Origin of the sequence: Ancylobacter sp., from assembly GCF_965229075.1 — a bacterium.
Lineage (GTDB): Bacteria > Pseudomonadota > Alphaproteobacteria > Rhizobiales > Xanthobacteraceae > Ancylobacter.
Map to the genome: position 1 here is coordinate 1,595,758 of NZ_CBDDIO010000002.1, position 55,383 is coordinate 1,651,140.

At 68.1% G+C, this 55,383-nt stretch carries 54 protein-coding genes, 1 tRNA gene, 1 pseudogene and 1 riboswitch (2 of these 57 cut by a window edge); of the genes and pseudogenes, 35 read left to right on the forward strand and 21 right to left on the reverse strand.

Annotated elements, in window-relative coordinates:
* The 3 genes from ACO07Z_RS13455 to ACO07Z_RS13465 all read right to left on the reverse strand — a co-directional run.
* Positions 1-367 carry the start of a membrane-bound PQQ-dependent dehydrogenase, glucose/quinate/shikimate family gene (locus ACO07Z_RS13455; RefSeq protein WP_421699171.1) on the reverse strand. 1,979 nt of this gene lie to the left of the window's left edge, so 367 of the gene's 2,346 nt are visible here — the first part of the coding sequence; it begins with the start codon at positions 365-367; the stop codon falls past the left edge of the window.
* Positions 368-547: 180 nt separating this feature from the next.
* Complete coding sequence (locus ACO07Z_RS13460; RefSeq protein WP_421699172.1) at positions 548-703, reverse strand: hypothetical protein; 156 nt, start codon at positions 701-703, stop codon at positions 548-550.
* Between the two features lie 105 nt (positions 704-808).
* Positions 809-1,306: a ferritin-like domain-containing protein gene (locus tag ACO07Z_RS13465; RefSeq protein ID WP_244450126.1), complete on the reverse strand. Its 498-nt coding sequence runs from the start codon at positions 1,304-1,306 to the stop codon at positions 809-811.
* 168 nt (positions 1,307-1,474) lie between these two features.
* On the opposite strand from ACO07Z_RS13465, the gene ACO07Z_RS13470 reads away from it, so the two are divergent.
* Positions 1,475-1,876: a DUF2177 family protein gene (locus tag ACO07Z_RS13470; protein ID WP_421699173.1), complete on the forward strand. Its 402-nt coding sequence runs from the start codon at positions 1,475-1,477 to the stop codon at positions 1,874-1,876.
* On the opposite strand, the gene ACO07Z_RS13475 is transcribed toward ACO07Z_RS13470, so the two are convergent.
* The 4 genes from ACO07Z_RS13475 to ACO07Z_RS13490 are packed head-to-tail and all read right to left on the reverse strand — an operon-like array spanning position 1,873 to position 4,794.
* A complete protein-coding gene (locus ACO07Z_RS13475) occupies positions 1,873-2,667 on the reverse strand; it encodes a DUF1295 domain-containing protein (RefSeq protein ID WP_421699174.1) in 795 nt (264 codons plus the stop codon). The two genes, ACO07Z_RS13470 and ACO07Z_RS13475, sit on opposite strands and share 4 nt — an antisense overlap.
* On the reverse strand, positions 2,664-3,545 hold the full coding sequence (locus tag ACO07Z_RS13480) for an alpha/beta hydrolase (protein ID WP_421699175.1): 882 nt from the start codon (positions 3,543-3,545) through the stop codon (positions 2,664-2,666). The genes ACO07Z_RS13475 and ACO07Z_RS13480 overlap by 4 nt, the downstream gene beginning before the upstream one ends.
* Positions 3,546-3,547: 2 nt before the next feature.
* The gene (locus ACO07Z_RS13485) at positions 3,548-4,234 is read right to left on the reverse strand and encodes a ChrR family anti-sigma-E factor (protein WP_421699176.1); all 687 of its coding nucleotides are present in this window, start codon (positions 4,232-4,234) and stop codon (positions 3,548-3,550) included.
* Positions 4,231-4,794 carry a sigma-70 family RNA polymerase sigma factor gene (locus tag ACO07Z_RS13490; protein ID WP_421700815.1) on the reverse strand — a complete coding sequence of 188 codons (564 nt, stop codon included), beginning with the start codon at positions 4,792-4,794 and terminating at the stop codon, positions 4,231-4,233. Before ACO07Z_RS13490 ends, ACO07Z_RS13485 begins: the two co-directional genes overlap by 4 nt.
* Positions 4,795-5,000: 206 nt before the next feature.
* Here ACO07Z_RS13490 and ACO07Z_RS13495 point away from each other — a divergent pair, with 206 nt between their 5' ends.
* The 3 genes from ACO07Z_RS13495 to ACO07Z_RS13505 are packed head-to-tail and all read left to right on the forward strand — an operon-like array spanning position 5,001 to position 8,394.
* Positions 5,001-6,347, forward strand: coding sequence for an NAD(P)/FAD-dependent oxidoreductase (locus tag ACO07Z_RS13495; RefSeq protein ID WP_421699177.1), 1,347 nt, complete (start codon positions 5,001-5,003; stop codon positions 6,345-6,347).
* Complete coding sequence (locus ACO07Z_RS13500; RefSeq protein ID WP_421699178.1) at positions 6,347-7,129, forward strand: DUF1365 domain-containing protein; 783 nt, start codon at positions 6,347-6,349, stop codon at positions 7,127-7,129. The genes ACO07Z_RS13495 and ACO07Z_RS13500 overlap by 1 nt, the downstream gene beginning before the upstream one ends.
* 11 nt (positions 7,130-7,140) lie before the next feature.
* A complete protein-coding gene (locus tag ACO07Z_RS13505) occupies positions 7,141-8,394 on the forward strand; it encodes a class I SAM-dependent methyltransferase (protein WP_421699179.1) in 1,254 nt (417 codons plus the stop codon).
* Positions 8,395-8,413: 19 nt separating this feature from the next.
* On the opposite strand, the gene ACO07Z_RS13510 is transcribed toward ACO07Z_RS13505, so the two are convergent.
* The 4 genes from ACO07Z_RS13510 to ACO07Z_RS13525 all read right to left on the reverse strand — a co-directional run bounded on the left by ACO07Z_RS13510 (position 8,414) and on the right by ACO07Z_RS13525 (position 11,166).
* Complete coding sequence (locus ACO07Z_RS13510; protein WP_421699180.1) at positions 8,414-8,956, reverse strand: response regulator transcription factor; 543 nt, start codon at positions 8,954-8,956, stop codon at positions 8,414-8,416.
* The gene (locus ACO07Z_RS13515; protein ID WP_421699181.1) at positions 8,953-10,233 is read right to left on the reverse strand and encodes an ATP-binding protein; all 1,281 of its coding nucleotides are present in this window, start codon (positions 10,231-10,233) and stop codon (positions 8,953-8,955) included. The genes ACO07Z_RS13510 and ACO07Z_RS13515 overlap by 4 nt, the downstream gene beginning before the upstream one ends.
* A gap of 315 nt (positions 10,234-10,548) precedes the next feature.
* Positions 10,549-10,896, reverse strand: a complete 348-nt coding sequence (locus ACO07Z_RS13520; protein ID WP_421699182.1) for a hypothetical protein — start codon at positions 10,894-10,896, stop codon at positions 10,549-10,551.
* 15 nt (positions 10,897-10,911) lie between these two features.
* Positions 10,912-11,166, reverse strand: coding sequence for a hypothetical protein (locus tag ACO07Z_RS13525; RefSeq protein WP_421699183.1), 255 nt, complete (start codon positions 11,164-11,166; stop codon positions 10,912-10,914).
* A gap of 136 nt (positions 11,167-11,302) precedes the next feature.
* On the opposite strand from ACO07Z_RS13525, the gene ccoN reads away from it, so the two are divergent.
* The 15 genes from ccoN (at position 11,303) to ACO07Z_RS13600 (ending at position 25,249) form a co-directional block, all read left to right on the forward strand.
* Positions 11,303-12,778 carry a cytochrome-c oxidase, cbb3-type subunit I gene (gene ccoN, locus ACO07Z_RS13530; RefSeq protein ID WP_421699184.1) on the forward strand — a complete coding sequence of 492 codons (1,476 nt, stop codon included), beginning with the start codon at positions 11,303-11,305 and terminating at the stop codon, positions 12,776-12,778.
* An 11-nt stretch (positions 12,779-12,789) separates the two neighbouring features.
* Positions 12,790-13,533, forward strand: coding sequence for a cytochrome-c oxidase, cbb3-type subunit II (gene ccoO, locus ACO07Z_RS13535; protein ID WP_421699185.1), 744 nt, complete (start codon positions 12,790-12,792; stop codon positions 13,531-13,533).
* A complete protein-coding gene (locus ACO07Z_RS13540) occupies positions 13,530-13,697 on the forward strand; it encodes a CcoQ/FixQ family Cbb3-type cytochrome c oxidase assembly chaperone (RefSeq protein WP_421699186.1) in 168 nt (55 codons plus the stop codon). The genes ccoO and ACO07Z_RS13540 overlap by 4 nt, the downstream gene beginning before the upstream one ends.
* A complete protein-coding gene (gene ccoP, locus ACO07Z_RS13545) occupies positions 13,684-14,553 on the forward strand; it encodes a cytochrome-c oxidase, cbb3-type subunit III (RefSeq protein WP_421699187.1) in 870 nt (289 codons plus the stop codon). Before ACO07Z_RS13540 ends, ccoP begins: the two co-directional genes overlap by 14 nt.
* The gene (locus tag ACO07Z_RS13550; RefSeq protein WP_421699188.1) at positions 14,553-16,064 is read left to right on the forward strand and encodes a 4Fe-4S dicluster domain-containing protein; all 1,512 of its coding nucleotides are present in this window, start codon (positions 14,553-14,555) and stop codon (positions 16,062-16,064) included. Before ccoP ends, ACO07Z_RS13550 begins: the two co-directional genes overlap by 1 nt.
* Complete coding sequence (locus tag ACO07Z_RS13555; protein WP_421699189.1) at positions 16,061-16,537, forward strand: FixH family protein; 477 nt, start codon at positions 16,061-16,063, stop codon at positions 16,535-16,537. The genes ACO07Z_RS13550 and ACO07Z_RS13555 overlap by 4 nt, the downstream gene beginning before the upstream one ends.
* The gene (locus tag ACO07Z_RS13560; protein ID WP_421699190.1) at positions 16,534-18,744 is read left to right on the forward strand and encodes a heavy metal translocating P-type ATPase; all 2,211 of its coding nucleotides are present in this window, start codon (positions 16,534-16,536) and stop codon (positions 18,742-18,744) included. Before ACO07Z_RS13555 ends, ACO07Z_RS13560 begins: the two co-directional genes overlap by 4 nt.
* The gene (gene ccoS, locus ACO07Z_RS13565) at positions 18,744-18,902 is read left to right on the forward strand and encodes a cbb3-type cytochrome oxidase assembly protein CcoS (protein WP_421699191.1); all 159 of its coding nucleotides are present in this window, start codon (positions 18,744-18,746) and stop codon (positions 18,900-18,902) included. Before ACO07Z_RS13560 ends, ccoS begins: the two co-directional genes overlap by 1 nt.
* A complete protein-coding gene (locus tag ACO07Z_RS13570) occupies positions 18,899-19,666 on the forward strand; it encodes a hypothetical protein (RefSeq protein ID WP_421699192.1) in 768 nt (255 codons plus the stop codon). The genes ccoS and ACO07Z_RS13570 overlap by 4 nt, the downstream gene beginning before the upstream one ends.
* A gap of 7 nt (positions 19,667-19,673) precedes the next feature.
* Positions 19,674-20,366: a sulfite exporter TauE/SafE family protein gene (locus ACO07Z_RS13575; protein WP_421699193.1), complete on the forward strand. Its 693-nt coding sequence runs from the start codon at positions 19,674-19,676 to the stop codon at positions 20,364-20,366.
* A gap of 225 nt (positions 20,367-20,591) precedes the next feature.
* Positions 20,592-21,074 carry a hypothetical protein gene (locus ACO07Z_RS13580; RefSeq protein ID WP_421699194.1) on the forward strand — a complete coding sequence of 161 codons (483 nt, stop codon included), beginning with the start codon at positions 20,592-20,594 and terminating at the stop codon, positions 21,072-21,074.
* A gap of 177 nt (positions 21,075-21,251) precedes the next feature.
* The gene (locus ACO07Z_RS13585) at positions 21,252-21,995 is read left to right on the forward strand and encodes a Crp/Fnr family transcriptional regulator (protein WP_421699195.1); all 744 of its coding nucleotides are present in this window, start codon (positions 21,252-21,254) and stop codon (positions 21,993-21,995) included.
* Positions 21,996-22,024: 29 nt separating this feature from the next.
* Positions 22,025-22,257, forward strand: a riboswitch (cobalamin riboswitch).
* A 35-nt stretch (positions 22,258-22,292) separates the two neighbouring features.
* Positions 22,293-22,970 carry an energy-coupling factor ABC transporter permease gene (locus ACO07Z_RS13590; RefSeq protein WP_421699196.1) on the forward strand — a complete coding sequence of 226 codons (678 nt, stop codon included), beginning with the start codon at positions 22,293-22,295 and terminating at the stop codon, positions 22,968-22,970.
* Between the two features lie 87 nt (positions 22,971-23,057).
* Positions 23,058-24,305, forward strand: a complete 1,248-nt coding sequence (locus tag ACO07Z_RS13595; RefSeq protein ID WP_421699197.1) for a CaiB/BaiF CoA transferase family protein — start codon at positions 23,058-23,060, stop codon at positions 24,303-24,305.
* Positions 24,302-25,249 carry a hydroxymethylglutaryl-CoA lyase gene (locus ACO07Z_RS13600; protein ID WP_421699198.1) on the forward strand — a complete coding sequence of 316 codons (948 nt, stop codon included), beginning with the start codon at positions 24,302-24,304 and terminating at the stop codon, positions 25,247-25,249. Before ACO07Z_RS13595 ends, ACO07Z_RS13600 begins: the two co-directional genes overlap by 4 nt.
* A gap of 63 nt (positions 25,250-25,312) precedes the next feature.
* Here the strand turns inward: ACO07Z_RS13600 and ACO07Z_RS13605 are convergent, their stop codons facing one another.
* Entirely contained in the window at positions 25,313-26,551 is a 1,239-nt protein-coding gene (locus ACO07Z_RS13605) for a CaiB/BaiF CoA transferase family protein (protein WP_421699199.1), read from the reverse strand.
* A 275-nt stretch (positions 26,552-26,826) separates the two neighbouring features.
* Here ACO07Z_RS13605 and rplU point away from each other — a divergent pair, with 275 nt between their 5' ends.
* The 5 genes from rplU (at position 26,827) to proB (ending at position 30,763) form a co-directional block, all read left to right on the forward strand.
* Positions 26,827-27,135 (forward strand): 50S ribosomal protein L21, encoded by a 309-nt coding sequence (rplU, locus tag ACO07Z_RS13610; RefSeq protein ID WP_307022695.1) that lies wholly within the window; start codon positions 26,827-26,829, stop codon positions 27,133-27,135.
* A gap of 29 nt (positions 27,136-27,164) precedes the next feature.
* The gene (gene rpmA / locus ACO07Z_RS13615) at positions 27,165-27,434 is read left to right on the forward strand and encodes a 50S ribosomal protein L27 (protein ID WP_244450154.1); all 270 of its coding nucleotides are present in this window, start codon (positions 27,165-27,167) and stop codon (positions 27,432-27,434) included.
* A 144-nt stretch (positions 27,435-27,578) separates the two neighbouring features.
* Entirely contained in the window at positions 27,579-28,250 is a 672-nt protein-coding gene (locus tag ACO07Z_RS13620) for a GNAT family N-acetyltransferase (protein ID WP_421699200.1), read from the forward strand.
* 65 nt (positions 28,251-28,315) lie between these two features.
* Positions 28,316-29,350, forward strand: a complete 1,035-nt coding sequence (gene obgE / locus ACO07Z_RS13625) for a GTPase ObgE (RefSeq protein ID WP_421699201.1) — start codon at positions 28,316-28,318, stop codon at positions 29,348-29,350.
* A 210-nt stretch (positions 29,351-29,560) separates the two neighbouring features.
* Entirely contained in the window at positions 29,561-30,763 is a 1,203-nt protein-coding gene (gene proB / locus ACO07Z_RS13630) for a glutamate 5-kinase (RefSeq protein ID WP_421699202.1), read from the forward strand.
* Here the strand turns inward: proB and ACO07Z_RS13635 are convergent.
* Entirely contained in the window at positions 30,674-32,704 is a 2,031-nt protein-coding gene (locus tag ACO07Z_RS13635) for an ATP-dependent nuclease (protein WP_421700816.1), read from the reverse strand. The genes proB and ACO07Z_RS13635 overlap by 90 nt on opposite strands.
* 41 nt (positions 32,705-32,745) lie before the next feature.
* On the opposite strand from ACO07Z_RS13635, the gene ACO07Z_RS13640 reads away from it, so the two are divergent.
* The 5 genes from ACO07Z_RS13640 (at position 32,746) to ACO07Z_RS13660 (ending at position 38,213) form a co-directional block, all read left to right on the forward strand.
* Complete coding sequence (locus ACO07Z_RS13640) at positions 32,746-33,762, forward strand: serine hydrolase domain-containing protein (RefSeq protein ID WP_421699203.1); 1,017 nt, start codon at positions 32,746-32,748, stop codon at positions 33,760-33,762.
* Positions 33,763-33,951: 189 nt separating this feature from the next.
* Positions 33,952-35,124: an extracellular solute-binding protein gene (locus ACO07Z_RS13645; protein WP_421699204.1), complete on the forward strand. Its 1,173-nt coding sequence runs from the start codon at positions 33,952-33,954 to the stop codon at positions 35,122-35,124.
* A 101-nt stretch (positions 35,125-35,225) separates the two neighbouring features.
* A complete protein-coding gene (locus tag ACO07Z_RS13650; protein WP_421699205.1) occupies positions 35,226-36,299 on the forward strand; it encodes an ABC transporter ATP-binding protein in 1,074 nt (357 codons plus the stop codon).
* Positions 36,300-36,301: 2 nt separating this feature from the next.
* Complete coding sequence (locus ACO07Z_RS13655; protein WP_421699206.1) at positions 36,302-37,312, forward strand: ABC transporter permease; 1,011 nt, start codon at positions 36,302-36,304, stop codon at positions 37,310-37,312.
* A gap of 13 nt (positions 37,313-37,325) precedes the next feature.
* Positions 37,326-38,213: an ABC transporter permease gene (locus tag ACO07Z_RS13660; RefSeq protein ID WP_421699207.1), complete on the forward strand. Its 888-nt coding sequence runs from the start codon at positions 37,326-37,328 to the stop codon at positions 38,211-38,213.
* Between the two features lie 61 nt (positions 38,214-38,274).
* On the opposite strand, the gene ACO07Z_RS13665 is transcribed toward ACO07Z_RS13660, so the two are convergent.
* The 8 genes and pseudogenes from ACO07Z_RS13665 to fdnG form a co-directional block, all read right to left on the reverse strand.
* Positions 38,275-39,522 carry a cupin domain-containing protein gene (locus ACO07Z_RS13665; protein WP_421699208.1) on the reverse strand — a complete coding sequence of 416 codons (1,248 nt, stop codon included), beginning with the start codon at positions 39,520-39,522 and terminating at the stop codon, positions 38,275-38,277.
* Positions 39,523-39,702: 180 nt separating this feature from the next.
* Positions 39,703-39,798 (reverse strand) — tRNA-Sec (locus ACO07Z_RS13670).
* Between the two features lie 141 nt (positions 39,799-39,939).
* A pseudogene (gene selB, locus ACO07Z_RS13675) lies at positions 39,940-41,784 on the reverse strand (selenocysteine-specific translation elongation factor); the annotation flags it as partial.
* Positions 41,781-43,202: an L-seryl-tRNA(Sec) selenium transferase gene (gene selA, locus ACO07Z_RS13680; RefSeq protein WP_421699209.1), complete on the reverse strand. Its 1,422-nt coding sequence runs from the start codon at positions 43,200-43,202 to the stop codon at positions 41,781-41,783. The pseudogene selB and the gene selA, both read right to left, overlap by 4 nt.
* A gap of 10 nt (positions 43,203-43,212) precedes the next feature.
* Positions 43,213-44,124, reverse strand: a complete 912-nt coding sequence (gene fdhE / locus ACO07Z_RS13685) for a formate dehydrogenase accessory protein FdhE (RefSeq protein ID WP_421699210.1) — start codon at positions 44,122-44,124, stop codon at positions 43,213-43,215.
* A 92-nt stretch (positions 44,125-44,216) separates the two neighbouring features.
* Entirely contained in the window at positions 44,217-44,936 is a 720-nt protein-coding gene (locus tag ACO07Z_RS13690) for a formate dehydrogenase subunit gamma (RefSeq protein ID WP_421699211.1), read from the reverse strand.
* Positions 44,933-45,919: a formate dehydrogenase subunit beta gene (gene fdxH, locus ACO07Z_RS13695; RefSeq protein ID WP_421699212.1), complete on the reverse strand. Its 987-nt coding sequence runs from the start codon at positions 45,917-45,919 to the stop codon at positions 44,933-44,935. The genes ACO07Z_RS13690 and fdxH overlap by 4 nt, the downstream gene beginning before the upstream one ends.
* A 12-nt stretch (positions 45,920-45,931) precedes the next feature.
* Positions 45,932-49,021 (reverse strand): formate dehydrogenase-N subunit alpha, encoded by a 3,090-nt coding sequence (gene fdnG, locus ACO07Z_RS13700; protein ID WP_421699213.1) that lies wholly within the window; start codon positions 49,019-49,021, stop codon positions 45,932-45,934.
* A gap of 240 nt (positions 49,022-49,261) precedes the next feature.
* On the opposite strand from fdnG, the gene ACO07Z_RS13705 reads away from it, so the two are divergent.
* From ACO07Z_RS13705 to ACO07Z_RS13730, 6 genes are all read left to right on the forward strand, one after another.
* A complete protein-coding gene (locus tag ACO07Z_RS13705; protein WP_421699214.1) occupies positions 49,262-49,876 on the forward strand; it encodes a TlpA disulfide reductase family protein in 615 nt (204 codons plus the stop codon).
* Positions 49,873-51,003: a transglutaminase-like domain-containing protein gene (locus ACO07Z_RS13710; RefSeq protein WP_421699215.1), complete on the forward strand. Its 1,131-nt coding sequence runs from the start codon at positions 49,873-49,875 to the stop codon at positions 51,001-51,003. Before ACO07Z_RS13705 ends, ACO07Z_RS13710 begins: the two co-directional genes overlap by 4 nt.
* Before the next feature lie 150 nt (positions 51,004-51,153).
* Positions 51,154-52,215, forward strand: coding sequence for a selenide, water dikinase SelD (gene selD / locus ACO07Z_RS13715; RefSeq protein WP_421699216.1), 1,062 nt, complete (start codon positions 51,154-51,156; stop codon positions 52,213-52,215).
* A gap of 121 nt (positions 52,216-52,336) precedes the next feature.
* The gene (gene larA / locus ACO07Z_RS13720) at positions 52,337-53,644 is read left to right on the forward strand and encodes a nickel-dependent lactate racemase (RefSeq protein WP_421699217.1); all 1,308 of its coding nucleotides are present in this window, start codon (positions 52,337-52,339) and stop codon (positions 53,642-53,644) included.
* Positions 53,641-54,999 carry a LarC family nickel insertion protein gene (locus ACO07Z_RS13725; RefSeq protein WP_421699218.1) on the forward strand — a complete coding sequence of 453 codons (1,359 nt, stop codon included), beginning with the start codon at positions 53,641-53,643 and terminating at the stop codon, positions 54,997-54,999. The genes larA and ACO07Z_RS13725 overlap by 4 nt, the downstream gene beginning before the upstream one ends.
* Positions 54,992-55,383, forward strand: partial view of an adenine nucleotide alpha hydrolase gene (locus tag ACO07Z_RS13730; protein ID WP_421699219.1) — the 5' end (the start) only. It continues 415 nt past the right edge of the window; the window shows 392 of its 807 coding nt (coding positions 1-392); it begins with the start codon at positions 54,992-54,994; the stop codon falls past the right edge of the window. Before ACO07Z_RS13725 ends, ACO07Z_RS13730 begins: the two co-directional genes overlap by 8 nt.

A 55,383-nucleotide genomic window follows, 5' to 3' on the forward strand; every position in this document is an offset into this window, starting at 1 on the left:
AGCCGACCACGACCAGCGCCAGCACGGTGCGGCCCATGTTCCAGCCGTGCCGGCCTACGGCCCAAGGTGTGAGCAACCAAAGGCCGAGCAGGACGAGCAGCCCGCCGCGCGTGGCGAGCGGCCACCAGTCGAGCCCCACCTCCCAAAAGGCCCAGCCCAGCGTGACAGCCAGCAGAAGCGCGTAGATGAGCCGCGCGCTTGTCCGCTGCCGCCAGACCAGCACGGCGCAGAGGATCAGCCCGACCCCGAGTGCCGCGTAGAACGGGCTGCCGCCGAGGGTCACGAGCCAGCCTCCGCCCCCGGCCAGAAACAGGCCGATCAGCCCCAGCAGGAGGGCGGTGACGAGGGAGGAGGGGGAAACGCGCATCGGCCAGCCTTCCGGAGTCCGGGAGAGGGTGCGAGGCGCCCGACCCAGGACGGCGAGACCGACCGGAGCCGTCGCTCATCGCGACGGTGCCGCGCCGCCGGAGCGGCGGGGGCGTCGGGCTAACGGGCGAGCGGGCGATGCGTTCCCGCCTGGGCTAAGCCCTCTGCCGCCTCTCGCCGGCTAAAGCGCGGCGATGCGGGTGAGGGCAGGCTGCGGCAGGTTCAGGCTGCTGCGCGGATTCTGGTCTTCCAGCACGAAGAAGGAGCTGATGAACCAGATCGCGGCGAGGACTGCGATCAGGCCGAGCGCGAGGCGCAAAGCGGTGCGCTGGGGCATGGTTTCCCCTCTTGGACAGCTAGATTAATTTGCCGGCAATTGAAACCCTTGCCGGCCGGAGGTCACGAGGCGCCGGGCGAGCCGGCGCCTCCTGCCCGCGTCGCGTCAGGCGGCCTTGAGGGCCTTCTGGTTGGCCACCTTGTCGGCCAGCGCGGTGAGGGCGTCGTCGGTCATCGACTCTTCCTTCAGCGTGGCGTCCAGCAGCGTCACCGCGTCCTTCATGCCGAGCACCTGCGCCCAGCGCTTCAGCGTGCCGTAACGCGAGATTTCGTAATGCTCCACCGCCTGCGCGGCGGCGGCGAGGCCGGCGTCGAGCGCGGGCTGGCCCTTGAACTCGTCGAGGATCTCCTCGCCTTCCTCAAGAATGCCCTCGATGGCGGCGCAGGTCTTGCCCTGCGGACGCTTGCCGATCAGCTCGAACACCTGCTGTAGGCGCTCGATCTGGCCTTCGGTCTCGTCGCGGTGCTTTTCGAACGCCGCCTTCAGCTCCGGCGACTGCGCGCCGCGCGCCATTTTCGGCAGCGCCTTCAGAATCTTGCGCTCGGCGTAGTAGATGTCCTTCAGGGTCTCGTGAAACAGGGTTTCGAGGTTCTTCTCGGCCATGTCGGTCTCCGTCGCGTGATGTCCCCAAGCCTCGCGCCGACAACTTTGGCTGGCGTGCTTCGTTCCCACAGCGCGGGCGGGCTTTTCGCGCGGCGGGTGAGGAATGATCCGCGCGGCGCGGCCCGCCGTACCCGCTGGCACATCCGTCATCGCTCCAGAGGCGCGCTCATGCCGTTCATCGTCGCTTATCTCTCGACAGGGCTGGTCTTCCTCGCCCTTGACGCGCTGTGGCTCGGCTTCATGGCGAGCCGCGTCTACCGGCCGCTGATCGGCGACCTGATGGCCGACCAGCCGAACTGGCCGCCGGCGGTGCTGTTCTATCTGCTCTACATTGCCGGCGTGGTGTTCTTCGCGGTGCAGCCGGCCCTGGCCTCCGGCCGCTGGACCACGGCGCTGATGCTCGGCGCCTTTCTCGGCCTGCTCGCCTACGGCACCTACGACCTCACCAACCACGCCACGCTGCGCAACTGGCCGGCGGCGATGACGGCGATCGATCTCGCCTGGGGCACCTTCGCCACTGCCGTGGCCGCCACCGCCGGCCTGCTGATCACCCGCGCCTTCACGTCCTAGGGCCGCGCCGGGCCGGGCCAGAAGGCGTTGACCCGGCGCTGATAGGCGCGGAACGCGTCGCCGCGCGAGCGCAGCATATGCGCCTCGTTCGGCGGGATACCGGAAGCGTAGACCAGCAGCACATACATCAGGGCGGGCGCGAGCAGCGCGGCGGCGCCCGGCAGATAGGCCAGCGAGAGGGCGATGGCGGGATAGGCGGTCCAGCCCAGCCATTCGAAGAAATAGTTCGGGTGGCGCGTCACCCCCCACAGCCCGGCATCGCACACCCGCCCGCGATTGGTGGGGTTGGCGCGAAAGCGCGCCAGCTGGCGATCAGCGATCCCGGCGCCGAGAAGGGCGGCGAGAAACAGCGCGACGCCGAGCCCGTCGCCCAGCCGCCAGAAGGGCGCCGGATTGTGCGCCGCCGCCCCAACCGCCACCGCGAGCACCAGCCCGGCCAGTGCCTGCACCTGCAGGAACTGGAACAGTCGCCGCGAGGCCGCCGCGCCCCATTGCCGGCGCAGGTCGGCATAGCGCGGGTCGTCATGGCCGCGCAGGGTTCGCTGCAGGATATGCGTGCCGAGCCGGGCCGACCACAGCCCCACCATCCCCGCGACGAGCAGCTGGCGCGGCAGCCAGGGTTCGCCGCCGAGCGGCAGCAGCGCGGCGGCGACGCCGGCGACGCCCGACGCATAGGACCAGATCGTGTCCACCCAGCCATGATTGCCGCTGCGCTCGGCCGCCCACCAGGCCCCCGCCATGGCGAGGCTGAGGAACAGGGCGACGTCGGCGAGGGAGAGGATCAGGGTCACCGTGTCGCTCCTCGTGCTGGCAGGCGCGCGATAAAGCCGCTGACATCGCCGAGCACCGGGGCAATGAGGCGCAGCGGCGGCGCGAACGCCCCGACGATCAGCCGGTGATCGAGAGTCTTGTAGCTTTTCAGCTCCACCGTGCCGCCGGCGGCGCGCAGGCGTTCGGCCAGCCGCGTGCTGTTGCCGGGATCGACCGTGGTGTCGCGGGCCCCGGTGGCGAGAAAGGCGGGCGGCGCCGCGCCGGTGACGAAGTTGATCGGCTGGCTGCGCCAGCGCTCCGGCTTCGGGCCGAAGATCGCCTTCAGCCTTTCGCTGCGCAGGGGCAGGAAATCATAGGGGCCGGCGAGGCCGACCAGCCCGGCCACGTCGCGCGCCGGGTCGAGCCCGACCGCCTGCAGCCATTGCGGATCGAAGGCCAGCAGCGCCGCGATCTGCGCGCCGGCGGAATGGCCCATCAGAATGAGGCGCCCCGGATCGCCGCCATATTCGGCCGCATGGGCGCGGGCCCAGCCCACGGCGCGCGCGCCGTCCTCGACAAAGGCGGGGAAGCGCACCTGCGGATAGACCCGGTAGTCGGGAATGACGACGACCATGCCTCGGCTCGCCAGCGCGGCGCCGACAAAGCGGTACATGGCGCGTTCGCCCGAATCCCAGCTGCCGCCATAGAAGAACACCACCACTGGCAGGCCCTGCCGCTTCCCGGCGGTGGGCGTGTAGACATCGAGCCCATGGCGGGGGCCGGCGGCATAGGCGATGTCCGTGCTCACCCGCGCCGCATCCAGCCGCGACAGCGCATTGAGCAGGGCGATGGGGCTTTCGGCGGCGCGGGCAGGGGCCATCATCAGCAAGGCGAGGGCGAGCAGAAGCGCCGCGCGCATGCCTAGATCCGGACGAAAGGCTGCATCAGCCGGCCGAAAAAGCCGTTCAGCCGCATGCTGCCTTCCAGTGCCGCCAGGCAATAGCACTCGCCGTCGCGGTCGACGATCGGCTGGTGCTCGATCTCCTGGTCCATCTCACTGAGATCGCCCGGTCCATAGCGGCCGAAGCCATCGGAGAAGGAGCCGGAAATCACCTGGGTGAACTCGGTGCCGACATGGCCGTGCTCCGGCAGCTTGCGCCCCGGCCCGACGCGCAGCAGCGTCAGCCGCGCCTGCGGGTCTTCCGGCAGCCGCACCGTGCTGGCGCGCACGCCAAGGCCGATCCAGCGCCAGGGGCCGATCTCGCAGTCCTGCAGCGGCGCCGGCAGGGGAATGCCGCCCGGCAGCGTCGCCGGGGTGCGGGGCTTGGCGCGCGCTTCCAGATGCGTCGGCGCAGGGGCCGCCGGGGCGCGGGTGGCCTCCTCGCGGTCGATGGCGCGCAGGGCGGCGGCGAAGGCATCGGGCGCCATGGGCACGGGCGCGGTCGCTTCCAGCAACGCGCCGCCCACCGCCTCGAGGGCGGCGAGGCGTTCCCGGCAGCACGCGCAGGTCGCGAGATGGACCGCGAGCACCCGCGCCGGCCCCGCCGGCAGCTGGCCGGCGGCGTAGCGCAGCAGCGATTCGTCGCTCGCGTGGTGGCGGATCGTCATGAGTGGCCTTCCAGAAGAACGCGCAGCCGCCCCAGAGCGAGGCGCACGCGGGATTTGACGGTGCCGAGCGGCAGCCCCAGTTCGCGGGCGATTTCCGAATGCGCCTTCTCGCTGAAGAAGGAGAGGCGCAGCACGGTCGCCTGCTCGTCGGAAAGTGTCTTCAGCGCCTCGCGCACCCGCGCCTCACGCTCCGCCGTCAGCAGCAATGTTTCGCCCGAGGGCGCGGTTTCAACCTCAACCGGTTCCTCTTCGCCCGCCGAGGCGGTGCGCAGCCGGCGCAAATGGTCGATCCGCAAATTGCGGGCGATGGTGAAGATCCAGGTCGCCGCCCCCGCGCGGGTGGGGTCGAAATAGGACGCCTTGCGCCAGACCGAGAGCATCACCTCCTGCGCGATCTCCTCCGCCGTGTTGGGCGGCAGGCCGGAGCGGCGCAGAAAGGCGTTCAGCCGCGGCGCGAAATAGCTGTAGAGGCGCGCATAGGCCTGCCGGTCGCGCTCGGTGGCGACCTGGCTGATCAGCCGCGCCAGCTCGTCGCCATCCGGCACGCCGTCATCCTTCATCAGCCGAGTCACCGCCGACCTCCGCCGAGGGGGGGAGGCTGCGCCGGGCTCCGTGGAGCGAAAATGGTCGAGCGAGGCATTCATGAACCCTTCTACGTGCCGGCGTGGCGGCTGGATCATTCCGCCCGCGAGTGATCCACCGCCGAACCGCCCCCGTACACTAGACAACCTTCGTACGCCGCTCCACAGCCTCAGGTTTTCGCGCCATGAACATTCGTCAGGACTTCGCGCCCGGCTCGGCGCTGTCCATCGCCGTCATCGGCGCCGGCATCTCCGGCCTGTCGGCGGCGTGGCTGCTGGGCAAGCGGCACGATGTCACCCTGTTCGAGGCCGAGGCCCGGCTCGGCGGCCATTCCAACACGGTGGAGGCGGCGGGCCTGGCGGTAGATACCGGCTTCATCGTCTATAACGAGCGGACCTATCCCAATCTCACCGCGCTGTTCGCCCATCTCGGCGTGATCACGCAGGCGACGGACATGTCCTTCGCCGTGTCGCTGGACGGCGGGCGGCTGGAATATTCCGGCGCCAATCTGCGCGGCCTGTTCGCCCAGCCGCGCAATCTCGCCTCGCCCCGCTTCGCCTCCATGCTCGCCGACCTGCTGCGCTTCTACCGCAACGCGCCGCGCGATCTCGCCACCATGGGCGAGGAGAGCCTCGACGCCTATCTCGACGCCAACCGCTATGGCGCAGCGTTCCGCGACGATCATCTCTACCCGATGGCGGCGGCGATCTGGTCGACCCCGGCGGCGGAGGTCGGGCGCTATCCCGTCGCGGCCTTTGTCCGCTTCTGCGCCAATCACGGCCTGCTCCAGCTGGCCGACCGGCCGATCTGGCGTACCGTCGCCGGCGGCAGCCGGCGCTATGTCGCCCGCCTGCGCGCGGATTTCGGCGGCGCGGTGGTGACGGGCGGCCCGGTGCGGGCGGTGACGCGCGGCGCCAACGGGGTGAGCGTCACCGACGCCTCCGGCCAGGTGCGGCGCTTCGACCATGTCGTCATCGCCACCCATGCCGACCAGGCGCTGGCGCTGCTCGACGGGCCGACGCTGCGCGAGCGCGATCTGCTCGGCGCCTTCCGCTACAGCCGCAACGAAGCCATCCTGCACGCCGATGCCAGGCTGATGCCGCGGCGCAAAGCGGCATGGGCGGCGTGGAACTACCTCGCCGACCGGCGCGCCGACCCCAAGCTCTGCGTCACCTACTGGATGAACTGCCTGCAGAACCTGCCCGCCGACCGTCCGCTCTTCGTCACGCTCAACCCGGTCGAGCCCCCGGCCGAAGCCTCTGTGCATTACCGCGCTTCCTATGAGCACCCGCTGTTCGACACCGCGGCCATGGCGGCGCAGAAGCGCCTGTGGTCGCTGCAGGGCGAAGGCGGTGTATGGTATTGTGGGGCTTATTTCGGCGCGGGATTTCACGAGGACGGGTTGCAGGCGGGGCTGGCGGTGGCGGAAGCGCTGGGCGGGATACGCCGCCCCTGGACGGTGGCGGACGAATCCGGCCGCATCACTCTTCCGACGGGCTACGCGCCGCCCACCCTGGCGGAGCTGGTGTGATGAGTGGGGCCTCGGCGCTCTATGCCGGCGAGGTGATGCATGTGCGGCTGAAGCCGCGCCGGCACCGGCTGGCCTATCGCCTGTTCTCGCTGCTGCTCGACCTCGACGAGATCGACGGGCTCGACCGCCGGCTGCGGCTGTTCTCGCGCGGGCGGTTCAACCTGTTCAGCTTCCACGACCGCGACTATGCCGACCCCGCCGCCGGCCCGCTGAAGGCGCAGGTGGAGCGCCTGCTTATCGCGGCCGGGCTGGAGCCGGATGGCGGGCCGATCCGCCTGCTCACCTTGCCGCGCCTTCTCGGCTACGCGTTCAACCCGCTCAGCGTGTATTTCTGCCACCGCCGCGACGGTTCGCTGCTGGCGCTGCTCTATGAGGTGAACAATACCTTCGGCCAGCGTCATTCCTATCTCATCCCGGTCGCTCCGGGGAAGGGGACGCCGCTGCGGCAGAAGGCGGAAAAGCGCTTCTATGTCTCGCCCTTCATGGATATGGGCCTGACCTATGCCTTCCGCGTCCATCCGCCGGGCGAGGATCTGCGCATCGCCATTCTCGCCAGCGACACGGAGGGGCCGGTGCTGAGCGCGGTGCACAGCGCCACCCGCCGCCCGCTGAACGATGGCGAGCTGCTGCGCACGGCGCTGAGCTATCCGCTGCTGACGCTGAAGGTGATCGCCGGAATCCATTGGGAAGCGCTGTTCATCTGGGCCAAGGGAATCGGCCTGCGCCCGCGCCCCAAGGCGCCCGACGCGCCGGTCACCGTTTCGCCCGCGCACCGACACTGAGGAAGAGCCGCATGCCGCGTGACGCCGACATCTTCGCCGATCCGTCCACCGAACTCTCCCACGCCGCCGAGGCGCCGGCCGCACGGGCCGGCCGCACCGGCTGGCGCGAGGCGGCGCTGGCGCGTCTTATCGGCGAGCTTGCCATCGGCACGCTGACCGTGGTGACGCCGGAAGGGCGCCGACTGGTGGGGCGTGGCGCCCGTCCGGGTCCGGAGGCGACGCTGGTGCTGCACCGCTGGCGGGCGGTGCGCCGGCTGGTGACGGGGGGCGACATCGCCTTTTCCGACGCATTCATCGCCGGCGACTGGTCGAGCCCGGACCTGCCGGCGCTGATCGAACTCGCCGCCCATAATCTCCCCGTTCTTGCCGGGCGCCTCGACGCGCTCGCCCCGGTCCGGCTGTGGAACCGGCTGCGCCATGGGCTGCGCCGCAATTCCCGCACCGGCAGCCGCCGCAACATCTCGTTCCATTACGATCTCGGCAATGAATTCTACCGGGAATGGCTCGATGCCGGCATGAGCTACTCCTCCGCTCTTCGCGTCGCCCCCGACCAGACGCTGGAGGAGGCGCAGCAGCAACGCCTCGCCCGCATCGTCGATATGCTGGAGGTGCAGCCCGGCCAGAGCGTGCTGGAAATCGGCTGCGGCTGGGGCGCGCTGGCTGCGGCTCTGGCGCGCGCGGGCGCGCGCGTCACCGGCATCACCCTGTCGCGCGAACAGCTCGCCTATGCGCAGGCGACGATTGCCGCCGACCCGGCACTCGACGGGCGCACCGATCTCAGGCTGCAGGACTACCGCGATGTGAGCGCGCGCTATGACCGCATCGTCTCCATCGAAATGCTGGAGGCGGTGGGCGAGGCCTATTGGCCGACCTATTTCGCCAAGCTGCGTGCCTGCCTCAATGAGGGCGGCACGGCGGTGCTGCAGGTCATCACCATCGCCGAGGACCGTTTCGAATCCTATCGCCGCAACACCGATTTCATCCAGCGCCACATCTTCCCCGGCGGCATGCTGCCGACCAAGGCGCATATCGCTGAGCACGCCGCGCGCGCCGGGCTCGAACTGGTGGAAACCCAGTGTTTCGGCCTCGGCTATGCGCAGACGCTGGCCGAATGGCGCTCCCGCTTCCTCGACGCCTGGCCGCGCATCGAGCCGCTCGGCTTCGACGAGGCCTTCCGGCGCCTGTGGGACTATTACCTCGCCTATTGCGAAGGCGGCTTCCGCGCCGGCGCCATCGATGTAGGCCTGTACCGACTGAAGGGCTGAGCGGCCCAGCCCAGCGGCCTCACCGCACCGGCCGCTTTTCCAGCTTGCGCGCCAACGTGCGCCGGTGCATGCCGAGCCGGCGCGCGGTCTCGGAAATGTTGAAATCCGTCTCCACCAGCGTCTCGTGGATGCGTTCCCATTCGAGACTTTTCAGCGAGGTCGGGCGCCCGTCCAGCGGCACCGACACATCGCCCTCGGTGCGCTCGAATGCCTTCTCGATGTCGTCGGCATTGGCTGGCTTGGGCAGATAGTGGCAGGCGCCGAGCTTGATCGCCTCCACCGCCGTGGCGATGCTGGCGAAGCCGGTGAGCACGACGATCCGCATGCCGGGGTCGTGCGCGTGCAGCGCCTTCACGCAGTCCAGCCCGGATTCGCCGGCGAGCTTGAGATCGACCACGGCAAAGGCCGGCCGGGCGGCGATCAGCAGCGGCGCCATCTCGTCCAGCCCGGCGCAGCTCGCCACCTCATAGCCGCGCCGCTCGAAGGAGCGCTTGAGCGTGCGGGCGAAGGTGGCGTCATCCTCCACGATCAGCAGCGGCCGGTTGGGCCGCGCCGCGCTCATGGCCGGCCTCCCGAAAGCCCGGCCAGCGGCAGTGTCAGCCGCACCTGCGCGCCGCCGCCGCTGGGCGCGGCGATGTCCAGCGCGCCGCCCAGCCGTCGCAGCACATTGACGACGAGGAACAGGCCGAGCCCGGCGCCGGCCCGCCCCTTGGTCGAGCGGTAGGGCTTGCCGGGCGCCGCCGCGATGTCGGCGGGAAAGCCGGGGCCGCGATCGGTCACTTCCAGGCACAGCGTCTCGCCCTGCCGGCGCGCCACCACGCCGACCCAGCCGGGCGAGGCTTCCAGCGCATTGTCCAGCACATTGACGATCACCTGCTTCAGCGCGAGATCGGAAATGACAGGCTCGTCCGGGGCAAAGCCATTGTCATAGGCAAAGGCGGCCGGCGCGCGCAGCGCCTGCCAGTCCGCCACCGTCTCGTCGAGAAAGGCCCGCACGCCGGTGCGGATCGTGCCTTCGCCGCGCGCCTCGCCGGAGGAGAGCAGGATGCCGGTGACGATCGCCTTGCAGCGGGCGAGCTGCGCCTGCATGTCCGCGAGATCCTGCGCCAGCTCGCGGTCGCGGGTGAGCGCCGGCATCTTCTCCCAGTCATTGAGAATGACCGAAAGCGTCGAGAGCGGCGTGCCGAGCTCATGCGCCGCGCCGGAGGCCAGCAGCCCCATGCGCACCACATGCTCTTCCTCCGCCGATTGCTGCCGCAGCTCGGCCAGCCTCGCATCGCGGCGGCGCAGATTGGCGGTGATGCGGGTGATGAACGCCACCAGCAGGCAGGCGGAGAGCAGGAAGCAGATGAACATGCCCTGTATGTGCAGGTTCCAGAACCCGCCCAAATGGCTGTGCGGCATGTTGATGTCGCGGTGGAAGACGGTGAGGCCGACGAAACAGGCGCTGGTGATCGCCACCAGCGTCCACACCGACCACGCCTCCAGCAGGATGGCACCGAGAATGACCTGCAGCAGGAACAGCGAGATGAACGGGTTCAGCGCCCCGCCGCTGAGAGAGAGCTGCACGGTGAGCGCGCCGACATCCAGCAGCAATTCGAGGAACAGCTCGGTATTGGTCACCCGGTCGCGGTGGCGGTAGCGCAGCAGGCTGACGAGATTGAGCCCGACGAGAAAGGCGACCACGGCGAGCATCTCCGCCAGCGGCAGGGCAATGGCGAGTTCGGCATGAACGAACCAGATGGTGGCAAGCTGCCCGATGGCCGCGATCCAGCGCAGCTGGATCAGCAGCAGCAGGTTTTTCCTGTCGCTGGCATCGCCGCTCGTGTCGGAAACCAATCCTCACGCCTCCTGCCGCGCCTCCGCAGCGCCGTCCGCGGCATTGCCCGGCCGCCGGCGCGCGACGCGGGCACAGAATTACCCTTCTGCGGCTTCTAGAGCGAGTGCGCCTTGAGGCCGATTGGGCATTCTGTCCAAGGGCGCAGGCGGCGGGTCACTGTTAAGTAGTTCTACGAAACCCATGGACGCGCCGGTCTCGATGGCGGCGCGGCAAAGACCTCGTGCGCTCAACCGGCGCAAGTCTGAGGAATGCCGATGTATTGCCTGTTCTCGGCGGACGCGGAAAACCTTCGCGGCACGCAAAACACACACGCGTCAGGCGACCGGGAAACGGATCGACCTGTGCGTGTCAGTGCCGTTGCGGGCGGCAATGCGCACCCGTGCCAGCTTCATCAGCCGGCTTCCGGCGCGCGCCGGGCGGCCCTTGCGCGGCGTGCCCTCATCCTCGCTCATCAGCATGATGGCAAATCCCATCTGCACGCTGCCGAAGGTGATGCCGACGGCGCAGGTGAGCACGGTCAGCGCGATGAGGCCGGAGGCGGACTGGCCGGCCAGCGTGCCGAGCCGGCCGATATCGAGCAGCACCAGCGCGCCGACGAACAGCGCGCCGAGGCCGACGCCGATCAGCGCGTGACGGAGCAGGAAGCGCACGAGCAGGGGCATGGGGTTCTTCCCCGTTCAGGAACGCGCCGGCCGGCGCATCAGCCCGATGGCCTCGGCCGCGCACATGCCGCCAGCATAGACCGCGAGCAGCGCGGTGAAAACCGCGAAGCCACGGTCTGCCGCCACCGCGAATCCCGCCAGCGCGAGCAGGGCGAGCGCGCCATGGCCGAGGCCGATCGCCCAGCCGACCTTCTCCCCACGCGGGCCCAGCGCTGCATAGGCGCCGGCGATGAGGGCGCCAGCCAGCAGGATGAAATGGGCATTCGTCATATCGGCTCTCCCGGAATACGTAGAAATCACGATATGATTTTCAAATATATCTCATCACGTCAATATTCATCCGCAAGAATATCGGATATTTACTTCAGTAAATCAAATAATACGGGCTGTGAGGCGTGTATCTGACATGGATACGGCTCTCACCTCTTGGCCGGCGGCCCGATCGCACGCGATTCCCGGTTACAACGACGCCATCATCCGCCGCTTCACCGTGGCGACGGTGCTATGGGCGCTGTTCGGCTTTTCCGCCGGGGTGATCGTGGCGGCGCAGCTCGCCTATCCCCAGCTCAATCTCGGCGAATACTTCACCTTCGGTCGGCTGCGGCCGGTGCATACGTCGGGCGTGGTCTTTGCCTTCGGCGGCAATGCGCTGATCGCCACCTCGCTCTATGTGGTGCAGCGCACCTGCCAGGTGGGGCTGTGGGGCGGGCCGCGCCTCGCCGATTTCCTGTTCTGGGGCTACCAGACGTTCCTGGTCATCGCGCTGTCCGGCTATGTCATGGGCATCACCCAGAGCCGCGAATATGCCGAGCCGGAATGGTATGCCGACCTGTGGCTGACGGTGGTGTGGGTCGCCTATCTCGCCATCTTCGTCGGCACGCTGATGCGCCGGCGCGAGCCGCACATCTATGTCGCCAACTGGTTCTTCCTCGCCTTTATCATCACGGTGGCGGTGCTGCACCTCGTCAACAATCTGGCGATGCCGGTGTCCTTCGTCGGCACCAAGAGCTATTCCGCCTTTTCAGGCGTGCAGGACGCGATGGTGCAGTGGTGGTACGGCCACAACATTGTCGGCTTCTTCCTCACCGCCGGCTTCATCGGCATCATGTATTACTTCGTGCCCAAGCAGGCGGAGCGGCCGATTTATTCCTACCGCCTGTCCATCGTGCATTTCTGGGCGCTGATCTTCCTCTATATCTGGGCCGGCCCGCATCACCTGCACTACACCTCGCTGCCGGACTGGACGCAGACGCTCGGCATGGCGTTCTCGATCATGCTGTGGATGCCGTCCTGGGGCGGCATGATCAACGGCATCATGACGCTCTCCGGCGCGTGGGGGAAACTGCGCACCGATCCGATCCTGCGCTTCCTCGTCGTCGCCGTCGCCTTCTACGGCATGGCGACCTTCGAGGGGCCGCTGATGGCGCTGAAATCGGTCAACTCGCTCAGCCACTACACCGACTGGACGGTCGGCCATGTCCATTCCGGCGCGCTGGGCTGGGTCGCCTTCATCTGCTTCGGCGCGCTGTACTACATGGTGCCGCGGCTGTGGCGGCGGCCGCTCTGGTCGCACCGGCTGGTGGAATGGCACTTCTGGATCGCCTCCATCGCCATCGTTCTCTACATCACCGCCATGTGGGTCGCCGGCATCGCCCAGGGGCTGATGTGGCGCGCCTATGACGCCTTCGGCTTCCTGCAATATTCCTTCGCCGACAGCGTCGCCATGCTGCACCCCTATTATGTGATCCGCCTCATCGGCGGCGTGCTCTACCTCGCCGGCGGCGTGATGATGGCGGTCAATTTCGCCATGACACTGCGCCAGCCGCTGCGCCAGCCCGATCCCGCCCGCGCGCCGCAGGCCGCGCCGGCATCGGCGTCGTGAGGGAGGCGGACATGGCCATGAACGCCGAGAACCCCACCGGCCACGCCATCATCGAGCGCTCCACCACGCTGCTCTTCGTGCTGACCCTGCTCGTCGTGCTGATCGGCGGGCTGGTGGAGATCGTGCCGCTGTTCAAGCTGGAGACGACCGTGCAGCCCGTCCCCGGCATGCGGCCCTATTCGCCGCTCGAACAGATCGGCCGCAATGTCTACACCCGCGAGGGCTGCTACACCTGCCACAGCCAGCAGATCCGCCCGTTCCGCGACGAGGTGGAGCGCTACGGCCATTACTCGGTCGCGGCCGAGAGCATGTACGATCACCCCTTCCTCTGGGGTTCCAAGCGCACCGGGCCGGACCTCGCGCGCGTCGGCTCGAAATATTCCAACGCCTGGCATCTCGCCCATATGGAGGACCCGCGCAGCGTGGTGCCGGTGTCGATCATGCCGGCTTATGGCTTCCTGAAAGACCGCGACATCGATGTGGAGGGCTTCGGCGCGCATATGCGGGCGTTGCGCGCGGTCGGCGTGCCCTACACGCCGGAGATGATCGCCAGCGCCGCCGCCGATATCCGCGCCCAGGCGAGCGGGGAGGAGACGGAAGGCCTGCTCGCCCGCTACCCCAAGGCCCGGCTCGGCGATTTCGACGGCCAGCCCGGCCGCATCACCGAGATGGACGCGCTGATCGCCTATCTGCAGGTGCTCGGCACGCTGGCGGAATTCCCCGCCGGCAGCGCGGCGGGGAGCGGCCAGCCATGAGCGAGGCCCTCATCGTCTTCGCGCTGAAATACTGGCTGGTCGCCGCCTTCGCGCTGTTCCTCGCTTTGCTCTGGCAGGTGTTCCGCCCCGGCGCCCGCGCCGCGATGGACCGCCACGCCCGCATTCCCTTCGCCGGCGGGGAGGACACAGATGGCCACGCCTGAACGCGATTCCCTCACCGGCTACCACACCACCGGCCATGAGTGGGACGGGATCAAGGAACTCAACACCCCCATTCCCACGTGGTGGGTGACGGTGTTCCTCGGCTCCTGCCTCGTCGCGCTGCTCTATATGTGGCTGTACCCCTCCTTCGCCACCACGACCGGCATCTTCAAGGGCCGGCTGGGCTGGACCAGCCACGGCCAGCTGGCGGAAGAAATGGCGGCGGGCCGCGCGGCGCAGGCGGAATGGCGGCGCCTGCTCACCGACACGCCGCTGGAACAGGTGGAGGCGAACGCCGATCTGCGCCGCTTCGCCATTGCCGGCGGGCGCGCCGCCTTCAACGAGAACTGCGCCCCCTGCCATGGCGTCGGTGCCGGCGGGCAGATCGGCCAGTTTCCGGCGCTGGTGGACGATGACTGGCTGTGGGGCGGCACGCTGCCCGACATTCACCAGACCGTGCGCTACGGCATCCGCTCCGGCCATGAGGAAACGCGCGACAGTATGATGCCGGCCTTTGGCGAGATGCTCACGCCGGCCGAGATCGACGCCATCGCTGACTACGTGCTAGCGCTAAGCGACTCCGGTGCCGAGGCGCGTCGCGCCGCGCTGCCAGGCGCCACCCTGTTCCAGCAGAACTGCGCCGCCTGCCATGGGCTCAAGGGCGAGGGCAATCGCGAGATGGGCGCCCCCCGGCTCAACGACGCGATCTGGCTCTATGGCGGCACCAAGGAGGCGATCCGCCACCAGATCGCCAATCCACGCATGGGCGTGATGCCGGCCTTTGCCGGCAAGCTGGACGCGGAAACGCTGCGCATGCTGGCGCTCTATGTCCATTCGCTGGGGGGAGGGGAACGCTGATGCCGGCCACCGCTCTACAGGGGCTCGCCCCCGCACGCGCCATTGTCCGCCCGGACATTCCCCACGCCGTGCACGGCCGCTTCCGCCGCATCAAGACCGCGCTCACCGTGGCGATGCTCGGCTTCTTCTTCCTCACGCCCTGGCTGCGCTGGGAGCGTGGCGAAGGCCTGCCGGGGCAGGCGGTGCTGTTCGATCTGCCGGGGCGGCGGCTTTTAGTGTTCGGCCTGGAGTTCTGGCCGCAGGACCTGCCGATCGCGGTGGGGATGATGGTGTTCGGCGCCATGGCGCTGTTCTTCGCCACCACCCTCGCCGGGCGGGTCTGGTGCGGCTTCGCCTGCCCGCAGACCGTGTGGTCGGACCTGTTCTTCGCCGTCGACCGGCTGATCGTCCGCCTCGTCGGCAAGGGGGCGGCGGAGCGGCGGCTGCGCACGATGGCGTGGATTCTGATCGCGCTTGCGACCGGCATCGGCTTCACCGCCTATTTCATCGACGCGCCCAGCTTGCCGGGACTGCTGCTGGCCGGGCAGGCGCCGGCCATCGCCTATGCTACGGTGCTGGTGCTCACCGGCACCACCTGGCTGCTCGCCGCCTATGCGCGCGAACGCGTGTGCCTGCACATGTGCCCCTGGCCGCGCTTCCAGGCGGCGCTGCTCGACCGGCAGAGCCTCGTCGTCACCTATCAGCACGGGCGAGGCGAGCCGCGCGGGCGCCGGCGCACGCCGCTGCGCCCCGATCTCGCCGGGCCGGCACAAGCGACGCCCGGCCTGATGGCGCTGGTGCGGGAGGCGACCGCTTTTTCGGCACCCGCCCTTTCCGCTTCCGCTGCCGTTTCCGCGCCCGTCGCCGGGCTGCGCGGCGACTGCATCGACTGCACGCGCTGCGTCACCGTCTGCCCCACCGGGGTCGACATCAGGCGCGGCCTGCAAATGGGCTGCATCGGCTGCGGGCTGTGCATCGACGCCTGCAACGAGGTGATGGCGAAGCTCGACCGGCCGGAAGGGCTGATCCGCTTCGATGGCGAGGCGGCCCCGGGGCTAGCCGCCCGCGCGGCCCTGCGCGTGGACTGGCTGCGGCCAAAGGCGCTGGCCTTCGGGCTCGCCGCGCTGCTGGCGCTCGGCTTTTCCGGCTATGGCATGGCGACGCTGCCGCCGGTGAGCGCCCATGCCGAGCCGCAGCGCAACCCGCCCTTCGTCCAGCTCTCGGATGGCAGCGTGCGCAATGATTACGCGCTGCGCCTCGTCCATCGCCGCGCCGGGCTGGCGGAAGTGACGCTGCGGGTCGAAGGGCTGGAGGGCGCGCAGCTGCGGCTCGGCACGCAGGACGGCGCCCCCGCGCCCTTGTTGCATATCGCCATCGGCCCCGACCGCAGCCTCGACGAGCGCCTGCTGGTGCAACTGCCGCGCGCCGCCGTGCCCTCCGGGCGCCACGCCATCGCAATCGTGCTGAGCGATGCCGATAGCGGCGCCGAACTCGCCCGGCTGCCGAGCTATTTCTGGGGGCCGGAGCGGTGAGCCGCCCCGACACCTCACCGAGCCCGCGGCGGGATCTGTGGATTCCGGCCGGCTTCGTGCTGTTCTTCATCGCGCTGGCGGGGCTGCAGCTCTGGTTCGTGCTGCTGGCCAATCGAAGCTTTTCCGGTCTCGTCACCGATCCGAAACCGGCCTCAGGCGTGCACGCGCCAGCGCATGCGCCGGACTGGACGGCGCGGCTCGCCTTCGTGCCGAACGAAGCCCTCGCCGGCACCCTCGCCGTGGAGATCGCCGCGGCGAATGGCGCGCCGCTGACGCCGGAGCGGCTGGTCGCCACCGCCGAACGTGCCACGCGCTTTCCCCAGCTCCTGCCCATCGCCTTGCACAAGGTCGCGCCCGGCCGCTTTGAGGCGCCGCTGCGCCTGCCGCTGGCCGGCGACTGGGCGATCCGCCTCACCCTGACGCAGGCCGGCGCGACCTCCGAGCGCATCGAGACGCTGGAGGTGGCGCCGTGAGCCTCGCCTATGCAGCCGGTGCCGCGCTTGAGGAGGCGTCCGGCCCCCGCTCCGTCCATGGCTTCGTCGAGAGCGAAGGCGAGCGCCGGCGGCTGCATTTGCTGGTCGACGGCGCCCATTGCGCCGCCTGTATCGGCACGATCGAGAGCCGGCTAAGGGCGGACCCCTATGTGACCGGCGCGCGGCTCAACCTCGCCTTGCGACGGCTCAGCGTCGAATGGCAGGGCGAGGCGCGGCATGCGGATGTTCTGGCGGGGGCGGTAGAGGCGCTGGGGTACAAGGTGGCGCCGTTCGATCCCACCCATCTCGCCCGGCTCGACGCCGATACGGGGCGCGAATGGCTGCGCGCTCTCGCCATCGCCGCCTTCGCCTCGTCGAATGTGATGATGCTCTCGCTCGCCGTCTGGGCCGGGCAGGTGCAGGACATGGCGCCGGGCACGCAGGCGCTGTTCCAGTGGCTCGCCGCCCTCGTCACCGTGCCGGCCGTGGCGGTCGCCGGGCGCCCGTTCTTCCGCTCGGCGCTGCGGGCGCTGCGGGCGGGGCACGGCAATATCGATGTTCCCATCGCGCTGAGCCTCCTACTCACCGTCCTCATCAGCCTCATCGAGCTCGCCCGCCAGGGCCGCGATGTCTATTTCGACAGCGCCACCGCGCTGCTCTTCGTGTTGCTCCTCGGCCGCACCCTTGATTTCCACGTCCGCGCCCGTTCCCGTGGCGCGGTGGAGCGGCTGCTGATGCTGAAAGCCGAGGGCGCTGCGGTGTGCGCGGACGACGGCACGGTCGAGGTGCTGCCGGCCTCCGCGATCCGGCCCGGCATGGTGGTGCTGGTGCGGCCCGGCGAGCGGCTGCCGGTGGACGGCATTGTGCTGGACGGGGCGACCGAACTCGATGTCGGCATCGTCACCGGCGAGAGCCAGCCGCAGCCGGTGGCGCCGGGCGCGCTGGTGCTCGCCGGCAGCGTCGCCCTCACCGCGCCGCTGCGCATCCGCGCCAGCGCCGCTGTCGCGGACAGCCATCTCGCCGATATCGTCCGGCTGGTCGAGCGGGCGGAGCGCACGCGCGGCCTGGCCGTGGCGCTGGCCGACCGCGTGGCGCGCATCTGGACGCCGGTGATCCATGGCGTCGCGCTGGCGACGCTTGCCGGCTGGTGGCTGTTCACCGATGCCGGCGTCGCCACCGCGCTGCTGCACGCGGTCAGCGTGCTCATCATCGCCTGCCCCTGCGCCATCGGCCTTGCCGTGCCGGCGGTGCAGGTGGTGGCGACCGGGGCCCTGCTGAAGCGCGGCATCCTGCTGCGCGCGGGGGATGCGCTGGAGCGGCTCGCCCGCATCGACCATGTCGTCTTCGACAAGACCGGCACGCTGACATCAGGCGCGCCCACCGTCACAAGCTGGCCGGACGACGCGGAGGCGATCCGCCTCGCCGCCGGGCTGGCGGCGGCAAGCCGGCATCCCCTGGCGCGGGCGCTGCACGCGTGCCATCCGCAGGCAATTCCGCTCGCCGGCGTGGAGGAGATTGCCGGCGAGGGGCTGCGGGCGCCGTTTGACGGTGGCGAGATTCGTCTCGGCCGTGCCGCCTTTTGCGACCTCGCCCCTTCGGACGCGGTGACGAGCGAGGTCTGGCTTTACCGCCCCTTCCATCCACCGGCGCGCTTCCTCGTCGAGGATGCCCCCCGCCCGCAGGCGGCGCGGGTGGTGGCGGCCTTCGCCGCCGCCGGCATGCCGACCACCCTGCTCTCCGGCGACCGCCCCGGCCCGGTCGCCCGCCTCGCCGAGGCGGTCGGCATCGGCGACTGGCAGGCCGATCTGCGCCCCGGCGACAAGCTGGCGCGGCTGGAGGCGTTGCGGGCACAGGGACGCCGCGTGCTGATGGCCGGCGACGGGCTGAACGACGCCCCGGCGCTGGCCGGCGCCTTCGTCTCCGCCAGCTTCGCCCATGGCGCCCCCGCCAGCCAGAGCGCCGCCGATCTGGTGCTGCCCGCGGGCGATCTCGCGGCGCTGCCGGTGGCCTGGCGGGCGGCGCGACGGGCCCGGCGCCTCATCGTTCAGAACCTGGTCCTCGCCGCGCTCTACAACATGGCGCTGATCCCCGTCGCGGTGCTCGGGCTGGTGACGCCGCTTGGTGCCGCCATCGCCATGGCGGCGTCCTCCCTCACCGTCACGCTCAACGCGCTGCGGGCCGGCGCGCCCGCCGGGGAGGGTGGCTGATGGACGTGCTGCTGTTTCTCGTCCCCATCGCCCTCGCGCTCGGCACGCTGGGCCTTGCCGCGTTCTTCTGGACGCTGCGCGCCGGCCAGTATGACGATCTCGACGGCGCCGCCGCCCGTGTCCTGCTCGACGATGATCCCCCGGAGGCCGCTCCATGACCCGTCCCGTTCCGCCTGCGTCTTTGCGTGACGCCGCCCCGCTCCGTCCGGCGCCGATGCCGCGTGCCGTGCCGTTTCTGCTCAACATGGCGCTCGCCGCCGCGCTGGGTGGATTCCTCGCTGGCGCGGTCGGGGCACTGGCCGGGGCGGGGGTGCTGCTGGCGCTGCTGGCGGCCTTCGCGCTGGGGCCGACGCTGGCGCGGCATGTGGTGCCGCTCTCGGCACGGCTCGCCCGCGCCGCCGCGCCTCTGGGGGCGGTGCTGCGTCCGCTGCTCGGCCTCGCGCTGCTGCCGCCCGCCGCGCTGGTGACGATCGGCGCCAGCCTGCTGCTGCTGGCGTGGCAGCGCACGCTGGGCCGGCTCGATCTGCCGGAACTATCGGTCGTCGCGGCGCTGCAGCGGCGTGTCGGCGCCTTTCTGGACCTGCTGGGCGGGCTGCTGGCGGCGGACAATCTGCCGATGACGGCCGTCAATGCCCTGCTGCTTCTCGTGCTCGGCTGCGTCCTCGGCGGCATTCAGGTGGCGTTCTATGTCGCGCTCGCCGCCGTGCCGGTGCTGATCTGCGCGCTGATGATGCTGGCGGTGGAATCGAGCCGCGAACCGGAGGACGGGCCCGCCGCAGTGCCGGTGCCCGTTTCCATCCCATCCGTTGCCGCCCCTGTCCTCGCGGCGGTTTCTCCCAAAAGGGAAGCCATCGGCGCGGAAACCCGGCCGGCCGGCGCACTCGCCACGGAACCCGTCACGGCGGGGGCGGCAGCGCACTGAGGCGGCGATGGTCGATCTCAGCTTTCTCGGCGGCCTGCTGCTGGGCTTCGCTTCCAGCCTGCACTGTGCCGGCATGTGCGGGGGCATCGCCTCCGGCCTGCTGCTCGCCTTCGAGCCGGCGCGCGGTGCGGGTGCCCGCGCCCGCGTGCTGCTGGTCGCGCAGGCCGGCCGCATCGCCGCCTATGTCGCGGCCGGCGGGTTTCTCGGCGTGGTCGGCTCGGCCTTCTACGGTGCCTTCGACCACGGCGCCGCCCATCTCGTGTTGCGCTGGGCGGCATCGGTGGCGCTGGGCTGGATCGGCCTGTCGCTGCTCGGCCTCGCCCCGCCGCTGACGGTGGTGGACAGGCTCGCCGGCCCGCTCGCCCGGTGGCTCCGGGGAGCGCCGGGGGCTGGCGCGGTTGGCGCGGCGCGTCCCTTCCTCTCCGGGCTCGCCTGGGGGCTGCTGCCCTGCGGCATGGTCTATGGCGCGCTGTTCTATGCCATGCTCGCCGGCAGCGGCGGGGGCGGGGCGCTGGTCATGGCCGGCTTCGGGCTGGGCACGCTGCCAGCCGTCACCGCCACCGCCTTCGGTGTCGCCAGCCTGCGCCAGGGCGCGCGGGCGCCGCGCCTGCGGGCGCTGGCCGGCACCGGCCTTCTCATCCTCGCCACAGTCAGCGCGCTGCTGCCGGAGGCGGCGTGGCAGGCGCTGTGCCTGAGCTGACCGCCGGCCATAGGACGTCTTGTCCACTGTCGGCGCCATCGCCGGGTGCTAGAGTGCGATCCGATCAGATTGAACCAATCTGATCGGTAAAGCGCCCTCTAACTCTAAGATAGAGGATGCGTTGTCCGATCAGCTTGCGATGCAAGCTGATCGGCGCGTGCTCTAGACTTCGCTCCGCGCGCCGGGCCTGTGCCGTCGCGCCTTCCTGCTCTCGCATGGGCCGCCATGGCACAGCCGACCTTCCGCCTTGACCGCCTGATCGCCGGCCTGCCCGCGCGGTCCTCGGTCACGCGCGGCGGCGGCATCGCGCTGCGGCTGCTGTGCGCGCTGGCGCTGATGCTGGCGCTCGCCCTGCACCGCCCGCCGGTGGCGAGCCCTTCCGGGCCGGGGATCGACCTCGCCCAGTACACGCTGCCCGATGGCACGGTGCCCGATCTCTGCCTCACCGGGACGGGCGAGGACGGCACGCCGCTCACCGCCCTGCACCGCCCCAGCTGCGAGGCCTGCCGCCTCCACGCCATCGCCGCCCTGCCGGGGCCGGCGGAGGATCGGTTCGTCCGCGCTTTCTACCGGCGGCTGGTGCAGGCGATCGTGCCGGATGCCCGCCGCGTGACGCCGGCGCCGCTCTATCGCCTCTCCTCGCGCGGGCCGCCGGCGCCCGGCCATGCCGCCCTGTTCGCGGCAGGCGGGCGCCTGCCAGTGCTGTAACGCTGCCGGAACGGCCCGCCTGACGGGCTTCCGGCGCCTTGCCGGATTGCCTCCATGTATATGAGCCCCCTTCCCGCCGAGTCCCGGCCTCTCGGCCCATTGCCGATCGATGCGTCGCCCCTCAGCCCCCTTCCCGCGGCAGAGTCAGCGTCTTTCGGCTTCGAGGCGCGTCGGCCATTGCCTGCCGGCCTTTTTGACCGCAGCCCCGCGCTTACCCCCAGCCCCGTGCTTTGCTGGGCGACGGGTCTCACCGTCCGCCTTCCGGCCCCGGCGGCGGAGGCGGCCCCGCTCTACCGGGTCGGCAAGGGCTGCCTGGCGCTGATGCGCCGGCTCGATGCCGAGCGGCGGCAGATTCTCGACATTCTCGGTCCCGGCCGTCTCCTCGATGCGGCGGTGCTCGCCCGGCTGGAGGGGACGGCGGTGACGCTGGCGCCGACGGAACTGGAGCCGGTGGACGTGCCGCCCGAGTTCTGCCGCCGCCTGCGGGCGGAAAACCAGGAACTGCTGCCGGTGCGGGCGCTGGGCCATGTCACGCGGCTCGGCCGGCAGAGCGCCGGCGAGCGCGTGGCGGCGGCGCTGCTGGACCTTTCATCGCAGTTCGCGCAAGCCGGCGTGGTGTGCGGGCCGGGAGTCGGCTTTCCCCTGCATCTCGGACGGGGCGACCTTGCCGACTGGCTCGGCCTGACGCTGGAGACGGTGAGCCGCTGCATGAGCCGCCTGCGCGAAGAGGGGCTGATCAGCTTCGGCCGGGAAGGGGGGCTGGTGCTGGAAGACCCCGCCGCGCTCGCCCGCGTCGCGGTCGGCACGCGCAAGGTGGAAGCGCTCTATGCCACCAAGGGGCGCTTGGCGGACGCCCGCCGGCCAGGCCGACGGGCCGCGCGGCCGGAAGCTTCCGCCAATGTCGCGGCTTGCGCACCCTGAGCGCGCGCTGTTCTATGCGCGGGTCGATGCACCCATCGATTCCTCATGGTGTCCGCGAGGCGAACCCTCGCGGATGAAACGGGAACGGGGAAGGGCGTTGCGCCGCAAGGTGCCGCGCCCGAAGCCCCGACCGCCCCCGCGACTGTGAGCGGCGAGCGGCCTTCCATCGAGCCACTGGAACGCGCCTTCGGGCGTGTCCGGGAAGGCGGAAGGCATGCCGTGACCCGCGAGTCAGGAGACCGGCCAGGAGGAGGAACCCCATGCGCGCCGTCGGGTGAGACGGCACAGGAGAACATCATGCATATCGAACCCGGCCTCGTGGCCGAAGGAAAGATCTGGCTCAGCTATGTAACGGCGGCCGGCGCGGGCGCCTATACGCTGAAGCTCGCCGCCGAGGCGGTGGCCGAGCGCGGCCTCGTCTCGCTCGCCATCCGCAGCCTCGCCACCACGGCGCTCGTCTTCTGCTTCTTCGAAGTGCTGCCGCACCATCCGGTGGGCGTTTCCGAGGTGCATCTCATCCTCGGCTCGACGCTGTTCCTCATCTTCGGCGTGGCGCCCGCGGCGATCGGGCTGGCGGCGGGGCTGGCCATACAGGGCATCTTCTTCGCGCCGTTCGACCTGCCGCAATACGGCATGAACGTCACCACGCTGCTGGTCCCACTGTTCGCGCTGGCCTCACTGTCCACCCGACTGGTCGCCCCGAACACGCCCTATGTGGAGCTTAAGTACCGGCAGGCGCTGGCGCTTTCCACCACCTACCAGGCCGGAATCGTGGTCTGGGTGGCGTTCTGGGCCTTCCACGGCCACGGTTTCACGGTGGAAAACGCGTCGTCGATCGTGTCCTTCGGCGCGGCCTATATGCTTGTTATCATTGTGGAACCTCTGGTCGATCTGGCCGTTCTCGCCGCCGCCAAGGCGCTCAGAGGCCTGCGCGGCACCCCGCTTTTCGAGCGCCGGCTCTACGACGCGGCGTAGCGCTCCGTGCCGGGCGGCAACGCGCCGCCCGGCATCGGTCCTTTCGGTCGTTAGATCGAAAAAACGGTGTGTGAGGAAGCACTTACCATGGAAGCGTCGCAACCCGGTTCCACCGAAGGCCCGCTCAGCGGCATACGTGTGATCGAGCTCGGCAATCTGATCGCCGCGCCCTTCGCCGCCCGGCTGATGGCCGAGTTCGGCGCCGAGGTGATCAAGGTCGAGGCGCCGGGCGAGGGCGATCCCTTGCGCAAGTGGCGCAAGCTGCATGAGGGCACCTCGCTGTGGTGGTACCTGCAGTCGCGCAACAAGAAATCCGTCGCCATCAATATGCGCCTGCCGGAGGGGCAGGAGGTGGTGCGCCGCCTCGTGCGCGAGGGGGATGTGCTGATCGAGAATTTCCGCCCGGGCACACTGGAGCGCTGGGGGCTCGGCTGGGACGCGCTGAAAACGATCAACCCGAACCTCGTCATGGTGCGCATCTCCGGCTTCGGCCAAGATGGTCCCTATCGCGAGCGGCCCGGTTTCGGCGCGGTGGGCGAGGCGATGGGCGGCATGCGCTTCACGACCGGTGAGCCCGACCGCCCGCCGGCCCGCACCGGCATCAGCATCGGCGACTCGCTCGCCGCGCTGCACGCGGTGATGGGGGCGCTGATGGCACTGCTCCACATCAGGTCGGGGCGCGGCACGGGGCAGGTCGTGGACGTGTCTCTGTTCGAGAGTGTCTTCAACATGATGGAGAGCCTGGTCCCGGAATTCGACGCGTTCGATTTCGTGCGCACCCGCTCGGGCGGCGCGCTGCCGGGCATCGCCCCCTCGAACTCCTATCCCACCGCCGAGGGCACCTATGTCATCGTCGCCGGTAATGGCGATGGCATCTTCCGCCGGCTGATGGGCGCGATCGGCCGCGACGATCTCGCCATCGACCCGCGCCTCGCCTCCAATGACGGGCGCGTGCGCCATGTCGAGGAGATCGACGGCGCGATCGCTTCCTGGACCAGCCGGCACTCGCTCGACGAGGTGACCGCCGCGCTGGACCGCGCCGAAGTGCCGAACGGGCGCATCTATTCGGTCGCCGAGATTGTGAGCGACCCGCAATATCTCGCCCGCGACATGATCCTGCCTTCCACCTTGCCGGACGGGCTGAAGGTGAAGATGCCCGGCATCGTGCCGAAGCTCTCGGCCACGCCGGGGGCAGTGAACTGGCTCGGGCCGCAACTCGGCGAGCACACCGTGCCGGTGCTGGCGGCGCTGGGTTATGGCGAGGCGGAGATCGAGGCGCTGGTCGCGAGCGGGGCCGTGGCGGCGGCGGAGCTTGCTGGGGGAGAGCCGGCATGACCGGCTCGAGCTTTCCGCCGCGCGTCCACATTCAGGAAGTGGTGACTCGCGACGGGTTGCAGATCGAACCGCGCTTCCTGCCCACCGAGGATAAGGTGGCTCTGATCGACGCGCTGTCCCAGACCGGCGTCGCCAAGATCGAGGTGACATCCTTCGTCTCGCCCAAGGCCGTGCCGAACCTTGCCGATGCGGCCGAGGTCGCGCGCGCCATCACCCGCAGGCCCGATGTGACCTATGTCGCGCTGGTGCCCAATCTGCGTGGTGCGGCGGCGGCGCTGGAGGCGGGGATGGACGAACTGAACCTCGTGCTTTCGGTGAGCGAAACGCACAACCTCGCCAATATGCGCATGACGCCGGCGCAGTCGCTGGAAGGCTTCCACGCCATCGTCGCGGCGGCGGCCGGCACCAAGGCGACGCTCAACGGCTCCATCGCCACCGCCTTCGGCTGCCCGTTCGAGGGCCGGCAGTCCGCTGAGAAGGTGCTCGATCTCTCGGAAGCGCTGCTCGCGGCGGGCCTGCATTCGGTGACGCTGGCCGACACCACGGGCATGGCAAATCCCCGCCAAGTCGGCGCGCTGGTCTCCGCCTTCCGCGCGCGCTTCCCCGGTGTGCCGCTGACGCTGCATTTCCACAACACCCGCGGCATGGGCCTCGCCAATGTGCTCGCCGCGCTGGAGGCGGGCGCGGACCGTTTCGATGCCTCGCTTGGCGGCATCGGCGGCTGTCCCTTCGCCCCTGGCGCGACGGGCAATATCTCGACCGAAGACCTCGCCCATATGCTGGGCGAGATGGGCGTGGCAACGGAAGTCGACCTCGCCGGCCTGCTGGCGCTGGCGCGAAGCCTGCCGGCGCTGCTGGGCCACGACATTCCCGGCCAGGTCGCCAAGGCGGGCCGCAGTAGTGACCTTCATCCCGTGCCGGCGCATCTTGGCGCGGCGCAGTAGGAGAGCCCGCCATGATAGGCACGACCCCCATTGATGGCCCACGCGGAAGAGCCGCGCCCGGTTTCAGATGATTCCGGCGGCGCGCAGCGCCTGCCGCTCGGCCGCCGACAGTCCGAGCCGTGTTTCCAACACCTCGTCGGTGTGTTGGCCGAGCAAGGGCGGGGCGGTGGCGCTGTCCATCGGCGAGTCCGCCAGCCGCAGCGGGCTGCGCACCCCTGATGCGGTGCCCCCGAGCGGATGGGGCAGGTTCATCGCGAACCCCCGCGCCAGCGCCTGCGGTTCGGCGAAGGCCTGAGCGATGGTGTTGATCGGTCCGGCGGGAATGCCGGCGGTGTCCAGCATGGCGAGCCATTCGGCCGTGGTCTGCCGCTTCAGCGCCGCCGCGATTAGCGGCACGAGCGTCTCGCGATGCGCCACACGCTCGCGATTGGTGGCATAGCGTGCATCTTCCGCCAATGAAGCGAGGTCGGCGAGGCGGCAGAAGCGGGCGAACTGTGCGTCGTTGCCGACGGCGAGGATGAGGTGGCCATCGGCCGTCTCGAACGCCTGATAGGGCACGATGTTCGGGTGGGCATTGCCCAGCCGGCGCGGCGCGCTGCCGCCGACAAGGAAGTTCAGCGCCTGGTTGGCGAGGCTCGCCACCGCGACATCGAACAACGCGATGTCAATCCTCTGCCCGCGCCCGGTGCGATGGCGCTGCTCCAGCGCGGCGAGGATGGCGATGGTTGCGTTCAGGCCGGTGAGGATGTCGACCAGGGCGACGCCGACCTTTTGCGGCTCGGTTTCCGGGCTGCCGGTCACCGACATGAGGCCGGACATGCCCTGGATCATGAAGTCGTAGCCGGCCCGTCCCGCCTCCGGCCCGTCCTGCCCGAAACCGGTGATGGAGCAGTAGATGAGGCGCGGGTTCAGCGCGGCGAGGCTGTCATAGTCGAGCCCGTAGCGCTTCAGGCCGCCGACCTTGAAGTTCTCGACCACCACGTCGCTCTCGCGTGTCAGAGCGTGGATCAGCGCCTGACCTTCGGGCCGCGCCATGTCGATGGTCACCGAGCGCTTGCTGCGGTTGGCGGCGAGAAAATAGGCGCTTTCCCGTGTCGGGTTGCCTTCGCCGTCCGACAGCCAGGGCGGCCCCCAGCCGCGGGTGTCGTCGCCCTCGCCCGGCTTTTCGATCTTGATCACCTCGGCGCCGAGGTCACCCAGGGCTTGCGTGGCCCATGGGCCGGCGAGGACGCGGGACAGATCGAGCACGCGGATGCCGGAGAGGGCCTGAGCGGGTGGCGAAGGGGCGGCGGCATCGGTCATGCGAGCATCCTCGGGCTAGGCGCGGGGCGCGCACGATAGCCGCGCCGCCTTTGTTGCGCCATTGGCCTGCGGGTTCCCGGACATTGTGGCGGCAGGGCTACGCAGGCTCTATCGCCACCCGGCGGGCGGCGCTTTTCCTTGACAGCAGAGGGCTCGCTTTGTAAGGAGCCGGCCTGCGTGGTGGGATGCTGTGTCCCCTGCGTTTCTTCAACCGACCGAAAGAAGCCGGTCCAGGCGGTAACGCCGGAGGCCGGCATCGAACGAAAGGACAAAACATGTTCGCGGTCATCAAGACGGGTGGCAAGCAGTATCGCGTCGCCCCCGATGCCCTCGTCACCGTCGGCAAGATCGAAGCCGAGGCTGGCGCCTCCGTGACCCTGCCGGTGCTCATGCTCGGCGGCGACAGCCCGAAGGTCGGCGCTCCCCTCGTGGACGGCGCTTCCGTGACCCTTGAGGTTGTCAAGCACACTCGCGGCGCGAAGGTCATTGCCTTCAAGAAGCGTCGCCGTCAGAATTCGCGTCGCAAGATCGGCCACCGGCAGGACTTCACCGTCGTCCGCGTGACCTCGATTACCGGCGCCTGAGACCGCCAGCTAGGAAATAGGAGAGCAACATGGCTCATAAGAAGGCAGGCGGTTCCTCCCGCAACGGTCGCGACTCGGCCGGTCGCCGTCTTGGCGTGAAGAAGTTCGGCAGCGAGAAGGTCGTGGCCGGCAACATCATCGTGCGTCAGCGCGGCACCACCTGGCATCCCGGCACCAATGTCGGCATGGGCAAAGACCATACCCTCTTTGCGCTGATTGATGGCCGAGTCGAGTTCCGAGCCAAAGCTAATTCCCGCACTTACGTATCCGTCATTCCGGCCGCCGAGGCCGCCGAATAAAGCCGGTGAGGGTTCTTGGAAATCCCGCCGGTCTCGCCCGACCGGAAGGATTTCCCGAACGTCCGTGACGGACACCCGGGGTACCCGACAGGGGAGGCGAGGAAACCGCCTCCCCTTCGTCGTTCCGGTCCCAGGAGCCCTCAGATGACCATTGTCGAAGCGACCCTCGGGTCACCCCTCGTCGAGAGCAGTACCGCCGTCCTCGAAACCGGCCGCCTCCTGCTGCGCGTGCCCCGGATCGAGGACATGACGTGGATTGCCGAGCTCGCCGACAACCGAAAGGTGGCGGAGATGACGGCGAATATCCCCCATCCCTATGGCATGGCGGACGCGGCCTCCTTCGTCGCCAATCTGCCGGGTGGGCCGGAAGCGGCGACCTTCGCCATCTTCCTGAAGAACGAAGCGGCGCTGCGCCTTCCGGGGCAGCCGGCCTTCGGGCCGGCCATTCCGGTCGGCATGTGTGGCTTCAACCGCCGCGACGAGGACGTGCCGGAAATCGGCTACTGGCTCGGCGAACCCTATTGGGACCACGGGATCGCCACCGAGGCCGTGCGGGCGCTGATCGACCATGCCTTCGGCGACCGCCGGCTGACCGCGCTCACCGCCTCCGCCCGGGTCGTCAATCCGGCCTCGCGCGGCGTGCTGGAGAAGTGCGGCTTTCAGTGGACCGGCGTCGGCCTCGCGCGGGTGCGGGCGATCGGCGCCTCGGTGCCGGTCGATCGCTTCCGGCTGGAGCGGCGGCTGTGGACCTCGCTGCGCGCCTGGGGCGCCACCCAGCCGGCGCGGCTGCACGAGCTCGATGCCGTTCGGCATTGAGCCGGCCTTTTGTTAGTCTTGGAGGACTCCCGCCCCGTGGGCGTCCGCAACGTTGAGCCGTACCGATGAAGTTTCTTGACCAGGCCAAGATCTATGTCCGCGCCGGCGATGGTGGCGCGGGCTGCCTCTCGTTCCGGCGCGAGAAGTTCATCGAGTTCGGCGGCCCCGACGGCGGCGATGGGGGGAGGGGGGGGGATGTTTGGATCGAGTGTGTCGATGGGCTCAACACGCTCATCGACTATCGCTACCAACAGCACTTTAAAGCCAAAAAAGGCGGCTACGGCATGGGAAAGAACCGCGCCGGGGCCAAAGGCGACGATGTTGTGCTAAAAGTGCCGGCGGGCACCGAGGTTCTTGAGGAGGACGGTGAGACCGTTCTGGCCGATCTGACCGAGGTCGGCCAGCGCATTCGCTTCCTGAAAGGCGGCAATGGCGGCTTCGGCAACGCGCATTTCCAGACCTCGACCAACCAGGCCCCGCGCCGCGCCAATCCCGGCCAGGAGGGCGAGGAGCGCTGGATCATCCTGCGCCTCAAGCTGATCGCCGATGCCGGCCTCGTCGGCCTGCCCAATGCCGGCAAGTCCACTTTCCTCGCCGCCACCACCGCCGCCAAGCCCAAGGTGGCGGACTATCCCTTCACCACGCTCCACCCCGGCCTTGGTGTCGTGAAGGTGGACGGGCGCGAATTCGTCCTCGCCGACATTCCCGGCCTGATCGAGGGCGCGCATGAGGGCGTCGGCCTCGGCGACCGCTTTCTCGCCCATATCGAGCGCTGCCGCGTGCTGCTGCACCTCGTCGACGGCACCAGCGAGCATGCCGGCAAGGCCTACAAGACCGTGCGCGCCGAGCTCGACGCCTATGGCGCCGGCCTGGAGGACAAGCCGGAGATCGTCGCCCTCACCAAGATCGATTCGCTCGACGCCGAGACGCTGAAGGCGCAGATGGAGCGGCTGAAGCGCGCGGCGAAGAAGAAGCCGCTCGCGCTGTCCGCCGCCACCGGCGAGGGCGTGCGCGAGGCGCTGCGCGCGCTGCTCGGCATCATCGACGAGGGCCGCGCGGAAGAGGCCGACAAGGTGGTGCCGGAGCCCTGGCGGCCGTGACGCCACTCCCTCTCGCCTCGGGGAGAGAGTTGCGGTGAGGGGGCCGCGCGCCGGCCTTAGGCGCGCCGGTCCTGTGCGGCCTTCCCCTCACCCGCCGCTGCACGGCGACCTCTCCCCCCACGGGGAGAGGTGAAGCCACAATTCCCGCGCGCCGGCGGCGGAAACGGCGTATGTAGCGCGCCGATCCCTGTTCCAGCCGAAGCCCGTCCCATGAACCAGCCGACCGACGCCGACACCGCCGCCGACCTCGCCGCCGACACCGCCGTCTCGCTGCCGGAGGCCGCCCCGGCGGTGCCGCAGCTTTCCGCCTTCCGCCGCATCGTGGTGAAGGTCGGTTCGGCGCTGCTGGTCGATCAGGCGCGCGGCGCCTTGCGCCATGCCTGGCTGGCGGCGCTGGCGGAAGATGTGGCGCAACTGCACCGCGAGGGGCGGGAGGTGCTGGTGGTCTCGTCCGGCGCCATCGCGCTGGGGCGCAATGTGCTGGGCCTGCCGCGCCGGGCGCTGAAGCTGGAGGAAAGCCAGGCCGCCGCCGCCGTGGGGCAGATCGCGCTGGCGCGCGCCTGGTCGGAAGCCCTCGCGCATGAGGGCGTCGCCGCCGGGCAGATCCTCATCACGCTCGGCGACACGGAAGAGCGCCGGCGCTATCTCAACGCCCGCTCGACCATAGCCAAGCTCATGGAGCTGAAGGTCGTCCCCGTCATCAACGAGAACGACACGGTGGCGACCTCGGAAATCCGCTATGGCGACAATGACCGGCTCGCCGCCCGCGTCGCCGGCATGACCAGCGCCGACCTGCTCATTCTGCTGTCCGACATTGACGGGCTCTACACCGCCCCGCCGAATGAGGACCCGGAGGCCCGCCTCATCCCCGTGGTGCCGCGCATCACTGCCGAGATCGAGGCCATGGCCGGCGGCGCCGGCACGGAGCTGTCGCGCGGCGGCATGAAGACCAAGATCGAGGCCGGGAAGATCGCCACCACGGCGGGCGCGCATATGGTCATCGCCTCCGGCAAGGTGAAGAACCCGATCCGCGCCATCGAGACCGGGGCGCGCTGCACCTGGTTCCTCGCCCCGGCCAATCCGGTGGCCTCGCGCAAGCGCTGGATCGCCGGCGCGCTGGAACCGCGCGGCGTGCTGCATCTCGACGCCGGCGCCGTGGCGGCGCTGCGCCGGGGCTCCTCGCTGCTGCCGGCGGGGGTGAAGCGCATCGAGGGCGAGTTTACCCGCGGCGACGCGGTGGTGCTGCGCGGGCCGGACGGGGCGGAAGTCGGGCGCGGGCTGGTGGCCTATGACCACGACCACGCCGAACGCCTCAAGGGCCGCTCATCGGACGAAATCGCCACCATCACCGGTTTCGAGGGCCGCACCGCTATGGTGCACCGGGATGATTTGGTGCTGGGTGGGGGTGGGTGAAGGGGCTTTGTCCCGGGATATCGTTCCTGGTATTAGGTGCTCCATTGCCTGATCTAAATTTTGGGATAGATCAAACATCCCCGACATAAAATCATCAGAATCCTTACTAAGGATCCACTCAACCCACGTGTTTTTACAATCAGATTTTACGTGATTTTCGGCGACTATGTTCCATTCATTTTCGTTGATTAGGTCCGAGAATGTCTTATTTTCATTGAGTATTCTATCGAGCAAATCGCCCTTGATTATATCTTTCCTCTGGCGTGGCTCTAGCCAACCCTGTTCGCGAGCATGTCGCCACCAAGCCAACGGATAGAACTCCTCCAAGCATGCGGGGATTTTTAGGCCGATCTTTGTGGATTCAATTAACTGTTTTGGTGTATTGAGCTTGAATATCTTAACAAGTTTATTGTCTATTCTTGCTGAAATAACTGATTCAGCGGCCATTTTTCCTGATATATCTCGATCGACAATGCCACATGCAGGTAGTCTATCGACAATTGGGCGACCGCGCTGTACAAGTCCCCACGCAATCAGTCGATCAGCCACATAGTTAGCTCCAGCTCCAGACGGAGGAGGCGGTTCAATATTGATTAGGCTTATGGCGTTTGGGTATTTTATATCTATTATTCTCTTGATAATTTTGTGATCTGTAATTCCTTCTAGAAAAAGAGTCGGCTTGTTTTGTGAAGATAGAAGTAATTCGATTTCGTTTTTGCTATTCTTTAGAGATCGGATTTCATCCTGCGCGCCCCGGATATGCTTTGAAATTATTGGCATTACGCCCATGCGCTCATCAAGAGCCGTTAAGCCCTCAATTTCATGCTCGGCGTCTGTTTCACCATCCGATAGGCGGCGTATATATGATGCTGAACACAGGCTTGGATTTGAGTCCTGCATATTGAAAAATACAGGTGAATGAGTTGTCAAAAGTATTTGTGCAAGTCCGGATTGGGATATCTGACGAAAATGATCTGCGAGTTCTTGAGCGCGCCGAAACTCAAGGTTGTTTTCCGGTTCTTCATAAGCCCAAATGAATGTGTAAGGTGATCCTCCTCGCACTTGCAAGGACTGTTTTTTGTCAGCAATAAACTTCAATATTAATGGAATGTAACGACCTTTGATTCCGTCCCCTCGACTGTCTAATGATATGGAGGCGTCGCCGCTCAGGAAATCTAATCGTTCGAAAATTGAACTCAAATCGTTCGGTAGTCGTAGTTTTGTGTTGTCGGAAAGCTCTGCTAACACGTCGGCTATAAGAGGGGCAACATTTTCAGCAATAGCTGTCTCAAAATCAGTGCTTTTCGCTCGAAATCCTTCTTCGGCGACTTGTGAAATTACTCCGTATATGCGGCCGCGTAGCTGTCTAAAAAATTCTGCGCTACGTATAGCAGGAACGTACTCAAACTCTATGCGATTCAATAATGAATGCAAATTTGATTTAGGAGGAATGATAACATCTTCGTAGAATTCTTTACCTCTCGATGATTTTTTCTTACGCATTCCGATATAATCACGAGCATCCGTCAATCCGGATTCTCTCCAAACCTTTGTCCATCGTATCAATTCACCGTTTGTATTCTTATAAGAATCAGGTATTTCCAATATAATTTCTACTTTAATTTCACGAGCTCTCTTATTGCCTTTAACAAATTTATTAAAGTCGTGATCAAAATCTAATCGTTGTCCTGGATTTGTTTCGTTATTAAAAAACAAATTAAGGGCTCGGAGTATATTTGATTTGCCAGAATCATTATCTCCGACTAGAATAGTCATGTCTTTTGCTGAAATCTCGAGCTTTCGAACAGATCGGAAATTCTGAATGCTAATTTTGCGAAGCTTTGGCATGGCTCGAATCGCGTTTATGTCACATGCGATAATTGTGGTGGTATTCTCATTGGAATCGCAAGTGTTTGCTTGTGGCGCCTGACCTCCCCCCATCGTGACCACCCTTACGCTTCGCCCGCCCTATCTTCTCAGGCATGCACCGTCGTTCCCTGCTTGCCGCTCCGCTGCTTCTGCTCGCCCCGCGCCTTGGCCTCGCCCAAGGTGCGCCCGCGCCTGACACCACGCCGCCCGCGCTGAGCGCTGTGCTCGACCGCGCTGGCGATCTCGAACCGCTGCGCACGGTGCTTGTCGCCAAGGCCGGCGAAACGCTCGCCGCGCGTGGTTACAGCGGCGGGCGGGTGGACCGGCCGACCAACATCAAATCGGCCTCGAAAAGCATTCTCACTATCTTGGCCGGCATCGCCATCGATAAAGGCGTGCTGGAAGGGCCGGAGCAGAAGATCGTCCTGCTGCTGAAGGCCGATCTGCCCGCCGACCCCGACCCGCGCCTTAATGAGATCACGCTCGGCAATTTGCTCTCCATGCAGGCGGGGCTGGAGCGCACCTCCGGCGCCTATTACGGCGCGTGGATCGCCAGCCCCAACTGGGTGCGCGCAGCGCTGGCGCGGCCTTTTGTCGATGAGCCGGGCGGGCAGATGCTCTATTCCACGGGCTCCTCGCACCTCGTCTCGGCGCTTTTGACGCGGGCCAGCGGGCGCTCGACGCTGGCCCTCGCGCGCGACTGGCTCGGCCCCATCGAGGGCTTCGCCATCGCCGATTGGGAGCGCGACCCTCAAGGGGTGTATTTCGGCGGCAACCAGATGGCGATGCGCCCGACGGCGCTGCTCGCCTTCGCCGAGTGCTGCCGCAACGGCGGGCGCAACCGGGCCGGCGAACAGGTGATCCCGGAGGACTGGATCGCCCAGTGCTGGCAGGCGCGCACGGCCTCGCGCTTCACCGGCGATGCCTATGGCTATGGCTGGTTCACGCGCGAGATCGACGGGGCGCGCGCGCATTATGGCTGGGGCTATGGCGGACAGATGCTCTATGTGGTGCCCGAACGCGGCGTCTCGCTTGTCATGACCTCCACCACGGATGCGCCCTCCGGCCGCACCGGCCACCGCGACGATGTGCATGCGCTCGCCGGGGACCTTCTCGCCGCGCTGGGGTGAGAGGGCGGGCGGCGCCCGTTTTGCGTGCAGGGAGGTATTATCGCCTGCTGAAAAGCGCGGCAGGGGCGCAGGTGCGTCGGGAATCGACAAGGGCGCGGTCGGATTTGTGCAACGCGGCAACGAGCGCGCGGCTCTGGCATAGTTCCTGCTCCCGATCCCCCGGTCCATCGCCATCCCGAGGGGAACGCCGTGACGAAGAAGACAGAGCCGACCAATTCGTCCATCGAGACGCTGCTCGCCGCCCGCAGCTTCACCCGCCGCGTGCTGTTCAAGGGCGCGCTCGCCGCCGGCACCATGGCCGCCGCCGGGCCCTATCTGGTGCGCGACGCCTTCTCCTCCTCCGGCGAGCTGAGCCTGCTCAACTGGGACGACGAACTGCCGGCGCCGGTGATCCCGAATTTCGAGAAGAAGACCGGCATCAAGGTGAAGACCACCCCGTTCTCGCAGAACGAGGAGCAGATCAACAAGCTGCAGGCCACCGACGGCGAAGGCTTCGACCTCTGCGCGCCCACGCGCGACCGCGCCCCGCAGTTCAAGGAGCTGGGCGTGCTGGCGCCCTACGACACCTCCAAGCTCTCCCTCGACAACCTGCTGCCCTCCATGCTGGAAGCCTCGACCAGCGTGTGGACCTGGGACGGCAAGCTCTACCATGTGCCGCATTGCTGGGGCTCGGAAGCGATTTCCTGGCGCACCGACCTCGCCACCCTGACCTATGACAAGCTGAGCTACGGCACGCTGTGGAGCCCGGAATTCAAGGGCAAGATGCAGGGCCGCCCGCACTCGCTGCTGCTCGGCATCGGCCTGTGGTGGGACAAGACCGGCAAGCTGCCGTCGAACCGCATGCTCGACGCCTTCAAGGACGAGGCGACGATGAAGAAGATCTACGATCCCATCCTCGCCTTCGCCATCGAGAACAAGGCGCAGGTCAAGCAGTTCTGGGATTCGGCCGACAACACCAAGTCGGGCTTCATGGAAAACGGCTGCGTCATCGGCCAGACCTGGGACGGCCCGCCGCTGTCGCTGAAGAAGCAGGGCAAGCCGGTCACCTATATGGCGCCGCAGGAAGGTGCCATCACCTGGGTGGACGGCTGGTCGCTGACCAAGGGCGCCAAGAACATCGCCCAGGCCTATGAGTTCCTGAACTACATCCACACGCCGGAAGCCTCCGCCGCCGTCGCCGACGGTTCGGGCTACAACCCTGTCGTGAAGGGCGCCGACAAGTTCCTCTCCGAGGTCGCCAAGAAGAACTTCGCCGAGGCCTATCCCGGCAACGCGCTGGAGAACCTGTGGAGCCGCCCGCCGGAGCCGTCCTGGTACGCCGAACTGCGCACCCAGTACGCCGAGAAGTTCAAGGCGGCGTGAGCCCTACCCACTGACACACCCCTCGCGGCTGGACGCGCCCGGCCGTGAGGGCGTCCGGGCCGCGCCTTGGCCCGCATCTTCCCCGAGTACAGGAAATCCGCATGGCCGCTGCCGTCGAGCTTGAGGGCGTCAATGTCACCTTCGGCGATTTCGTCGCCGTCCGGGACGCGAACCTCACCATCGAGCCGGGCGAGTTCTTCTCCTTCCTCGGCCCGTCCGGCTGCGGCAAGACCACGCTGCTGCGCACCATTTCCGGCTTCATCGAGCCCACGCGGGGACAAGTGAAGATCGGTGGCCAGGATATGAAGGGCATCGGTCCCAACAAGCGGCCGACCGCGCTGATCTTCCAGAACCTCGCTCTGTTCCCGATGATGACGGTGGCGGAGAATATCGGCTACGGCCTCCGGGTGCGCGGCGTGCCGCGGCACGAGCGTGACGAGAAGGTGAAGAACCTGCTGGTGCAGGTCGCGCTTTCCGAGCACGGCCACAAGAAGGTGTCGGAGCTTTCCGGCGGCCAGAAGCAGCGCGTCGCCATTGCCCGCGCGCTCGCCGTCGAGCCCTCCGTGCTGCTGCTGGACGAGCCGCTCTCCGCGCTCGACCTCAAGCTGCGCCAGCACATGCGGGCAGAGCTGCGCGCCATCCAGAAACGGGTCGGCATCACCTTCATCTACATCACCCATGACCAGGGCGAGGCGCTGACCATGTCGGACCGCATCGCGGTCATGAATGCCGGCGTGATCGAGCAGGTGGGCGACGGGCGCGCCGTCTATGCCGAGCCGCGCACACCCTTCGTCGCCTCCTTCGTCGGCGAGAACAACCGCATTCGCGGGCGCGTGAGCGCGGTGGAGGACGGCTTCGCCACGCTCGACACGCCGCTCGGCGCGCTCAAGGGGCGCAACCCGGTGGCGCTCGGCGTGGGGCAGGAAGCTCTGCTGTTCGTGCGGCCGGAGGTCCTGCGGCTGCGCGCCAATGGCGGCACCAGCGGCTTTGCCGGCGAAACGCTGGATGTCGCCTATGAAGGCAGCGTCTCCCACATCACCCTGCGGGTGAAGACCGGGCAGAAGGTGACGGCGAGCGTCGGCGGCGGCGTGGCGCTGCCTGCGACGGGCGAGGAGCTGCATCTCGGCTTCACCCCCGAGGATGGGCTGCTGCTGGCCCTGCCGGAAGGGCACTGACGATGAATGGCAGCCTCGCCTTCATCTTCGGCCTGCCGCTGGCGGTCGTTGTGCTGTTCTTCGCGCTGAGCGCCTATGAGCGGCGCCAGGGCATCGCCACCGGACCGGGCTTCTTCCAGCGCAACGGTCTTGCCGTAGGGCTCTATCTGGTGCTGGCGGTCGGGTTCTGGGCCTTCTTCATCATCCTGCTGCCGCAGCTTGCCATGGTGGACATGTCGTTCCGCCCGAAGCTGCCGCCAGCGCAGATGGGCGGGCCGAAAGACCTCTACACGCTGGAGAATTACCGCTACTTCCTGTTTGGCTCCACCACCTCCACGGCGGAATGGAACTGGCTGCACATCAAGGCCTTCTTCCTCACCATCGGGGTGAGCATCCTCATCACGCTGATCAATTTCGCCATCTGCTACCCCTTGGCCTTCCACATGGCGCAGTCGGCGAGCGCGGCGCGGCTCCGGGTGCTGCTGCTGCTGCTGATCCTGCCCTATTGGGTGAACGAGATCCTGCGCGCCTTCGCCTTCCGGGTGCTGCTCTCCTCCGGCGGCATCATCAACCAGCTGCTAATGGGCAGCGGGCTCACCAGTGAGCCGATCGATTTCCTCGGCGCCGATGTCGGGCTCTATATGGGCCTGTCCTACGCCTATCTCCTGATGATGATCTTCCCGCTCTACAACGCCATTGAGAGCCTCGACCGCAACCAGGTGGAGGCGGCACGGGACCTCGGGGCGCCGTGGTGGCACATACACACCTTCATCGTGCTGCCGCATGCCAAGCCGGGCATCGCCTCCGGCTGCACGCTGGTGTTCATGCTCACGGCCGGCGCGCTGGCAGCCCCGCTGGTGCTGGGCGGGCCGCGCACGCTGTGGTTCACCCCCATCGTCTATGATCGCTTCTACCAGGCCTTCAACTGGCCGCAGGGGGCGGCCTATGCCTTCATCCTGCTGGTGAGCTGCATTCTGTTCGTGCTGGTGGTGCTCAAGGCGTTCCGGCTCAGCCTTGGAGAAATCACGCGATGATGGAGTACACGCGATGATTCCGGGTCCGTTCCAGCGGGTGATGTTCGCGCTCTATACGGTGGTGTTCTTCCTCTACCTGCTCGGCCCGCTGGCGGTGATGGGCGTCTCCGCCTTCAACACCCCGCAATACCCGCAGGTGTGGCCGATCGACGGGCTGACACTGGACTGGTTCGCGGCGCTGTTCGCCGACCAGGACATGATGACGGGCCTGAAGATGAGCTTGTGGATCGGTGTGCTGGTGGTGTGCATCTCCGTGCCCATCGGGCTCGCGGGCGCCATCATCATGACGCAGATCCAGCCGCGCGTGCGCTCGCTCTATTATCTCGTCGTGGTCTCGCCGGTACTGACGCCGGGCATCATCATCGGCATCTCCACCGTGGTGTTCTGGCGCCAGTTCACCGGGCAGACCGGCACGCGCTTCCTTTATGACGGCGTGGTGCTGACCGTGCTGGGGCAGGCGAGCTTCATTTCCGCCTATTGCATGCTGATCATCCTCGCCCGGCTGCAGCGCTTCGACCGCTCGCAGGAAGAGGCGGCGCTCGATCTCGGCGCGAGCTACCCGCAGGTGTTCCGCCACATATTGCTGCCCTTCCTCAAGCCGGCGCTGGCCTCGGCGGCGGTGCTGGCCTTCCTCTCCTCCTTCGAGAACTACAACACCACGACCTTCGCCATCCTCTCCGACAAGACGCTGACCACCGTGCTCGCCGGGCGGGTGCGGCAGGGCTCGACGCCCGCCATCTCGGCGCTGGCCGTGGTGATCGTCGCGGTGACGGTGGTCGGCGCCATCGCCTTCGAGATTTACAAGCGGCGGGCGGATGCGGCGGCGGCACGGCGCCAGCGCGCGGCGCTGGAGGCGGAGGAAGCCGAGCTTTCCGGCACGCCGACGCCGGCGATGGGGTGAGCCCCGGCGGGGCGAACGGACGAAAGGTCCGCTCACCCCTCGCCATGGCAGGCGCCCGGCTTCACCGCGGCTGCAGGCCGACCTGCCCGCGCGGGAAGCGCGCAATCACCGCAGGGTCGATGTTGAGATGCGCGGCGACGAGTTCCGGCGGGGCATGGGTGAGCCAATCCGCGAGGTCGACCTCCTGATATTCCGCCGTGCGGAACACGGCGAGCACCTGCACATCCTCATCGCCGGTGTTCTCGATGTAATGGCCCTGGCTCTTGGGCACCACGCCAAGGTCGCCGGCCTGGAAGTCGATGGTCTGGGCGCGCGGGCCGGTGTTGAAAACGGTCATGCGGCCCCGGCCCTTGATCCAGTATTGCCATTCATCGGCATTGGGGTGCCAGTGCAGCCGCCGCAGGCCGCCGGGGCGGATCGTCTCAATGGCGGCGGCGATAGTGGTCGAGGCCTTGAAGCTGCGGCTGTCGGCGAGGTGGACCTCGCCCGCCTCGTTCTTCTTCACCGGCGGCGTGCCGGTGAGCGAGAAGGTGAAGGGCTCGGCCGGTGCCCCGCCGGAGGCGACGGCCGCCTGGTCCACCGCCAGCGGAGGCGGCTCCTCGCCCTGGAAGATCCACAGATCCTGCAGCGGGATGTTCTTGAACGTGTCCGCCGGCACGCCGAAATTCTGCGCGAGAATCTTCGGCGGGGTGTGGGCGAACCAGTCGGTGAGCAGCAGCGTGTTGTATTCGGACTGGAAGGCGTCGTCGAAGACGATGATGAACTCGCAGCCCTCCGGCCCGAGACCCTGCAGCGAATGTGGATAGCCGGCGGGGAAGAACCACAGGTCGCCGGCGCCGACATCGCGCACATAGGGGTGGCCGTCCTTGTCCAGCACGGTGATGCGGCAGCGGCCATTGGTCATCAGCGCCCATTCGCCGGCGAGGTGCCAGTGCATTTCGCGAATGCCGCCCGGCCCGAGGCGCATGTTCACGCCGGAGCCTTCCTTGGCGGCCGGGAACTCCGTGGCGGTGATCTGACGCGCCCAGCCGCCGGCCTGCACGCGCTTGGGCATAATGTTGAACGACGACCACAGCATCGGCATGTTGCCGACATCGGTGGCGGGCGGGTTCTGGAAGGAGGGGATCTGCGCCTCCAGCGCCGGATTCTGCGGGCCGGGATTGGACAGGGCGCCGGGGGTCGAGTTGATCGCGCCTTCCGGCGGCTGGTCGGGATTGCCGAAGCTCGCGGCCTGCGCCGCGCCGCTGGCGACGGCGACGCCGCCAAGGGCGCTGAGCGCGAGCAGGGTGCGCCGGGACAGGTCTTCCATTGTCGCTCTCCTCACGGGATCGAGGGCAAGGGGCGGGCCTCCTGTGTTGCCCGGACTGTGCGGGGAGCGCGCGGGGGAATCTTGCGCGCCTGCACGATCCGGCACGTGAGCGGGCGGATGCGCAAAAGCCGGCTGGCGCAGCGCGGGTTAACGCTGCGGATTGTGGCCGGGCGGGGAGGATGGCGGAAGAGAGTGGGAGTCGAACCCACCAGGGACCGGCTCGCGGCCCCTTCCGGATTTGAAGTCCGGATACCTCACCGGAGGTAACGCTCTTCCAGAAGGCATGTCCGCGCCCCGGGCGGGGGCGGGCGTATCAGTGTGGTCGATCGCACCGAACAGGTCCAGCCGGTGGCGGTTGATGCGCCGCAGATCGCCGCGCCGCAGGGTGACGCCATGACGGTCGAGAAATTCCAGGATCTGGATCGCCACCTTGCGGCCGACGGCGTGGCCGCCTTGCTCGATCCGGTCGCGGAAGGCGCTGGCGGTGAATTCCCGCCCCTGCGCGGTCTCGGCGAGAGCGTGGGCGAGCGCCACCATCTCCGCCACGGTGGCGCGAAGGAAGAAATGGTCGTGCGCCACCTCGTCCACCTTGCCCATGCGGGCGAGCAATTTCATCAGCCGGCGCATATCCGTCTCTGCCTCGCCGGTCTGCGCGGCGAGGTCGCGCACGCGGGGCGGGCGGAAGCGGGCGTCGTCGGCGAGGGAGGGGGCGATCCGCTCCCACAGCGCTTCGTCCCGGGGGGTGAGGCGCACTTCATGGCCGGGAAGCCGCACCCAGGCCCCTTCGCGCACCAGCGCGCCGCTGTCACCGAGCCGGCGCAGCGCCTCGGTGAACACCGGCTTGGGCAGCCGCGGGTCCAACGCGAGGCGCAGCTTTTCCGCGCCCATGCCGGCGAGGTCGGGATTGGCGTCGTGGAAGGCGCCGATTTCGCCGAGCAGCGCCTGCGTATAGAGCTCCCAGCGCGCGGGGGAGAGGGCGATGCGCGTCTCGCTCTCATGGAGGACTTCCAGCCCCAGCCGTGCGGCGATCGCCTCCGCCGCCTCCGCCCCCAGCGCCCGGTCGCGGGCGAAGGCGGCGAGGTCGAGATGGAACGGCGCGACCTCGAGCAGCCCGGACACCGCCGCGTCCGGGTCGGTCTCGCGCAGCGCGGCGAGCTGGGCGAGGCGCTCCGGCGCGCGCCGCTTGCGGGCTGGGGCGCGCAGGTCGATGAGGCGGCCGCCGCCGATGCTGCGCTGCGCCGAGGTGTCGCGAATGACGTAACGGTCGCCGACGGCGGCGGCGATCGGCCGTTCCAGCACGATCTGCACGAGGCCGGTCGTACCGGGGGCGATTGTGTCGGCGGAGAGCGGCACCAGCCGCGCCCCGATTTCGCTGGCGCCATGGTGGAAGCGCACCGGGAACCACGCACCGAGCGGCTTCGGCTCGCTCGCCAGCACGGTAAGCGTGGCGTCGAGGCGCTCGGTGGGGGCGTGCAGCGTCGGGTCGAGCACGAGATCGCCGCGCCGGATCGCCTCGGCGCGGATCGACTCGCCGGCGAGGTTGAGCGCACAGCGCTCGCCGGCGCGGCCTTCCTCCGCCTTGCGGTTCTGCGCATGCAGCGAGCGCAGCCGGGCCGGCAGGCCGGACGGGCTGACGACCAGCGGATCGCCCACGCGGACACGGCCGGAGAGCACGGTGCCGGTGACGATGGTGCCGGCACCGGCGAGGGTGAAGCTGCGGTCCACCGCGAGGCGGAAACGCCCCTCCGCCGGCCGGGCCTCGGACCGGCAGCCGGCGGCGATCAGCGCCTCGCGCAGCGCCGCCACCCCTTCGCCGGTGTGGGCGGACACCGGCACTATGGCGGCACCGGCCAGAGACGTGCCCTCCAGCAGCGCCGCGATCTCTCCCGCCACCTCGTCGCGGCGCGCGGCGTCCGCAAGGTCGGCCTTGGTGAGGGCGACCAGCCCCCGATTGATGCCGAGGAGGTCGATGAGCGCGAGATGCTCGCGTGTCTGCGGCATTACCCCGTCATCGCAGGCCACGATGAGCAGCGCGAAGTCGATGCCGCTCGCTCCCGCCAGCATGGTGTGGATGAACTTCTCATGGCCGGGCACGTCGATGAAGCCGAGCGTGCCGGCCTCGGTCCGCAAATAGGCGAAGCCGAGATCGATGGAGATGCCGCGCGCCTTCTCCTCCTTCAGGCGGTCGGTATCGACACCGGTGAGCGCGCCGACCAGCGCGGTCTTGCCATGGTCGATATGGCCGGCGGTGCCGATGATCATGCCGGCACCCTTATGTCGGCGAGGCTGGCGAGGAAGCCGGCCTCGTCTTCCAGGCAGCGCAGGTCGAGGATCAGCGCGCCTTCGCTGATGCGGCCGATGATCGGCACCGGCAGGTCCCGCAGCGCGCGCGCCAGCGCGTTGAGCCGCCCGCCGGAGGCTTCCGCCGCCGGGCGGATGGCGAAGCCGGCGCTGGGCAGGGTTTCCAGCGGCAGCGCGCCGGAGCCGATCTGGCTGGAACAATCGACGATCTCGATGTCGAACGCATCGCCCAGAGCGGCGGCGACAGGCTCGGCAAGCGCATGGGCCTGGGCGGCGATCTCCGCCCGCCGGCGCGCCAGGAGCCGCAATGTCGGCAGGCGCGCGGCCAGCCGTTCCGGGTCGCGGTAGAGTTTCAGCGTTGCTTCCAGTGCGGCGAGGCGGATCTTGTCGACCCGCAGCGCCCGCTTCATCGGGTTCCTGTTGATGGCGGCGATGAGGTCGGCACGGCCGACGATGAAGCCGGTCTGCGGCCCGCCGAGCAGCTTGTCGCCGGAGAAGGTGACGATATCTGCCCCTTCCACTACGGCTTCCCGCACCGTCGGCTCGTGGGCGAGGCCGATCCGGGCGAGATCGAACAGTGTGCCGGAGCCGAGATCATTGACCAGCGGCACGCCCTTGGCGCGGGCGATCTCCGCCAGTTCGCGCGCCGCCACCTCCTTGGTGAAGCCTTCGATGCGGTAGTTCGAGGTGTGGACCTTCAGCACCAGCCCGGTGGCCTCGTTGAGCGCGCCGGCATAGTCCCGGGGATGGGTGCGGTTGGTGGTGCCGACCTCGACCAGCTTCACCCCGGCGCGGGCCATGATGTCGGGCATGCGGAAGGCGCCGCCGATCTCGATTAGTTCGCCGCGCGAGACGATGGCCTCGCGGCCGAGGCCGAGCGTGTTCAGCACCAGCAGCACGGCGGCGGCGTTGTTGTTGACGACGGTGGCGTCTTCCGCGCCGGTCAATTCGATCAGCAATTCGCGCACATGGTCGTCGCGCTCGCCACGCTTGCCGGTGTCGAGGTCATATTCCAGCGCCACGGCGGCGCGCATGGCGCTCGCGGCCGCCTCCACCGCCTCTTCCGCCAAGAGCGCACGGCCGAGATTGGTGTGCAGCACCGTGCCGGTGAGGTTGAACACCGGGCGCAGGCGCGTGCGTGCCTCCCGCTCCAATGCTTCCGTTGCGGCCAGCGCCACGTGATCGGCCGTGGGCAGGGCGGCGAGCTTGCCCGCCAGAAGGCAGGCGCGCACCTCAAGCAGCGCGGCGCGGATGGCCGAGGTGGCAGGGGCGCGGCCGAACGTGTCCATCGCGCTCTGGCCAGCGGGAGTGGCGAGCACGCGGTCGACCGAGGGCAGGTCGCGCGGGGACGGGGCGGCGGTGAGGGAGGGCGCATCCATCGCCGCGCCCTCAATAGCCGAGCAGGAACGGGTTGAAGGCGGCGCGGCGATAAGGCCCCTGCCGCATCATCAGATCGAGGCCCAGCGTGCCGATATCGTCGGCGACCGGCTCGATGGTGACATCCTTGTTCTGGTACATCACCTTTACATAGGTGCGGCACTCGTCGCAGGTCTCGGCTTTCACCGTGCCGGGGCTGCCGTCGATTTCCTGATAGCCGATGCCCTTGGTGGTGCCGCAGGCGCAGCAACGGATGCGGACATAGTTCCACAGAGTGGAGCAGAGCGAGCAGGCGCAGAAGCGGTTGCCATGCGCATTCGGCCATTCGACGATGAGCGAGGCGACAGGCGGGCCGCCGCAGGCGGGGCAGACGCCATCGCCCACCGGCACCAGCTTTTTCGCGTCGAGCGTCGCGGCGAGGCGGGCGAAATGCACCTGCAGGGCGCCCGCGACATAGACATGCTCGGCGAGGCGTTCCACGGGGAGGTCATGCGCCAGCACGTCGCGCACCATCTGCGCGCGTTCGGCGCCATTGGCGCGGCGCACGCGGGTGAGAGCGGCGGCGGCTTCCTCGGGCATCGCCACACGGGCGGCAGCGTCGAAGAGTTGGTCGAGCGTCGCTTCCAGCGTGTCGTCGAGCAGGGTGGTGGCGCGGTCCAACGCCGGCATCTCGAAGGCGCGAGCACGCTCCAGATGTTCCGGCTCCGGCGGCTCCACCGGGGGGAGGGCGGGCACGATGGCCTGCTGCGCCTCGACAAGGCCGGCGACGAAATCCAGATAGGGCTTGAGCGGGCTCACCGCCGCATAGGTGCGCAACCGCTTTGCCCGCACGCCGAACAGGTGTGCGGGATCGGGCAGCACCGCGAAGGGCGGGGTGGAGACGGTGCCGATCGCGCTGGGATCGGGCTGAAGGTTCTGCGACATGCTCACCTCACGAACCGCACGGGCCACGTGGAACGGAAGGGCTCCGCCCCGGACAGGCAGGCGTCCGGGACGGAGACGAAAGCGGGCGGCGCCTATTCCGCCGGTGTCGGCGGGCGCTTGCCCGGCCGGGTGCCGACCAGCTCGCGCAGCCATTTGCGGTGGTGGCGCCACGCCCAGCCGCCGGTCACCTTGCCCCGCGTCATGGCGCCGATGGTGCCCTTGACCCAGATGGCGGCATAGACGTGGATGATCCACACGCAGATGATCGCCACCGCCGCGATGGAGTGGACGAGGATGGCGACGCGCTTCTGCTCGATGCTGGTGTAGGGGTAGAAATACTGGTCCCACATCACCACGCCGCTGGCGATGAGGATGACGATCAGCGCCGACATGCCCCAGAAGACGAATTTCTGGCCGGCATTGTATTTGCCGATCTCCGGCAGACGTTCCTCCCGCCCGCGCAGCACATCGCTGATGCGGGCGAGCCAGGTGCCGTCCTCGCGCGCCGGCAGGTTGGCCCGCCAGAAGCGCAGGAACAGCCCGGCGAAGGAGAAGAACAGCACCACGCCGATCCAGGGATGGATCGCCCGCGTCCACTGCCCGCCGCCGAACAGGCCGGTGAGGAAGAACAGGCTCGGCGTGAACAGGGCGAGGCCCGACAGCGCCAGCAGGATCAGGCTCAGCGCGGTGATCCAGTGGTTGATGCGCGCGCCGACCGTGTAGCGCGACACCTCGACCGGGTGGCCCGGGCGCACGGCGTCGCCCGGTTCCACATCGTCGGCCACGTGGGTCTTGAGGTTGCCGGCGCTCATGGCGTCCTCCTCTCGACCGGGCCGGCGGGTGTCGGCGGCGGCGGGGTGCCGTCGGCGAGCCGCTCGGCGTTCTCCTCATCCTCCTCCGAGACCTTGTTCGGCCCGGCGACGACATAGTGCAGGAAGCCGGCGGCGGCGGCGAAACCCATTACCGCGAGGCCGACATATTTCGTCACGCCCTTCCAGGCGTCGACGATGGGCGAGATGCGCGGATTGTCCGGCAAGCCGGCATAGATGGACGGCGTGTCCGCGTGGTGCAGCACATACATCACATGGGTGCCGCCGACGCCGGGCGGGTCGTAGAGGCCGGCATTCTCGAAGCCGCGCGACTTCAGGTCCTTGATGCGGAAATCCGCCCACTCCTTCATCTCGTCCTTGGTGCCGAAGACGATGGCCTGGGTCGGGCACGCCTTCTGGCAGGCCGGACCCTGGCCGACCGCGACACGATCGGAGCAGAGCGTGCATTTATAGGCGGTGTGGTCGACCTTGGAGATGCGCGGGATGTTGAACGGGCAGCCCTTGATGCAGTAGCCGCAGCCAATGCAGTTGTCGTGCTGGAAGTCCACGATGCCGTTGGAATATTGCACGATGGCGCCGGGGGCCGGGCAGGCCTTGAGGCAGCCCGGATCTTCGCAATGCATGCAGCCATCCTTGCGGATGAGCCATTCCAGATTTTCGGTCTCGGGATTCACCCATTCGGTGAAGCGCATCAGGGTGAAGGTGTCCGGCGTCAGGTCCATGGGATTGGTGTAGACCCCGTGGTTGAAGCCGATCTCCTCGGTCAGGTTGTTCCATTCCAGGCACGCGGCCTGGCAGGCCTTGCAGCCGATGCATTTGGAGACATCGATCAGCTTGGCCACCTCGGTCAGCCGCTCAGCGGGCGGCGTGACCGTGGAGGCGCTGCGGCGGAGAATGTCCTTCTCGCCGAAGCGCGGCGTGGCGGCGTCGGTGGCGACGTTGGGATTGGGGATCGCAGGAAACATGATGCCGCCTCCCTACGCCACCACCGGCCCGGTGGAGGGCTCGATGTTGACCATGAACGCCTTGAACTCCGGGGTCTCGATGTTCGCGTCGCCCACGAAGGGGGTGAGCGTGTTGGCCGGGAAGCCCTTGCGGGCCGAGCCGACGAAGCCCCAGTGGATCGGCACGCCGACGATGTGCACGGTCTTGCCGTCGATGGTCATCGGCTTGATGCGCTTGGTGACGACCGCCTTGGCGTAGAGCTCGCCGCGCTTCGACCACACCCGCACCCAGCCGCCGAGCGCGATGCCCTTCTCCTTCGCCAGTTCCTCGGAAATCTCGACGAACTGTTCCGGCTGCAGGACCGAGTTCACATGGTTGTTCTTGGTCCAGTAGTGGAAATGCTCGGTGAGACGGTAGGAGGTGCCGGCATAGGGGAAGTTGGGATCGCCGATATCGGCGAAGCTCTTCCAGTCGTCCTTGAACACGCGCGCCACCGGGTTGCCCCGGATCTTCGGCGCGATGACATTGGCAACCGGGCTCTCGAACGGCTCGTAATGCACAGGGAACGGCCCGTCCCGCATCATCTTGCGCACCCACAGGCGCGACGTGCCCTCGGGGTTCATGATGAAGGGGCCGACATCCCGCGGCTTGGCGGTGGGCGCGATGTCCGGCACGTCGTAGCCGGTCCATTTGGCGCCGTCCCACTCGATCAGCTTGCGCGAGGGGTCCCACGGCTTGCCGTCGAGGTCGCAGGAGGCGCGGTTGTAGAGCACGCGCCGGTTCGCTGGCCAGGCGAAGGACCATTTGAGGAACATGCCGGCATCGCCGGGATCGGAATTGTCCCGCCGCGCCATCATGTTGCCGGCCTCGGTCCAGCAGCCGGAGAAGATCCAGCAGCCGCCGGCCGTGGTGCCGTCGTCGCGCATCTGGCCGAAGCCGGAAAGCTGCTTGCCGGCCTCAAGGATCTTCTTGGTCGGGTCGGCGGGGTCGAAGACATCGACCAGCACCGAGCCGTTCATCTCCTTCGCCAGCTCTTCCGGCGTCGGCTCGCCGGGGTCCTTGTAGGACCAGTTGAGGTTGACGATCGGGTCGGGGAAGGCGCCGCCTTCCTTCTTGTACAACTCCTTCAGCCGCAAATGAATTTGCGCCATGATCCAGATGTCGGTCTTCGCCTCGCCCGGAGGCGAGCCGCCGGGCCAGTGCCATTGCAGCCAGCGGCCGGAATTGACCAGCGAGCCTTCATCCTCGGCAAAGCAGGTGGTCGGAAGCTGGATCACCTCCGTCTTGATGTCCGCCGGGCTCACCTTGTTGAAGGTGCCGTGATCCTCCCAGAAGCGGGCGGTCTCGGTTTCCAGCGGGTCCATGATGACCAGCATCTTCAGCTTGGCGAGGCCGGCGGCGAGCTTGCCCTTGTCTGGGAAAGCCTGCAGCGGGTTGAACCCCTGGCAGAAATAGAGGTTCACCTTGCCCTGCTTCATCATGTCGAAGACGCGCAGTACGTCGTAGCTGGCGACGTCGAGCTTGGGCAGGTAGTTGTAGGCCCAGTCGTTCTCCGCCGTCGCGGCCGGCCCGTACATCGACTTCATAAAGCTGACGAAGAACTTGCGGTAGTTCTGCCAGTAGCTCGTCTGGTTCGGCCGCAGCGGCTTGAAGGCCCGCGTCGACATGTAGGTGGTGAAGTCCGGTTCCTTCTGGGTGGGGATGTTGAGATAGCCGGGGATGAGGTTGCTCATCAGCCCGAGATCGGTCAGCCCCTGGATGTTGGAATGGCCGCGCAGGGCGTTCATGCCCCCGCCGCGCACGCCGATATTGCCCAGGATGAGCTGGAGCATCGCCATGCCGCGAATGTTCTGCGCACCCTTGGAATGCTGGGTCCAGCCGAGCGCGTACATGCTCGTCATGGTTTTGGTCGGCGTCGAGCATTCCGCCACCATCTCGGCCACCTTCAGGAAGGCGTCCTTCGGTGTGCCGCAGACGCGCTCCACCATCTCGGGCGTGTAGATGGCGACGTGTTGTTTCAGCAGATTCCACACGCAGCGCGGGTTCTGCAGCGTCTCGTCAACCACGGCGTAGCCGTCCGGGCCGATCTCGTACTCCCATGTGTCGCGGTTGTAGTCGCGCTTTTCCTCGTCATAGCCCGTGAACAGCCCGTCCTGGTAGCCGTAGCCCTCGCGGACCACGAAGCTGGCATTGGTGAAGGGCTTCACATAGTCCCACTGCACCTTGTCATTGCTGATGCAGTGATTGATCAGGGCCATGAGGAAGACGATGTCCGATCCCTGGCGGATCGGCGCATAGAAATCCGCCACCGACGCTGAGCGGTTGTAGCGCGGGTCGACGACGATGAGCTTGGCGCCACGGTTGGCTTTCGCCTCGGTGACCCATTTGAATCCGCACGGATGGGCTTCGGCGGCATTGCCGCCCATGATGACCACGAGGTCGGTGTTCTTGATGTCCGTCCAGGCGTTGGTCATTGCTCCACGGCCAAAAGTTGGGGCGAGACTCGCCACCGTCGGGCCGTGTCAGACACGCGCTTGGTTATCGAACGCCAATATGCCGGTCGAGCGCACGACCTTGTAGGTCGCGAACGCCGTCTCGTTGGTGGTCGCGGAAGCCGCGAGGAAGCCGGTGGTGAGCCAGCGATTGACGGTCACGCCATCCTGGTTGGTGGCGACGAAATTGGCGTCGCGGTCGTCCTTCATCGCGCGGGCGATCTTGTCGAGCGCGGCGTCCCAGGAGATCGCTTCGAAGGTGTCGGAGCCGGCCTTGCGGATCATCGGCTGGGTGAGCCGGGTCGGCGATTTCACGATGTCGCGCAGCGCCGCGCCCTTGGGGCAGAGGGTGCCGCGATTGGTCGGATGGTCGGCGTCGCCCTCGATATGGACGATGTCGGCCTTCTCGCCTTTGCGCAGATCACCCTTGGAATAGATGATGATGCCGCAGGCGACGGAGCAGTAGGTGCAGGTGTTTCGCGCTTCCGTGGTGTTCACCAGGTGGAACGGCTTCACGGCAGCGGCGACGGCCGCCTCCGCTTCGCTGAAGCCGAAGGCACCCAACGTGGTGCCGGCAAGACCGGCCCCCGTTGTTTTGAGGAACGTACGGCGCGAGAGCTCCATATTCATCGTGGCCCTCCCGTTTCTCGTCACAAAGCCCATCGACCGATAGGCTTTCCCAATCACAAGGCTATTTTTTAGCTCCTCCAATGTCAAACAGACTTAAGGTGAGGTCAGGGACAAAAAGTCGTGTGATTTCAGTTCGTTCGTGATGTTGCCGTGCGATCCCGACATGTTGCGCTGCAACCAATGCGGGTTTCGCCCAAGGGCCGATTGACGATTTCCCGCCCCCGGCGCAGCATTGCGCCCGTGCTCGCTTCTGCGGCTCCCGCGTGTCGGGGCGGAAAGAACCTCATCCTGCTGGCGGCTGTTGCTTCCCTAGCGTCATGGTCGCTGGCGGAAGGGCGTTCCGCCCATGCCGGCGCGCCGCTGCCGCTGGGCGCGGCACCGCCGCCCTTGGCGCTGCCTTCACTCGATCATGGGCCGCAAAGTCTTGCGGCGCTGCACGGGCGGCCGGTGCTGATTCACTTCTTCGCGACCTGGTGCGCGCCCTGCCGCGACGAGATGGCGGGCCTTGCGCGGCTTGCCGACCGGCGCGGCGAGGGACCGCTCGTCCTTCTCGCCGTCGATGTGGGCGAGGTGCCGGTGCGGGTGCGCCGCTTCTTCGCCACGCAACCCGTGCCCTTCCCCGTGTTGCTGGACGAGGACCGCGCGGCGCTGAAGGCGTGGAAGGTCGTCGGCCTGCCCGCGACCTTCGTGCTCGACGCCTCGCACACGCTGCGCCTCTACGCCGACGGACCGGTGGATTGGGACGACCCCGCCACTGAGCACCTGCTCGACAGGCTAGCCGACCCCGCCGCCGTGCCGGAAGGCGCGCGGCTGCCCTCGCTCAACATGGATGAATCCCGGGAGAATGCGCCATGACCACTCGCCGTGACTTCCTCAAGACCGGCGTCGCCCTTGCCGCCGTCGCCGCCGCGCCGCACGTCGCCTTGGCGCAAGCCGCCGGCCCGGCCGCTGCCGCCGCCTTCGCCCCGAAGCCCGGCAAATGGCGCGACTTCGAGGTGGTGACGGTGCTGGACGTGAAGCCGGTGGAGGGCAAGGCCGGCCCGGCTCAAGCCTGGGTGCCGCTGCCGTCTTACGCCGCCTCGGACTGGATGAAGCCGGGCGAAAGCACCTGGAAGACCAATGCCGCTACGGCGGAAGTGGTGAAGGACCCGCATTACGGCGCGCAGATGCTGCATCTGACCTGGGCGTCGGGCGAGGAAAAGCCCAGTGTCGAGATCACCTCGCGCTTTTCCACCCGCGACCGCGCCACCGATTTCGCCGCGCCCGGTGCGGTGGCGGGGCTGTCGGCCGAGGAGCGGGCGCTGTTCCTGGCAAGTACCGACCTGATTCCCACCGACGGCATCGTCAAGGCGACCGCCGACAAGATCACCGCCGGCAAGACCTCGGACCTTGAGAAGTCCCGCGCCATCTATGAATGGGTGGTGGAGAACACCTATCGCAATGCGGCGACGCGCGGCTGCGGAACCGGCGATGTCGCCTCGCTGCTGGCGAGCGGCAATCTCGGCGGCAAATGCGCCGATCTCAACGCGCTGTTCGTCGGGCTGAACCGCGCCGCCGGCATTCCCGCCCGCGATCTCTACGGTATCCGCGTGGCGCCCTCGGCCTTCGGCTATAAGAGCCTCGGTGCCAATTCGCCCACCATCTCCAAGGCGCAGCACTGCCGCGCCGAGGTGTGGCTGGAGGGGTTCGGCTGGGTGCCGGCCGACCCCGCCGATGTGCGCAAGGTCGTGCTGGAGGAGCCGCCGGGCAAGAACGCGCTCGACGACGCCAAGGTGGTGGCGGCGCGCAAGGCGCTGTTCGGCTCCTGGGAAGGCAACTGGCTCGCCTATAATGACGGCCACGACATCGCCCTGCCGGGCTCCTCCGGGCCGAAGCTCGGCTTCCTCATGTACCCGCAGGCGGAAGTGGCGAGCCTGCGCCACGACTGCCTCGACCCCGATGCCTTCGCCTATGTGATCAAGGCGAGCGAAGTGGCGGCGTGAGCGGCCTGCGTGCTTCGAGACGCGGGGCGTTGCCCCGCTCCTCAGCATGACGGGCGTCAAACTCACGTCATCCTGAGGTGCCCGGCATAGCCGGGCCTCGAAGGACGCAGGTGATCGCCGCGTCCCTGCCGACGACAAGGAAGACATGCCATGCTCGACACCCCGGCCTCCGCCGCCCCGTTCCGCCTCACCAGCCTCGCCCATGGCGGCGGTTGCGGCTGCAAGCTGGCGCCCTCGGTGCTGCGCGAATTGCTCGCCGAACAGCCGGCCAGCACGGGCTTCGCAAATCTGCTGGTCGGCACGGAGACCGGCGACGACGCGGCGGTCTACCAGCTGGACGACGACACCTGCCTGATCGCCACCACCGACTTCTTCATGCCGATGGTCGACGATCCCTTCGAGTTCGGCCGCATCGCCGCCACCAACGCCATTTCCGATGTCTACGCCATGGGCGGCCGGCCGCTGCTGGCGCTGGCCATTCTCGGCATGCCGCTCGGCAAGCTGGAGCCGGCCATGGTGCGGGAGATCTTGAAGGGCGGGGCCGCCATCGCCGCCGAGGCTGGCATTCCCGTGGCGGGCGGCCATTCCATCGACGCGCCGGAGCCGATCTATGGGCTGGCGGTGATCGGCACGGCGCGGCCGGAGCAGATCCGCAAGAACAGCACCGCCTTCGCCGGCGACGCGCTGATCCTGACGAAAGCGCTGGGCGTCGGCATCTATTCCGCCGCCTTCAAGAAGGAGAAGCTCTCCCCCGCCGCCTATGACGAGATGATCGCCTCGATGACGACGCTGAACCGCGTCGGCACCGCGCTCGGCCGGGACGCGGCCGTGCATGCGGTGACCGACGTGACCGGCTTCGGCATTCTCGGCCATGGGCTGGAAGTGGCGCGGGGCTCGGGGCTGGCCTTGGAGATCGAGGCGGCGGCGCTGCCTCTGCTTGGCGACGCCCGCGCGCTGGCGCAGGCGGGATTCGTCACCGGCGCCTCGCACCGCAACTGGGCGAGCTATGGCGAGGGGGTACGCCTGCCCGACGGGCTGCCGGAGGCGGAGCGGCACCTCCTCACCGACCCGCAGACTTCGGGCGGGCTCCTCGTGGCGGTGGCGCCGGACGCGGCGGAACGGGTGCTTTCCGACATCCGCGCCGCCGGTTTCCCCCGCGCTGCCGTCATCGGCCGGGTGGTGGAGGGGGCGCCGGCCGTCGCCGTCATCTGAGCCGCGCCTTCGTCTTCGTGACCCGCTTGCGGGTTTATGCGCGGGCGGCGGCGGGATATCCTCAGCCCCGAGGCGGCCGGAGGGTGGACCTGTGGCCGCGCGTGGAGTTGAAGGATCGGCCATGTCTGACACGGCTCTCGAACTCGCCTTCGGGCGCGGCGCGCTGCATCTCAGCCTTCCCCCGGGGGCGAAGCCGACCGTGCTGCGCAAGGCGAGGCTGCCCAAGCTGCCGGACAATGCGGCGGCCATCCGCCAGGCGCTCGACAACCCCATCGATTCGGCCCCGCTCGCCGCCCTCGCCAAGGGGCGCAACAGCGCCTGCATCCTCATCTGCGACATCACCCGCCCGGTGCCGAACCGGCTGTTTCTACGGCCGATGATCGAGACGCTGATGGCGGCCGGCATTCCCGCCGCCGGCATCACCGTGCTGGTGGCGACCGGCCTGCACCGGCCGAATGAGGGCGACGAGCTCGCCGAACTCGTCGGCGATCCCTGGGTGCTGGCGACGGTAAGGGTCGAGAATCATTTCGCCCGCGACGAGGCGGCTCATGTCGATCTCGGCCCCACCGCGACGCGCGGCACGCCTATCTTCATCGACCGCCGCTTCGTGGAAGCCGAGCTGCGCATCGCCACCGGGCTGGTCGAGCCGCATTTCATGGCCGGGTGGTCGGGCGGGCGCAAGGTGGTGGCGCCGGGCGTCGCCGGGCACCAGACCATCCGCACCTTCCACTCCGCCCGCTTCATGGAAGACCCGCTGGCGGTGCAGTGCAACCTCATTGGCAATCCGCTGCATGAGGAGCAATTGGAGATCGTCCGCAAGCTTGGCGATGTCTATGCGCTGAACACGGTGCTGGATGAGGAGCGCGACCTCGTTTTCGTCTCCTTCGGCGAGATCATCGCCAGCCATCTCGCGGCGGTGGAGTTCGTCGAGGGCGCCACCATCATCGAGACGCCGCGCCGCTACGCCACGGTGGTAACATCCTCAGCCGGCTATCCCCTGGACAAGACCTATTACCAGACGGTCAAGGGCATGGTGACACCGCTCGACATATTGGAGCCCGGCGGCACGCTGATCATCGCCTCGGAATGTTCGGAAGGCTTCGGCAGCGAGGAATTCCGCGCCGCGCAGGCGCGGCTGGTGGAGCTGGGCCCGGAGCGCTTCCTCGCCACTCTGACCGCCAAGACACTGGCCGATGTCGATGAATGGCAGACCGAGATGCAGCTCAAGCCCATGCGCGTCGGCCGCATCCAGCTCTACACGACCGGGCTCAGCGAGGAGGAACGGCGCATCACCGCGGTGGAGATCGTGCCCGATCTCAATGCCGCGATTGCGGCGAGCCTGGCGCGGTCCGGCGACAAGGCGCTCGCGATCATTCCCGAGGGGCCCTATGTGATTCCGGTCTGCCGGGAACAGCAGGCGGCGGCGTGACCTCAGGCGGCGTGAGACGCATCCATCTCGATGCGGTGGGCGGCGTCGCCGGCGACATGTTCGTCGCGGCGCTGCTGGACGCCTTCCCCGACCTCGCCCCGCGCGTGCTCGCCGACTGCCGCGCCGTGCTTCCGGAAGGGGTGGGGGAGCCGGTTCTGCGCCAAGGGCTGAGCGGGGGCCTCGCAGTGCGGCGCTTCGGGCTGGAAGAGGCGACGGCTGCGTACCACCCTCATTCCCATGCCGATGATCACGCACATTCGCACGCCCACAGCGCTCACCTTTCTTTAGCCCTCATGGCCGGGCTTGACCCGGCCACCCAGACTTCGCCTGCGGTTCTCGTGGAAGCGCTGGATCCCCGGGTCGAGCCCGGTGATGAGGGCACGCGTGGGAGTGGTGAGCCGGCTCATCATCATCCCCACGCCCACAGTGCCGGCGCCTATCGCGACATGGTCGCGCGGATCGAGGCGGCGCCGCTCGGCGCGGGGACTTCCGGCCATGCGCTGGCGATCCTTGGCTTCATCGCCCAGGCCGAATCCGCTCTGCACCGCGTGCCGGTGGACGAGGTGCATTTCCACGAAATCGCCGATTGGGATTCGCTGCTCGACGTGGTCGCCGCCGGCAGCCTCGCGGCCGCGCTGGAGGGTGCGGCGTGGACGGTTTCGTCTTTGCCGCTGGGCGGTGGGCTGGTGAAGACGCAGCACGGACTGCTGCCGGTCCCGGCGCCGGCCACCGCCACCCTGCTGGAAGGTTTCGACTGGCGCGACGACGGTGTGTCCGGGGAGCGGGTGACGCCGACCGGCGCGGCGATCCTCAAGCATCTCGCGCGCTCCGGTGCTCCCCTCGGCGGGCGGCTCGTCGCCTCCGGCACTGGGGCGGGCACGCGTGACCTCCCTGGCCTGCCCAATGTGCTGCGGGTGCTGGTGTTCGAGCCGGTGGCGGATGATGGCGATGTGGTCACCGTTCTGGAATGCGAGATCGACGACATGACCGGCGAGGAGATCGGCACCGCGATGGAGCTTCTGCGCGGTGAGCCGGGCGTGCTCGATGCCAGCTTCGCTCCGCGCTTCGGCAAGAAGGGGCGGCCCATGGTGGCGTTGCGGCTGCTGGTGCGGCCGGACCACGCGGAGGCGGTGGCGCAGGCCTGTTTCGCACAGACCTCGACGCTGGGGCTGCGGCGGCGCGAGGAGCGACGGCTGGTCCTGAAGCGCGCGGCCGGCGAGGTGGCGGGCGTGGCGGTGAAGCGGGCGGCGCGGCCGGGTGGCGACACGGTGAAAGCCGAGAGCGACGCGCTCGCAGGTGACACGCTGGCGGCGCGGCGGGCGCTGAAGCAGCGGGCGGAGTGTGGCGATGAGTGACGCGGCGGCCATGCTGCCGGCCGTGCGGCTGGCGCGTGTGCTCGGTCGCTTCCCCGCTCTGGCGGTGGCGGTGAGCGGCGGGGTGGATTCCCTCACCCTCGCCAGCTTCGCGCACGCCGAAGGCCTGCCGCTCAGCGTGATCCATGCCGTTTCCCCAGCGGTGCCGGGGGAGGCGACGGCGCGGGTGCGGGCGATGGCGGCCGCGCAGGGCTGGGAGCTGATCGTCACCGGCACCGGCGAGTTCGACGATGCCCGCTACCGCGACAACCCGGTGAACCGCTGCTATTTCTGCAAGACCAATCTCTATGATCGCATTGCCGGGCTCACCGACCGGCCCATCGCTTCCGGGGCCAATCTCGACGATCTCGGCGATTATCGTCCCGG

Bases quoted from the DNA above. Each gene is read 5' to 3' on its own strand.
- fdhE (WP_421699210.1), bottom strand. From the start codon at position 44,124: ATGTCGCAGAACCTTCAGCCCGATCCCAGCGCGATCGGCACCGTCTCC.
- rpmA (WP_244450154.1), top strand. From the start codon at position 27,165: ATGGCTCATAAGAAGGCAGGCGGTTCCTCCCGCAACGGTCGCGACTCG.
- ACO07Z_RS13550 (WP_421699188.1), top strand. From the start codon at position 14,553: ATGCCGGCCACCGCTCTACAGGGGCTCGCCCCCGCACGCGCCATTGTC.
- ACO07Z_RS13665 (WP_421699208.1), bottom strand. From the start codon at position 39,522: ATGGAAGACCTGTCCCGGCGCACCCTGCTCGCGCTCAGCGCCCTTGGC.
- ACO07Z_RS13635 (WP_421700816.1), bottom strand. From the start codon at position 32,704: ATGGGGGGAGGTCAGGCGCCACAAGCAAACACTTGCGATTCCAATGAG.
- fdxH (WP_421699212.1), bottom strand. From the start codon at position 45,919: ATGTTTCCTGCGATCCCCAATCCCAACGTCGCCACCGACGCCGCCACG.
- selA (WP_421699209.1), bottom strand. From the start codon at position 43,202: ATGGATGCGCCCTCCCTCACCGCCGCCCCGTCCCCGCGCGACCTGCCC.
- ACO07Z_RS13495 (WP_421699177.1), top strand. From the start codon at position 5,001: ATGAACATTCGTCAGGACTTCGCGCCCGGCTCGGCGCTGTCCATCGCC.
- ACO07Z_RS13520 (WP_421699182.1), bottom strand. From the start codon at position 10,896: ATGCCCCTGCTCGTGCGCTTCCTGCTCCGTCACGCGCTGATCGGCGTC.
- ACO07Z_RS13590 (WP_421699196.1), top strand. From the start codon at position 22,293: ATGCATATCGAACCCGGCCTCGTGGCCGAAGGAAAGATCTGGCTCAGC.
- ccoO (WP_421699185.1), top strand. From the start codon at position 12,790: ATGGCCATGAACGCCGAGAACCCCACCGGCCACGCCATCATCGAGCGC.
- rplU (WP_307022695.1), top strand. From the start codon at position 26,827: ATGTTCGCGGTCATCAAGACGGGTGGCAAGCAGTATCGCGTCGCCCCC.
- ACO07Z_RS13655 (WP_421699206.1), top strand. From the start codon at position 36,302: ATGAATGGCAGCCTCGCCTTCATCTTCGGCCTGCCGCTGGCGGTCGTT.
- ACO07Z_RS13650 (WP_421699205.1), top strand. From the start codon at position 35,226: ATGGCCGCTGCCGTCGAGCTTGAGGGCGTCAATGTCACCTTCGGCGAT.
- proB (WP_421699202.1), top strand. From the start codon at position 29,561: ATGAACCAGCCGACCGACGCCGACACCGCCGCCGACCTCGCCGCCGAC.
- selD (WP_421699216.1), top strand. From the start codon at position 51,154: ATGCTCGACACCCCGGCCTCCGCCGCCCCGTTCCGCCTCACCAGCCTC.
- ACO07Z_RS13540 (WP_421699186.1), top strand. From the start codon at position 13,530: ATGAGCGAGGCCCTCATCGTCTTCGCGCTGAAATACTGGCTGGTCGCC.
- ACO07Z_RS13595 (WP_421699197.1), top strand. From the start codon at position 23,058: ATGGAAGCGTCGCAACCCGGTTCCACCGAAGGCCCGCTCAGCGGCATA.
- ACO07Z_RS13460 (WP_421699172.1), bottom strand. From the start codon at position 703: ATGCCCCAGCGCACCGCTTTGCGCCTCGCGCTCGGCCTGATCGCAGTC.
- ACO07Z_RS13490 (WP_421700815.1), bottom strand. From the start codon at position 4,794: ATGAAGGATGACGGCGTGCCGGATGGCGACGAGCTGGCGCGGCTGATC.
- ACO07Z_RS13510 (WP_421699180.1), bottom strand. From the start codon at position 8,956: ATGAGCGCGGCGCGGCCCAACCGGCCGCTGCTGATCGTGGAGGATGAC.
- ACO07Z_RS13710 (WP_421699215.1), top strand. From the start codon at position 49,873: ATGACCACTCGCCGTGACTTCCTCAAGACCGGCGTCGCCCTTGCCGCC.
- ACO07Z_RS13480 (WP_421699175.1), bottom strand. From the start codon at position 3,545: ATGCGCGCGGCGCTTCTGCTCGCCCTCGCCTTGCTGATGATGGCCCCT.
- ACO07Z_RS13575 (WP_421699193.1), top strand. From the start codon at position 19,674: ATGGTCGATCTCAGCTTTCTCGGCGGCCTGCTGCTGGGCTTCGCTTCC.
- ACO07Z_RS13605 (WP_421699199.1), bottom strand. From the start codon at position 26,551: ATGACCGATGCCGCCGCCCCTTCGCCACCCGCTCAGGCCCTCTCCGGC.
- ACO07Z_RS13505 (WP_421699179.1), top strand. From the start codon at position 7,141: ATGCCGCGTGACGCCGACATCTTCGCCGATCCGTCCACCGAACTCTCC.
- ccoN (WP_421699184.1), top strand. From the start codon at position 11,303: ATGGATACGGCTCTCACCTCTTGGCCGGCGGCCCGATCGCACGCGATT.
- ACO07Z_RS13525 (WP_421699183.1), bottom strand. From the start codon at position 11,166: ATGACGAATGCCCATTTCATCCTGCTGGCTGGCGCCCTCATCGCCGGC.
- ACO07Z_RS13485 (WP_421699176.1), bottom strand. From the start codon at position 4,234: ATGACGATCCGCCACCACGCGAGCGACGAATCGCTGCTGCGCTACGCC.
- larA (WP_421699217.1), top strand. From the start codon at position 52,337: ATGTCTGACACGGCTCTCGAACTCGCCTTCGGGCGCGGCGCGCTGCAT.
- ACO07Z_RS13620 (WP_421699200.1), top strand. From the start codon at position 27,579: ATGACCATTGTCGAAGCGACCCTCGGGTCACCCCTCGTCGAGAGCAGT.
- ccoP (WP_421699187.1), top strand. From the start codon at position 13,684: ATGGCCACGCCTGAACGCGATTCCCTCACCGGCTACCACACCACCGGC.
- ACO07Z_RS13500 (WP_421699178.1), top strand. From the start codon at position 6,347: ATGAGTGGGGCCTCGGCGCTCTATGCCGGCGAGGTGATGCATGTGCGG.
- ACO07Z_RS13600 (WP_421699198.1), top strand. From the start codon at position 24,302: ATGACCGGCTCGAGCTTTCCGCCGCGCGTCCACATTCAGGAAGTGGTG.
- ACO07Z_RS13580 (WP_421699194.1), top strand. From the start codon at position 20,592: ATGGCACAGCCGACCTTCCGCCTTGACCGCCTGATCGCCGGCCTGCCC.
- ACO07Z_RS13470 (WP_421699173.1), top strand. From the start codon at position 1,475: ATGCCGTTCATCGTCGCTTATCTCTCGACAGGGCTGGTCTTCCTCGCC.
- ACO07Z_RS13465 (WP_244450126.1), bottom strand. From the start codon at position 1,306: ATGGCCGAGAAGAACCTCGAAACCCTGTTTCACGAGACCCTGAAGGAC.
- ACO07Z_RS13660 (WP_421699207.1), top strand. From the start codon at position 37,326: ATGATTCCGGGTCCGTTCCAGCGGGTGATGTTCGCGCTCTATACGGTG.
- ACO07Z_RS13570 (WP_421699192.1), top strand. From the start codon at position 18,899: ATGACCCGTCCCGTTCCGCCTGCGTCTTTGCGTGACGCCGCCCCGCTC.
- obgE (WP_421699201.1), top strand. From the start codon at position 28,316: ATGAAGTTTCTTGACCAGGCCAAGATCTATGTCCGCGCCGGCGATGGT.
- ccoS (WP_421699191.1), top strand. From the start codon at position 18,744: ATGGACGTGCTGCTGTTTCTCGTCCCCATCGCCCTCGCGCTCGGCACG.
- ACO07Z_RS13640 (WP_421699203.1), top strand. From the start codon at position 32,746: ATGCACCGTCGTTCCCTGCTTGCCGCTCCGCTGCTTCTGCTCGCCCCG.
- ACO07Z_RS13690 (WP_421699211.1), bottom strand. From the start codon at position 44,936: ATGAGCGCCGGCAACCTCAAGACCCACGTGGCCGACGATGTGGAACCG.